Origin of the sequence: Aliiroseovarius sp. S1123 (assembly GCF_023015885.1) — a bacterium.
In the GTDB taxonomy this organism is placed as follows: domain Bacteria; phylum Pseudomonadota; class Alphaproteobacteria; order Rhodobacterales; family Rhodobacteraceae; genus Aliiroseovarius.
In genome coordinates this window covers 56,822-112,438 of the sequence record NZ_JALKBE010000009.1, presented here as the reverse complement: position 1 = coordinate 112,438, position 55,617 = coordinate 56,822, and the positions used below count along the sequence as shown (strand labels likewise).

Annotated in this window: 58 protein-coding genes and 1 riboswitch (2 of these 59 only partly in view); of the genes, 29 read left to right on the top strand and 29 right to left on the bottom strand. The window is 59.6% G+C overall.

Annotated features, from left to right (window positions below; all coding sequences use genetic code 11):
- The 10 genes from MWU53_RS14825 to fabA all read right to left on the bottom strand — a co-directional run.
- Positions 1–525 carry the 5' portion of a mandelate racemase/muconate lactonizing enzyme family protein gene (locus MWU53_RS14825; RefSeq protein ID WP_247094426.1) on the bottom strand. Its footprint begins 720 nt before the window's first position, so the window shows 525 of its 1,245 coding nt (coding positions 1–525); its start codon is at positions 523–525; its stop codon lies beyond the left edge, outside the window.
- 4 nt (positions 526–529) lie between these two features.
- Positions 530–1,621, bottom strand: a complete 1,092-nt coding sequence (locus tag MWU53_RS14820) for a zinc-binding dehydrogenase (protein WP_247094425.1) — start codon at positions 1,619–1,621, stop codon at positions 530–532.
- Positions 1,622–1,721: 100 nt separating this feature from the next.
- The gene (gene pcaD / locus MWU53_RS14815) at positions 1,722–2,519 is read right to left on the bottom strand and encodes a 3-oxoadipate enol-lactonase (protein WP_247094424.1); all 798 of its coding nucleotides are present in this window, start codon (positions 2,517–2,519) and stop codon (positions 1,722–1,724) included.
- On the bottom strand, positions 2,516–3,721 hold the full coding sequence (locus MWU53_RS14810) for an endonuclease/exonuclease/phosphatase family protein (RefSeq protein WP_247094423.1): 1,206 nt from the start codon (positions 3,719–3,721) through the stop codon (positions 2,516–2,518). The genes pcaD and MWU53_RS14810 overlap by 4 nt, the downstream gene beginning before the upstream one ends.
- Before the next feature lie 12 nt (positions 3,722–3,733).
- Positions 3,734–4,705, bottom strand: a complete 972-nt coding sequence (locus tag MWU53_RS14805; protein ID WP_247094422.1) for a threonine/serine dehydratase — start codon at positions 4,703–4,705, stop codon at positions 3,734–3,736.
- Positions 4,702–5,529 (bottom strand): alpha/beta hydrolase, encoded by an 828-nt coding sequence (locus MWU53_RS14800; protein ID WP_247094421.1) that lies wholly within the window; start codon positions 5,527–5,529, stop codon positions 4,702–4,704. The genes MWU53_RS14805 and MWU53_RS14800 overlap by 4 nt, the downstream gene beginning before the upstream one ends.
- Positions 5,530–5,712: 183 nt before the next feature.
- Positions 5,713–6,501 carry an enoyl-ACP reductase gene (locus tag MWU53_RS14795; RefSeq protein ID WP_247094420.1) on the bottom strand — a complete coding sequence of 263 codons (789 nt, stop codon included), beginning with the start codon at positions 6,499–6,501 and terminating at the stop codon, positions 5,713–5,715.
- Positions 6,502–6,510: 9 nt separating this feature from the next.
- Positions 6,511–7,740, bottom strand: coding sequence for a beta-ketoacyl-ACP synthase I (gene fabB, locus MWU53_RS14790; protein WP_247094419.1), 1,230 nt, complete (start codon positions 7,738–7,740; stop codon positions 6,511–6,513).
- 78 nt (positions 7,741–7,818) lie between these two features.
- Complete coding sequence (locus MWU53_RS14785; protein ID WP_247094418.1) at positions 7,819–8,322, bottom strand: thermonuclease family protein; 504 nt, start codon at positions 8,320–8,322, stop codon at positions 7,819–7,821.
- A gap of 182 nt (positions 8,323–8,504) precedes the next feature.
- Positions 8,505–9,014 (bottom strand): bifunctional 3-hydroxydecanoyl-ACP dehydratase/trans-2-decenoyl-ACP isomerase, encoded by a 510-nt coding sequence (gene fabA / locus MWU53_RS14780; RefSeq protein WP_133489293.1) that lies wholly within the window; start codon positions 9,012–9,014, stop codon positions 8,505–8,507.
- 186 nt (positions 9,015–9,200) lie between these two features.
- On the opposite strand from fabA, the gene irrA reads away from it, so the two are divergent.
- Positions 9,201–9,617 (top strand): iron response transcriptional regulator IrrA, encoded by a 417-nt coding sequence (gene irrA, locus MWU53_RS14775; RefSeq protein ID WP_247094417.1) that lies wholly within the window; start codon positions 9,201–9,203, stop codon positions 9,615–9,617.
- Between the two features lie 115 nt (positions 9,618–9,732).
- Here the strand turns inward: irrA and MWU53_RS14770 are convergent, their stop codons facing one another.
- Together MWU53_RS14770 and MWU53_RS14765 are read right to left on the bottom strand one after the other, a co-directional pair.
- A complete protein-coding gene (locus MWU53_RS14770) occupies positions 9,733–10,161 on the bottom strand; it encodes a peptidylprolyl isomerase (RefSeq protein ID WP_247094416.1) in 429 nt (142 codons plus the stop codon).
- A gap of 112 nt (positions 10,162–10,273) precedes the next feature.
- Positions 10,274–11,134: a hypothetical protein gene (locus tag MWU53_RS14765; protein ID WP_247094415.1), complete on the bottom strand. Its 861-nt coding sequence runs from the start codon at positions 11,132–11,134 to the stop codon at positions 10,274–10,276.
- A gap of 160 nt (positions 11,135–11,294) precedes the next feature.
- On the opposite strand from MWU53_RS14765, the gene miaB reads away from it, so the two are divergent.
- The 10 genes from miaB to MWU53_RS14715 all read left to right on the top strand — a co-directional run bounded on the left by miaB (position 11,295) and on the right by MWU53_RS14715 (position 21,506).
- Positions 11,295–12,620: a tRNA (N6-isopentenyl adenosine(37)-C2)-methylthiotransferase MiaB gene (miaB, locus tag MWU53_RS14760; RefSeq protein WP_247094414.1), complete on the top strand. Its 1,326-nt coding sequence runs from the start codon at positions 11,295–11,297 to the stop codon at positions 12,618–12,620.
- 118 nt (positions 12,621–12,738) lie between these two features.
- Positions 12,739–13,788 carry a PhoH family protein gene (locus tag MWU53_RS14755; protein WP_247094413.1) on the top strand — a complete coding sequence of 350 codons (1,050 nt, stop codon included), beginning with the start codon at positions 12,739–12,741 and terminating at the stop codon, positions 13,786–13,788.
- Positions 13,789–14,283, top strand: coding sequence for an rRNA maturation RNase YbeY (gene ybeY, locus MWU53_RS14750; RefSeq protein ID WP_247094412.1), 495 nt, complete (start codon positions 13,789–13,791; stop codon positions 14,281–14,283).
- Positions 14,284–14,315: 32 nt separating this feature from the next.
- Positions 14,316–15,272 carry a hemolysin family protein gene (locus tag MWU53_RS14745; RefSeq protein WP_247094411.1) on the top strand — a complete coding sequence of 319 codons (957 nt, stop codon included), beginning with the start codon at positions 14,316–14,318 and terminating at the stop codon, positions 15,270–15,272.
- Positions 15,265–16,782 carry an apolipoprotein N-acyltransferase gene (gene lnt / locus MWU53_RS14740; protein WP_247094410.1) on the top strand — a complete coding sequence of 506 codons (1,518 nt, stop codon included), beginning with the start codon at positions 15,265–15,267 and terminating at the stop codon, positions 16,780–16,782. The genes MWU53_RS14745 and lnt overlap by 8 nt, the downstream gene beginning before the upstream one ends.
- A 39-nt stretch (positions 16,783–16,821) precedes the next feature.
- A riboswitch (SAM-SAH riboswitch) is annotated at positions 16,822–16,870 on the top strand.
- Positions 16,871–16,876: 6 nt separating this feature from the next.
- Positions 16,877–18,043: a methionine adenosyltransferase gene (metK, locus tag MWU53_RS14735; RefSeq protein WP_247094409.1), complete on the top strand. Its 1,167-nt coding sequence runs from the start codon at positions 16,877–16,879 to the stop codon at positions 18,041–18,043.
- Between the two features lie 73 nt (positions 18,044–18,116).
- Positions 18,117–18,845 (top strand): tRNA (guanosine(46)-N7)-methyltransferase TrmB, encoded by a 729-nt coding sequence (gene trmB / locus MWU53_RS14730; protein ID WP_247094408.1) that lies wholly within the window; start codon positions 18,117–18,119, stop codon positions 18,843–18,845.
- Between the two features lie 182 nt (positions 18,846–19,027).
- Positions 19,028–20,380, top strand: a complete 1,353-nt coding sequence (gene aroA / locus MWU53_RS14725; RefSeq protein ID WP_247094407.1) for a 3-phosphoshikimate 1-carboxyvinyltransferase — start codon at positions 19,028–19,030, stop codon at positions 20,378–20,380.
- On the top strand, positions 20,377–20,898 hold the full coding sequence (locus tag MWU53_RS14720) for a hypothetical protein (RefSeq protein ID WP_247094406.1): 522 nt from the start codon (positions 20,377–20,379) through the stop codon (positions 20,896–20,898). The genes aroA and MWU53_RS14720 overlap by 4 nt, the downstream gene beginning before the upstream one ends.
- Positions 20,895–21,506, top strand: coding sequence for a d(CMP) kinase (locus MWU53_RS14715; RefSeq protein WP_247094405.1), 612 nt, complete (start codon positions 20,895–20,897; stop codon positions 21,504–21,506). Before MWU53_RS14720 ends, MWU53_RS14715 begins: the two co-directional genes overlap by 4 nt.
- Positions 21,507–21,534: 28 nt before the next feature.
- Here MWU53_RS14715 and MWU53_RS14710 read toward each other — a convergent pair whose 3' ends face one another.
- On the bottom strand, positions 21,535–22,008 hold the full coding sequence (locus MWU53_RS14710; RefSeq protein ID WP_247094404.1) for an isoprenylcysteine carboxylmethyltransferase family protein: 474 nt from the start codon (positions 22,006–22,008) through the stop codon (positions 21,535–21,537).
- 285 nt (positions 22,009–22,293) lie between these two features.
- On the opposite strand from MWU53_RS14710, the gene rpsA reads away from it, so the two are divergent.
- From rpsA to trpB, 5 genes are all read left to right on the top strand, one after another.
- Complete coding sequence (gene rpsA / locus MWU53_RS14705; protein ID WP_281501439.1) at positions 22,294–23,979, top strand: 30S ribosomal protein S1; 1,686 nt, start codon at positions 22,294–22,296, stop codon at positions 23,977–23,979.
- A gap of 276 nt (positions 23,980–24,255) precedes the next feature.
- The gene (gene ihfB / locus MWU53_RS14700) at positions 24,256–24,537 is read left to right on the top strand and encodes an integration host factor subunit beta (protein ID WP_142851987.1); all 282 of its coding nucleotides are present in this window, start codon (positions 24,256–24,258) and stop codon (positions 24,535–24,537) included.
- A gap of 9 nt (positions 24,538–24,546) precedes the next feature.
- Positions 24,547–24,897, top strand: a complete 351-nt coding sequence (locus MWU53_RS14695; protein WP_247094402.1) for a LapA family protein — start codon at positions 24,547–24,549, stop codon at positions 24,895–24,897.
- A gap of 5 nt (positions 24,898–24,902) precedes the next feature.
- Complete coding sequence (locus MWU53_RS14690; RefSeq protein WP_247094401.1) at positions 24,903–25,550, top strand: phosphoribosylanthranilate isomerase; 648 nt, start codon at positions 24,903–24,905, stop codon at positions 25,548–25,550.
- A 102-nt stretch (positions 25,551–25,652) separates the two neighbouring features.
- Positions 25,653–26,900 carry a tryptophan synthase subunit beta gene (gene trpB, locus MWU53_RS14685; RefSeq protein ID WP_247094400.1) on the top strand — a complete coding sequence of 416 codons (1,248 nt, stop codon included), beginning with the start codon at positions 25,653–25,655 and terminating at the stop codon, positions 26,898–26,900.
- 61 nt (positions 26,901–26,961) lie between these two features.
- Here trpB and MWU53_RS14680 read toward each other — a convergent pair whose 3' ends face one another.
- Genes MWU53_RS14680 through pth form a run of 3 tightly spaced genes read right to left on the bottom strand, consistent with a single transcriptional unit; the run spans position 26,962 to position 29,880 of the window.
- Positions 26,962–28,125, bottom strand: coding sequence for a serine hydrolase (locus MWU53_RS14680; protein ID WP_247094399.1), 1,164 nt, complete (start codon positions 28,123–28,125; stop codon positions 26,962–26,964).
- 22 nt (positions 28,126–28,147) lie between these two features.
- On the bottom strand, positions 28,148–29,170 hold the full coding sequence (locus tag MWU53_RS14675; RefSeq protein WP_247094398.1) for a DUF2332 domain-containing protein: 1,023 nt from the start codon (positions 29,168–29,170) through the stop codon (positions 28,148–28,150).
- Entirely contained in the window at positions 29,167–29,880 is a 714-nt protein-coding gene (gene pth, locus MWU53_RS14670; RefSeq protein WP_247094397.1) for an aminoacyl-tRNA hydrolase, read from the bottom strand. Before pth ends, MWU53_RS14675 begins: the two co-directional genes overlap by 4 nt.
- Positions 29,881–29,999: 119 nt before the next feature.
- On the opposite strand from pth, the gene MWU53_RS14665 reads away from it, so the two are divergent.
- The gene (locus MWU53_RS14665) at positions 30,000–30,695 is read left to right on the top strand and encodes an FkbM family methyltransferase (protein ID WP_247094396.1); all 696 of its coding nucleotides are present in this window, start codon (positions 30,000–30,002) and stop codon (positions 30,693–30,695) included.
- A 56-nt stretch (positions 30,696–30,751) separates the two neighbouring features.
- Here the strand turns inward: MWU53_RS14665 and MWU53_RS14660 are convergent, their stop codons facing one another.
- The 10 genes from MWU53_RS14660 to MWU53_RS14615 form a co-directional block, all read right to left on the bottom strand.
- Positions 30,752–31,387 carry a 50S ribosomal protein L25/general stress protein Ctc gene (locus tag MWU53_RS14660; RefSeq protein WP_247094395.1) on the bottom strand — a complete coding sequence of 212 codons (636 nt, stop codon included), beginning with the start codon at positions 31,385–31,387 and terminating at the stop codon, positions 30,752–30,754.
- A 121-nt stretch (positions 31,388–31,508) separates the two neighbouring features.
- Entirely contained in the window at positions 31,509–31,898 is a 390-nt protein-coding gene (locus tag MWU53_RS14655) for a hypothetical protein (protein ID WP_247094394.1), read from the bottom strand.
- 1 nt (position 31,899) lies between these two features.
- Positions 31,900–32,988 carry a flagellar type III secretion system protein FlhB gene (locus MWU53_RS14650; protein ID WP_247094393.1) on the bottom strand — a complete coding sequence of 363 codons (1,089 nt, stop codon included), beginning with the start codon at positions 32,986–32,988 and terminating at the stop codon, positions 31,900–31,902.
- Positions 32,988–33,761 (bottom strand): flagellar biosynthetic protein FliR, encoded by a 774-nt coding sequence (locus tag MWU53_RS14645; protein WP_247094392.1) that lies wholly within the window; start codon positions 33,759–33,761, stop codon positions 32,988–32,990. Before MWU53_RS14645 ends, MWU53_RS14650 begins: the two co-directional genes overlap by 1 nt.
- Positions 33,758–35,836 carry a flagellar biosynthesis protein FlhA gene (gene flhA, locus MWU53_RS14640; protein WP_247094391.1) on the bottom strand — a complete coding sequence of 693 codons (2,079 nt, stop codon included), beginning with the start codon at positions 35,834–35,836 and terminating at the stop codon, positions 33,758–33,760. The genes MWU53_RS14645 and flhA overlap by 4 nt, the downstream gene beginning before the upstream one ends.
- A 198-nt stretch (positions 35,837–36,034) precedes the next feature.
- On the bottom strand, positions 36,035–38,224 hold the full coding sequence (locus MWU53_RS14635; RefSeq protein ID WP_247094390.1) for a hypothetical protein: 2,190 nt from the start codon (positions 38,222–38,224) through the stop codon (positions 36,035–36,037).
- Entirely contained in the window at positions 38,221–39,090 is an 870-nt protein-coding gene (gene motA, locus MWU53_RS14630; protein WP_247094389.1) for a flagellar motor stator protein MotA, read from the bottom strand. Before motA ends, MWU53_RS14635 begins: the two co-directional genes overlap by 4 nt.
- Before the next feature lie 71 nt (positions 39,091–39,161).
- Positions 39,162–39,770 (bottom strand): hypothetical protein, encoded by a 609-nt coding sequence (locus MWU53_RS14625; RefSeq protein WP_247094388.1) that lies wholly within the window; start codon positions 39,768–39,770, stop codon positions 39,162–39,164.
- Complete coding sequence (locus tag MWU53_RS14620; RefSeq protein WP_247094387.1) at positions 39,767–40,192, bottom strand: hypothetical protein; 426 nt, start codon at positions 40,190–40,192, stop codon at positions 39,767–39,769. Before MWU53_RS14620 ends, MWU53_RS14625 begins: the two co-directional genes overlap by 4 nt.
- 11 nt (positions 40,193–40,203) lie before the next feature.
- Positions 40,204–40,704, bottom strand: a complete 501-nt coding sequence (locus MWU53_RS14615) for a flagellar basal body-associated FliL family protein (RefSeq protein WP_247094386.1) — start codon at positions 40,702–40,704, stop codon at positions 40,204–40,206.
- 127 nt (positions 40,705–40,831) lie between these two features.
- On the opposite strand from MWU53_RS14615, the gene fliF reads away from it, so the two are divergent.
- From fliF to fliP, 4 genes are read left to right on the top strand one after another with little or no spacing between them, the layout of a single operon-like run.
- A complete protein-coding gene (gene fliF / locus MWU53_RS14610) occupies positions 40,832–42,472 on the top strand; it encodes a flagellar basal-body MS-ring/collar protein FliF (protein ID WP_247094385.1) in 1,641 nt (546 codons plus the stop codon).
- Positions 42,469–43,095, top strand: a complete 627-nt coding sequence (locus tag MWU53_RS14605; protein ID WP_247094384.1) for a flagellar biosynthesis protein — start codon at positions 42,469–42,471, stop codon at positions 43,093–43,095. The genes fliF and MWU53_RS14605 overlap by 4 nt, the downstream gene beginning before the upstream one ends.
- Positions 43,088–43,378 (top strand): FliM/FliN family flagellar motor C-terminal domain-containing protein, encoded by a 291-nt coding sequence (locus tag MWU53_RS14600; RefSeq protein WP_247094383.1) that lies wholly within the window; start codon positions 43,088–43,090, stop codon positions 43,376–43,378. Before MWU53_RS14605 ends, MWU53_RS14600 begins: the two co-directional genes overlap by 8 nt.
- A 50-nt stretch (positions 43,379–43,428) precedes the next feature.
- Positions 43,429–44,127 (top strand): flagellar type III secretion system pore protein FliP, encoded by a 699-nt coding sequence (fliP, locus tag MWU53_RS14595; RefSeq protein ID WP_247094443.1) that lies wholly within the window; start codon positions 43,429–43,431, stop codon positions 44,125–44,127.
- Between the two features lie 43 nt (positions 44,128–44,170).
- On the opposite strand, the gene MWU53_RS14590 is transcribed toward fliP, so the two are convergent.
- The gene (locus MWU53_RS14590; RefSeq protein WP_247094382.1) at positions 44,171–45,337 is read right to left on the bottom strand and encodes an alpha-hydroxy acid oxidase; all 1,167 of its coding nucleotides are present in this window, start codon (positions 45,335–45,337) and stop codon (positions 44,171–44,173) included.
- A gap of 278 nt (positions 45,338–45,615) precedes the next feature.
- On the opposite strand from MWU53_RS14590, the gene MWU53_RS14585 reads away from it, so the two are divergent.
- From MWU53_RS14585 to MWU53_RS14565, 5 genes are all read left to right on the top strand, one after another.
- Positions 45,616–46,593, top strand: a complete 978-nt coding sequence (locus tag MWU53_RS14585; protein WP_247094381.1) for a Hint domain-containing protein — start codon at positions 45,616–45,618, stop codon at positions 46,591–46,593.
- 154 nt (positions 46,594–46,747) lie between these two features.
- Positions 46,748–47,368: a 30S ribosomal protein S4 gene (gene rpsD, locus MWU53_RS14580; RefSeq protein WP_163037730.1), complete on the top strand. Its 621-nt coding sequence runs from the start codon at positions 46,748–46,750 to the stop codon at positions 47,366–47,368.
- A gap of 181 nt (positions 47,369–47,549) precedes the next feature.
- A complete protein-coding gene (gene hisC, locus MWU53_RS14575) occupies positions 47,550–48,671 on the top strand; it encodes a histidinol-phosphate transaminase (RefSeq protein WP_247094380.1) in 1,122 nt (373 codons plus the stop codon).
- On the top strand, positions 48,665–49,585 hold the full coding sequence (locus tag MWU53_RS14570) for a prephenate/arogenate dehydrogenase family protein (protein ID WP_247094442.1): 921 nt from the start codon (positions 48,665–48,667) through the stop codon (positions 49,583–49,585). Before hisC ends, MWU53_RS14570 begins: the two co-directional genes overlap by 7 nt.
- Positions 49,586–49,589: 4 nt before the next feature.
- Positions 49,590–50,444: an extensin family protein gene (locus tag MWU53_RS14565; protein ID WP_247094379.1), complete on the top strand. Its 855-nt coding sequence runs from the start codon at positions 49,590–49,592 to the stop codon at positions 50,442–50,444.
- Between the two features lie 4 nt (positions 50,445–50,448).
- Here the strand turns inward: MWU53_RS14565 and MWU53_RS14560 are convergent, their stop codons facing one another.
- Positions 50,449–51,450 carry a DUF2125 domain-containing protein gene (locus MWU53_RS14560; RefSeq protein ID WP_247094378.1) on the bottom strand — a complete coding sequence of 334 codons (1,002 nt, stop codon included), beginning with the start codon at positions 51,448–51,450 and terminating at the stop codon, positions 50,449–50,451.
- A 72-nt stretch (positions 51,451–51,522) separates the two neighbouring features.
- Here MWU53_RS14560 and MWU53_RS14555 point away from each other — a divergent pair, with 72 nt between their 5' ends.
- The 3 genes from MWU53_RS14555 to MWU53_RS14545 all read left to right on the top strand — a co-directional run bounded on the left by MWU53_RS14555 (position 51,523) and on the right by MWU53_RS14545 (position 55,082).
- A complete protein-coding gene (locus MWU53_RS14555; protein ID WP_247094377.1) occupies positions 51,523–52,062 on the top strand; it encodes a gamma-glutamylcyclotransferase in 540 nt (179 codons plus the stop codon).
- Between the two features lie 83 nt (positions 52,063–52,145).
- Positions 52,146–53,342 (top strand): biopolymer transporter ExbB, encoded by a 1,197-nt coding sequence (locus MWU53_RS14550; protein ID WP_247094376.1) that lies wholly within the window; start codon positions 52,146–52,148, stop codon positions 53,340–53,342.
- A gap of 3 nt (positions 53,343–53,345) precedes the next feature.
- On the top strand, positions 53,346–55,082 hold the full coding sequence (locus MWU53_RS14545; RefSeq protein WP_247094375.1) for a peptidoglycan -binding protein: 1,737 nt from the start codon (positions 53,346–53,348) through the stop codon (positions 55,080–55,082).
- Here the strand turns inward: MWU53_RS14545 and MWU53_RS14540 are convergent.
- Positions 55,079–55,617, bottom strand: partial view of a M23 family metallopeptidase gene (locus MWU53_RS14540; RefSeq protein WP_247094374.1) — the 3' portion only. Its footprint extends 433 nt past the window's final position; 539 of the gene's 972 nt are visible here — the last part of the coding sequence; its start codon lies off the right edge, out of view — the gene reads right to left on this strand; the stop codon is at positions 55,079–55,081. The genes MWU53_RS14545 and MWU53_RS14540 overlap by 4 nt on opposite strands.

The following is a 55,617-nucleotide window of genomic DNA, read 5'->3' as shown; positions in this document are numbered from 1 at the left end:
CCGGATCGTATACGGCCCGGCGGGATCGAATTTCAGCGCGGTGAAGCCTTGTTCGACGCGGGTCGCTGCAGCCTCGGCGGCCATGTCGGGCGAAGTCCAGAAATCCGGCAGGGCGTGGTCGGGATTGGGGTAGAGATAGGTGTACGAGCGCAGCCGCTCGTTCATCTTGCCGCCAAGCAGCGCCCAAACAGGCCTGTTGCGCGCTTTGCCCAAGATGTCCCAGCACGCGATCTCAAGCCCCGAAAACGCGCCCATCACCGTTGGGTCGGGCCGCTGTGTGAAACCTGCGGAATAGGCGCGGCGGAACATCAGCTCGATGTTCTCGGGGTTTTCGCCCTGCATGTGGCGGGCGAACACATCCTCGATCACCGCACGCATGGCGTCGGGGCTGATGGCACTGGCATAGACCTCGCCCCAGCCGGTGATCCCGTCATCGGTCGTGACTTTCACGAAGATCCAATACCGCCCGCCCCAGCCCGGGGCCGGGGGGGCAGTTACGATGATGTCGAGGTCCTGAAGGCGCATCCGATCAGACCTTGTCGAACAGGATGACGTTGCGCCGCGCGGAACCGGTTTTGGTGTCGGCAATCGCCTCGTTGATCTGGTCGAAAGACCAGTGACCCGAGATCAGCTCGTCCAGTTTCAGCCGCCCCTGTTGATAGAGGTCGATCAGCCAGGGAATGTCGCGCTGAATGACCACGTCTCCCATTTTCGAACCAACCATGCCCTGCCCAAGGGCGGCCAGAACAACGGGTTCATAGCTGGACATGTCGCCGGAATGCGGCATCCCAACCATCACCACTTTGCCGCCGGGCGCCAGATAGCGCGGCGCAGTGTCATAGGCCGGGATCGCGCCAACGGTGACCAGAACGGCATCTGCCCCGCGTCCGGCGGCCTTGATTGCAGCCTTCCAAGGATTGTCCGAGGTTCCCAACACACCGTCGGTCGCCCCGAACTCCATCGCGACAGCCAGTTTTTCTTCGGACATATCCACCGCGATGATGCGTGAGGCACCCGCAATGCGCGCGCCTTGAATGGCGTTCAGGCCGACGCCGCCTGCGCCGATCACCACGACCACATCGCCTGCGCGGACGTTGCCAGCATTCACCGCAGCCCCGACCCCGGTGATCACACCGCAGGCCAGAAGCGAGGCGACGTCCATCGCCATATCCTCGGGCAGTTTCACCACTTGGCTTTGCTCGACCACGACCCGTTCGGCAAAGGCGCCGGTGGCCATGGCCTGATGCATCTTGCCGCCGTCGACGTCGGTGATCGGCCCGTGATCTCCGTCATAGGGGGTGGCGCAGGCGGTCGGCACGCCCGAGGCGCAGCTTGGGCAGGTCTGGCAGGCGCGGATCAGGGTTACGACGACTGGGTCGCCCACGGACAGGCCCTTCACGTGATTACCTACATTGGTGATCCGCCCGGCGGCCTCATGCCCATAGACGGCGGGCAGGGATCCACCCCACGCGCCATCGGCATAGGAAATGTCACTGTGGCAAATGGCGACGGCATCCAGCGTCACCTCGACTTCGCTGCCTTCTGGCGGGCGGATTGCGATCTCTTCAATGACCAGCGGTTTCCCGAATTCGTGGCAGACGGCGGCTTTGATCCGGTCCATGGCGGCTCCTGTTGGCATGTGTTTTCTGAAAGCTTGCGCGGAAAACACGGGCTTGCCAACAAGGTTGCGACAGGAAGGGCTGAAAACGACGCGGCGTTTGTTAGAAATGTCCGATGGAGCGCAGGAAGTCCGTCAGAAGTGCTGCGTATTCGGTGGGCTTCTCGACCGGAGACATGTGCCCGGTGCCGCGGATCAGCTCGAACCGTGATCCGGGGATTAGTGCGGCGGTCTCGCGCACCATGTCGGCGGGGGTTGAACCATCTTCGGTCCCGGCAATCGCCAGTGTCGGCAGACGCAGACGGGCGGTGCTTTCGTACAGGTCGGTGTCGGCGATGGCCTCCATGCAGCCCAGATAACCCTGAAGCGGCGTGGCGCGCATGCGGGCGCGGGCGTCGTCCAGAAGCTCCGGGTGATCGCGTTTGGTGGCGCGGGAAAACCAGCGGTCGATATTGGCATCCACCACGGCGTCGATGCCGCTTTTGCGCACCTTCTTGATCCGTGCCTCCCAGATCCACGGCGTGCCGATCTTCGCAGCGGTGTTCGAGATTACCAGCCCGCGCACCAGATCCAGCCGTTCCGCCGCCAGCCCCTGCGCGATGATGCCACCGATCGAGAGGCCGACGAAGACGCATTCTTTCACGCCCAGTTGGTCGAGTGCTCGTCCCGCGTCGGCAACAAGGTCCCCCATCGGATAGGGGCCGTCGGGGCAGGGGCTTTGACCGTGCCCGCGCATGTCCATACGGATCAGGCGCAGATGGTCGGGTAGGAGGTCCACCACCGCGTCCCACATGGTCAGGTCCGAGCCCAGCGCATGGGCGAACACCACGGCGGGTCCGTCCTTGGGACCGCTTTCAACCACATGAAGCGCCACGCCGGTGTCGTTGGGAATGACGATCATTCCTCGTCCCCCAGTAGCGTCAGATGCGCCATGATCTGTCCGTGATCCGAGGCAAGCTTGTTATACGGGGCCTCGGGGTGAGAGCCATCGGTAATGTGGTCATTCAGCACGCTGAAATAGGTCATGTCGGCGATCCGCTTTGGATTATCCGGGTGGAAATGGCGGCTGAGGAAGATCTGGTCGATGCTTTCAAACACGCCCCCAAAGGCCGAGGTATAGACCATGTCGCGCAGCGATTTGCGCACAAAGAGCTTCTCGGCAGAATGCAGGCGAAACGCCTCGACCGCTGCGGTGATCTGCTTGTTTTCCTCGCGGCTATAACGGTCGCGGTCGGTCTTGGCGTCGTGGCGCAGCATCCACGAATAGTTCTTGAACGGCACCTCGCCCGCGATGATTTCCGAGCTGACGGCGTGTTCGCCGTCGTTGAAATCCCCCATCACGACGACGGGGTGGCCTGCTTTGATCTCGGCGACCACCAGCTTGCGCAGCACCCATGCCTCGGCCATCCGGCGCATGGCGGAACGCGCAGCCCCAAGGGCGCGGCCGACCGGGTCGTAACGGGTCAGGTCAGCCTCGGGCGCGTAGGGGGCGCCCTTGGGCTGGATGAACTCGCCCAGTTTGGATTTTAGGTGGCAATTGAAGAGCGTGATGACCTGATCCCCGACGGGCACGCGGACCTTCAGGATCGGGCGCGACAGGCGGGTCAGGGTGTATGATCCCGCGTCGCCTTCGTCCCCGCGCAGGGCAGGGAAGGGAATGGTCACGGGATCGGGCAGGTCTTGAATGATCTCAGGCGCACCCACAAAGCCGAAGCGCGACAGGATAGCCACGCCCGGGCGACGCTCTCCAGGTCCGCCATCGGCCGAATTCGGGGCAAAGACCAGACCATCCTTGGACCACGGTGTCACTGCCAGTTTGCGAAAGATCGCCTTGCGATGATAGCGTTTGGTCTCATCCGGGATGGTCGCAGCGTTCAGATCATGGGCGCGGGTGTTCGCCTCGCCAATTACATCCAGCAGGGCGTCTTCCTCGAAAATCTCTTGAAAACCGATGATGTCAGCGTCCAGCGACATCATCTGATCGGCCATCCAATCGCGCTTCCATGCGTATTCTTCGGGTGTGTAGCTGAGGAACTTGTAAAACTCTTGATCCGCGCCAATCAGGTTTTTGACGTTGAACGAGGCAATCGTGAAATCAGTCATTTGGGTCTCCGGTCAGGCGAAGCGGTTTAGGGCGTCGGTGAAGACGGGTGCATCGACGTTACCGCCGGACACAACCACAATCACCGCGTCCCCCGTGATGTTCAGCGGTTGGAACAAGGCCGCAGCCAGCGCGACGGCGGCGCCGGGTTCGATCACCAGCTTCAGGCGGGTGAAAGCATGAGCCATCGCGCGCAGGCAATCCTCGTCCGAGACGGTCAGTCCGGCGCCGCACAGACGCTGCATGATGGGGAAGGTCAGTTCTCCCGGTGAGGGGGTGAGGATCGCGTCGCAGATGGATCCGGTCAACTGCGCGTTGCGCTGGATCGCGCCCGCTTCAAGGGACCGCGTGACATCGTCAAAACCCTTGGGTTCGACCGGGCGCACCTGCAGGTCAGGGGCGTCGTGGTCCAGCGCCAAGGCGATGCCGGCTGTCAGGCCCCCGCCGCCACAGGGCACAAGAACCTGCGCGTTGCGGATGCCTTCGTCGCGGGCTTGGTTGGCGATCTCAAGCCCGACGGTGCCCTGGCCAGCGATGACCGCTTCGTTGTCGAAGGGCTTGATCAGGGTCAGCTCGTTTTCTTCGGCCAGTCGTGCGCCGATTTCGTCCCGGTTTTCAGTCGCGCGGTCATACGAAACCACCTTCGCGCCCAACGCGCGGGTGTTGTAGATCTTTAGCTGCGGCGCGTCCGACGGCATCACGATTGTGGACGGCGTCTGGTTCTGGCGCGCCGCCAGCGCAATGCCCTGCGCGTGGTTGCCAGACGAAAAAGCGATCACGCCCATCTCGCGCTGATCCGCGGTCAGTTGGGAAATCGCGTTATGCGCCCCGCGATATTTGAAGCTGCCTGTGTGCTGCAGGCATTCGGGTTTCACATAGACCCGCCGCCCGGCGATCTCGTCCAGAAAGGGCGAGGTCAGAAGCGGCGTGCGCCGGACATGGCCCGCGTTGCGGCGGGCGGCATTGCGGATCTCGTTGATGTTCAACGCATTTTCTCCAGCCACTCGTTGATGGTGGCAAGGCTTTCGGGTTCGTCCAGAAACGGCACATGGCCGCGATCGGGGACTTTTGCATAGCCCATATCGGGGCGACGCTTTCGCATTTCGGCGACCGTCTCGGCGGACAGAAGGTCCGAGTTTTCGCCGTGGATCAGTGCCAGCGGCAGGCCCTCCATCGCGTCAAAGAACGGCCAGAGGTCGGGGGCAGGTTGCGCGCCCGCGTCTTGCACGGCGTCGCGCAGGGCGGGGTCGTAGCGGTTGGTTAGACCCTTGCTGTCCTGTTCAAACAGGTTGTGGCATTCCTCGATCCAGCGCTCCATCGGGACATTCTTGAAGCCGAAATCAGCCATAAGCTTCGCGCGTGCCTCGGCGGCCTCTTCGACGGTCTTGGCGGACGGCTTGCGGCCCAGATAGCCCATGATGTTCTCCAGCCCACCCGGCGCAAGCTCGGGGCCGATATCGTTCATGCAGACGCCCAGCAGTTTGTCCTTTACCGTGGCGGCAAGGCCCATCGCGATCAGCCCCCCGCGTGAGGTGCCAAGGATGGCGGCTTTCTCGATCCCCAGATGGTTCATCAGAAAGAGCGCGTCCAGCCCTTCCTGCGGCACCGTATAGGTCTTGTGATCCCCCCAATCTGACTGCCCCCGCCCGCGATAGTCCATGCGGATCAGGCGGACGCCCTTCAGGTGCGGCGCGACGAAGTTGAAATCGTCCGAGTTGCGCGTCAGCCCCGACAGGGCCAGAACAGGCAGTCCTTCGCCCTCGTCCCGATAGGCGATTTCCAACCCGTCATTGGCGGTAAATGTCTGCATGCTTGTCTTCCCTTGGCGATGTTGCGTGCAGTAAGCACCAGATCGTCACGAGGGTCCAGAGGGAGGGGCGCTGCCCCTCGCGGCGTTGCCGCTCACCCCGAGGTATTTTGGGCAAGAGGAAGTGGGGGCGCAGAAAAAAGGCCCCCAAGTCGGGAGCCTTTGAAGGGTCGTGTTTGAGCCGGATCAGAGGTTGTCAGGCTGCGGCATACCCAAAACATGGAAGCCGCTGTCGACTGTGATGATCTCGCCGGTGGTGCAGTTGCCATAGTCGGACGCCAGATAGACGGCGGTGCCACCCACGGCTTCCAGCGTGGCGTTCTGGCGAAGCGGTGCGTTCTGTTCCGTGTGGCGGAAGGTTTTGCGCGCGCCACCGATGGCAGCACCGGCCAGCGTTTTCATCGGGCCGGGCGAGATCGCGTTCACGCGGATGCCGTCCGGGCCAAGGTCGTTGGCCAGATAACGCACGGAAGATTCAAGCGCCGCTTTGGCCACGCCCATCACGTTATAGAACGGCGTCACGCGGTTCGAGCCGCCATAGGTCAGCGTCAGGATCGTACCGCCATTGGTCATTTTGGGGGCCACACGGCGTGCAACCTCGATCAGCGAGTAGCAGCTGATGTCCATCGAGTGTTTGAAGTTGGCACGTGATGTATCGACAAAGCGGCCGGTCAATTCGTTCTTGTCGGAATACGCAATCGCGTGGACCAGAAAGTCGATCGAATCCCATTTGGACCACAGATCATCGAAGCCTTTGTCCAGTGCGTCGTCGTCGGTGACGTCCATGTCGACCAGAATGTCCGAGCCCACCGATTCCGCCAGCGGAGCAACACGCCCACCGAAAGCCTCGCCCTGATAGGAAAACGCCAGTTCTGCACCCTCGTTGGCCATTGCTTGTGCGATGCCCCACGCGATGGACCGTTGGTTTGCGACCCCCATGATGAGGCCGCGTTTGCCTTGCATAAGACCTGCCATGTCAGTTCCTCACTCTTGGTATTTGCTCAGGATCATCGAGCCATTGGTGCCGCCAAAACCGAAGCTGTTGGTCATCACGCTATCGAGCCCTGCATTTTCCACCAGCGACGTCGCGATTTCGCCTTCGTTGATGGCGGGGTCCAGGTTTTCGACGTTGATTGACGGGGCGATGAAGTCGTTTTCCAGCATGAGCAGGCAATACACGGCCTCTTGCGCGCCAGTGGCGCCTTGGCTGTGGCCGGTCATGGATTTGGTCGAACTGATCGGAGGTGTCGAGCCTTCGCCAAAGACGCGGCGCACGGCTTCCACTTCGCCCACATCGCCAACGGGGGTCGAGGTGCCGTGGGCGTTGATGTACCCGACCTTCCGGCCTTCCGGCAGCATTTCGATGGCCAGACGCATGGCGCGTTCACCGCCCTCGCCGGACGGAGCCACCATGTCGTGACCGTCCGAGGTCGCGCCATAGCCTGTGACTTCGGCGTAGATCTTTGCGCCGCGCGCTTTGGCGTGTTCCAGATCTTCCAGTACCAGAATGGCGCCGCCGCCACCGATCACGAACCCGTCGCGGTCGGCATCAAAGGCGCGCGAGGCTTTCTCGGGCGTGTCATTGTATTTCGACGACATCGCGCCCATCGCGTCAAAGAGGCAGGACAGAGTCCAGTCCAGTTCTTCGCCACCGCCCGCGAACATCACGTCCTGCTTGCCCATCATGATCTGTTCGGCAGCGTTGCCGATGCAGTGCAGCGATGTCGAACAGGCCGAGGTGATCGAATAGTTGATGCCCTTGATCTTAAACGCCGTCGCAAGGTTGGCGGAAATCGTCGACCCCATGCATTTCGGAACCGCGAACGGCCCAATGCGCTTGGTCGCGCCGGATTTCAGCGCGGTCTGGTGGGCAGCAAACATCGCGCTGGTCGACGGGCCACCGGAACCAGCTACAAGACCTGTGCGCGGGTTCACCACGTCGTCTTCACCAAGGCCGGCATCTTCGATCGCCTGGCTCATCGCGATATGCGCGTAAGCCGCACCCGGCCCCATGAAACGCAGTGTGCGCTTGTCTACATGCTCGGTGATGTCAATATTCGGCATGCCAGCGATCTGGCTGCGGAAGCCATGCTCGACCATGTCGGCATTGGCGGTGATGCCGGACTTGCCAGCCTTGAGCGAGGCCAGAACCTCGTCCTTGTTGTTCCCGATGGCCGAGACAATGCCCAGACCGGTAACGACGACACGACGCATGCGTGGCCTCCCTTTAAAACGTTCATTTCTTAGTAGGGGATTGGTGGGGGTGGTGCAAGGCGGGGACGGAGGGTTCGGTTAGTTCAACGTTCCCGAGGTCTCTTCTTTCCGCACGTTCTTCCGCTCTTCGTATTGCTCCCACACATGTATGCGCCCCTTCTGTCGCGCATCAGCCAGCCACATTTTCTTGCGGGCGTTCTCGATTTCCAAGGGGCGATACTTCCCGCCAGAGAACTTTGGCCAGTCAATGGCCAGCCCAGCTTTGACCATTTCCGCAGACAGTTCACGGCCATCGGGCAAATAGCATCTGGCAACCGTACGCCCGTGGTCATCTTCGTCAGTGATGACTGCGCGGACGGTTTGCCCCTTGCACAGACCTACCAGCTCCCATTTGGCTTTTTTGCCATGTGGATGGTTTAGCTCCGGCGCGTCGATGCCAAAAAGCCTGATCTGCGTTTTCTTGATTTTGATAGTGTCGCCATCGACGACATAAGCGGGCCCACTAATTTCGGTGTGCGGCTTGGCGGGATGAGCTTTGTCTGCATTGAAGGTGGCGCTTGCGTCGGGCCTCTGCTGTCGCACCGTGGGCGCTGCCCTTCCGGGGGCGGGTTTCTTTTTGGGCGGAGCAAATGCACGCTTAACATTTCTTTCGAAACGTCGCGCTTTGCGATCAATTTTTTGGGCAATGAGGGCACCGCCCAAAACTATAAGTAGAACTGTCGTGAGGAATTCCGCCACCGTGCGCCTCTCGCCGTTGTTTAGGCTTAGCTCTCGCTCAGCGCGACCTTCATGTCTTTCACCTGATAGATCACTTCGCCGTCGGCCTCGACGATTCCATCGGCCACACCCATGGTCAGGCGGCGGGTTTGGATCGCTTTGGTGAAGTCGATCTTATAGGTCAGCATCTTGCGGTCCGGGCGGACCATGCCGGTCAGCTTCACTTCGCCCACGCCCAGCGCATAGCCGCGCCCCTGCCAGCCACGCCAGCCCAGGTTGAAGCCGGTCAGCTGCCACAGGCCGTCCAGGCCCAGACAGCCGGGCATGATCGGGTTGCCGGGGAAATGGCAGTCGAAGAACCACAGGTCGGGGGTGATGTCGAACTCGGCCAGAACGTGACCTTTTCCGTGTGCGCCACCATCGCCCGAGATCTCGGTGATCCGGTCCATCATCAGCATCGGCGGGGCCGGAAGCTGCGCGTTGCCGGGGCCAAACAGCTCGCCCGCTGCGCATTTCAAAAGGTCTTCCTTGCCAAAGCTTGTGGGATAGTCCGCCATTTTCGCCCCATATCTTGTGTGTTTTCAGTCCCTCCCCCTCTAGCACCCGCGCAAAGCCCGACGCAAGAGCGGGCGACGGCGCGCAAGGGCAATCTGAAGCGCAAAGACCAGTTTTTATTGGCGCTTGCCGCCCAGAGCCCTTATATTCCATTGAAACCATCTTAGGGATTCCAGAAGAACCGCTCCATGATGCAGGAAAATCGTCATATCGAAGCCGATTGGTTGTCCAGCGCTGGGCTGCGCCCGACGCGGCAGCGTCTGGCTTTGGCGCATCTCTTGATTGGGGATGGTCAACACCGCCACGTCACCGCCGAAAGCCTGTACGAGGCGACGCGCGATGGCGCGGACAAGGTGTCGCTTGCAACGGTCTATAATACGCTACGTGTGTTCTCGGATGCAGGTCTTCTGCGCGAGATCACCGTGAACGGCGCGCGCAGCTATTTCGACACGAACGTCTCTAACCACCCGCATTTCTTCTGGGAAGACACGGAAGAGCTGATGGATGCGCCGGACGAAGATCTGAAGATCGCGCAACTGCCGGAAGCGCCCGAAGGCGCCGAGATCGCCAAAGTCGACGTGGTGATCCGCCTGCGCCGCAGCTGATCCGTGGCTTCTCTTTTTCTTGTTACAAATATCCTAGGGTGAGCGCCTTTGGCGCGAGGGGCAACGCCCCTGAAGGCCGCGCGTTTGCGCGCGGCCTTGTTGTTTTTCGACAGCGTCAGCCGATGCCGACAACCTCGAAATCAAAGATCAGGGTCTTGCCAGCCAGCGCGTGGTTGGCGTCCAGCGTAACGGTGTCGTCGGTCAGGTTGGTGATGGTGACGGGCACAGGCTGACCCTGCGGACCGCTCATCTGCAGCTGAATACCAACTTCCAGCGGGATCTCGGCGGGGATGTCACCGCGCGGCACTTCCAGAACGGCTTCGTCATGACGCGGGCCATAGGCCTCTTCCGGCGCGATCGAGACCTTCTTCTTGTCGCCAACCTTCATGCCGGGCAGCGCCTTATCAAGGCCGGGGATGATCATGCCGGATCCGGCTTCGAATTCCAGCGGATCGCGACCTTCCGAGCTGTCAAAGACGCTGCCGTCTTCCAAAGTGCCAGTATAGTGAATGCGCACCTTGGCGCCTTGCGTGACTTCGGTCATGGAAACCTCGTGTGTTCTGGGAATGAATGGACGAGGCCGAAGCGATAACGCGGCGGGTGCTCGTTTGTGGGATATGTGTGTTTACCGAAAGTTGGGCGGGATGGAAACGCCACTAGAACCACTGGCCGGGTTCCATCAGCCCCAAATCCAAAAGCTGCTGCGAATTCCACTGGAATTTCGTGGTGTTGTGCCACTTGAAGCTGCGAACATCGTGTTTTGACCCGGCGTTCGTTTTCAGCGCCTTGGCGGTGCGGAAGCTGGCGATGGCGGCGGTGATGTTGTGGTGCCACGGGCAGGAATAGGTGTTGTATTCCTCGTCATTGAACGTGTGGTTTGGGCGCAGTTTCAGGCCGGGCTTTGCCTTGAACAGGGACACGCGATCGATCTTGTGGCCGTTTGCCGGAACGTGTTCCTCGAATCGCCAGCGCAGGCCGCCGAAGAAATCCAGTTGGCGGTCCAGCGGGTTTCCGTCCGAGCCTTTGCGGCCATGCGCGTAATAGCCGGACTTGTCCAAACAGGCGTGATCCAGCGACACCGCATTCGGGAACTGGTCCAGATCGTCGGCATACAGATCCACCACATAGCTTAACACCGCATCGCGGCGTTCCTCTGTTTGGAAGGCCAGAAGCTCGCCCACGGTGCGGGATTCGCAGAACGGGTGGAACAGGTACTCGGCGTTGAAACAGTAATACAGCCACGTGCCGGGGGCGGCCTCGATCACCTGATTGACGGTGTCCACGACCGCTGTGGCGGAGGTGTCAAACGTGATGCGGTGAATGGTGTTTTCCAGATCATCCGGCAGAACCACTTCGTCCGGCGCAAACACCAGAAGTGCCCGAAATCCGGCCTTCTGGTGGTGGCGGATGGTGCTTTCGACCTCGACCAGATCCTCGACGAAAATCATCGCGACGGGACCCTTGGCCAAGACCGACCCTGAGGACTGAAGGAACTGATGAAGATCGCTGTACCGCATGATGTGCCCCAGTATGTGTCCCGCTGGATTGCAGGTTCTTGCCGATTGCTGACAGAAATTTCATGAAATCAACCTGTTTTGCAAGCGTTGCGGGCCTCATCCCTTTGCTGTAGGAGGCTGTGACTTGACCTCGTGCTGCAAAAACCTTGGGAAACGCGCCATGTCCGACAAGAAAAAACTCTTCATCCGCACCTATGGTTGCCAGATGAATGTCTATGACAGTGAACGCATGGCCGAAGCGCTGGGCGCGGATGGTTACGAGCAGACAGATACGCCGGATGATGCGGACATGATCCTGCTGAACACCTGCCACATTCGCGAAAAGGCTGCCGAGAAGGTCTATTCGGAACTGGGCCGCTTCAAGGGACTGAAGGCTGAAAAGCCTGACCTGAAGATCGGCGTTGCGGGTTGTGTGGCGCAGGCTGAAGGTGAAGAAATCATGCGCCGTCAGCCGATGGTCGATCTGGTTGTCGGCCCGCAGACCTATCACCGCCTGCCGTCGATGATGGAGCAGGTCGCCAAGGGCGAAAAGGCGCTGGACACGGACTTCCCCGAGGAAGACAAATTCGAACACCTGCCCAAGCTGCGCGGCACCAAGGCCAAGCGCGCCCCGGCGGCCTTCCTGACGGTTCAGGAGGGTTGCGACAAATTCTGTGCGTTCTGCGTGGTGCCCTATACCCGTGGCGCCGAAGTCAGCCGCCCCGTCGAACGCATCCTGCGCGAAGCGCGCGAGCTGGTCGAACGTGGCGTGCGCGAGATCACGCTTTTGGGTCAGAACGTCAACGCCTATCACGGCGCTGGGCCGGATGGGGACTGGTCTCTGGCGAAACTGATCTGGGCGCTGGACGAAATTGACGGATTGGAGCGCATTCGCTTCACCACCTCGCACCCCAACGACATGAGCGACGACCTGATCGAGGCGCACGGCACCTGCAAAAAGCTGATGCCCTATCTGCACCTGCCGGTTCAGTCGGGCTCGGACAAGATCCTGAAGCGGATGAACCGCAGCCACACGGCCGAAAGCTATCTGCGTCTGATCGAACGGATTCGCGAGGCGCGCCCGGATATTCTGATTTCCGGTGACTTCATCGTGGGCTTCCCAGAAGAGGACGATCAGGATTTCGAAGACACGATGAGCCTGATCCGTGAAGTGAACTATGGTCAGGCCTTCAGCTTCAAATACTCGACCCGCCCCGGCACCCCGGCGGCTGAACGTGCGCTGGTGGATGACGCGGTCGCGACCGAGCGGCTTTATCGCCTGCAAGCGCTGATCACCGAACAGCAACGCGCCATTCAGAACAGCATGGTCGGCCAAGAGGTCGGCGTTCTGTTTGAAAAGAAAGGCCGTCTTGAAGGCCAGATGGTCGGCAAATCCGATCACCTGCACGCGGTCCATGTCCAGTGTGACGCGGCCGTAGGAGATCTGAAGCGCGTGCGGATCACCGACAGCGGCCCGAACTCGTTGGCAGGCGAGCTTGTCGAATAAGCAGATTGCTGCCCGCGCTGGCAACGACATGACAATCGCATGACATTTTGCGGATGGGGCTTGCTTGTCTCGTCCGCTCTTGGCACGATCAGGGCATATACCTGACAGGAGACCCCATTTGGGAATAGCAGACCTGACCACAGCACCCGAGGCCCACGTGACTCCCGAAGTGCTGCTGGAATTTCCAGACAACCGCCTTCTTATTGATCTGTGCGGCGAGTTTGATCGCAACCTGACCCACATCGAAAGCCATCTGGGCGTGCAAATCATCCGGCGCGGCAATCAGCTTGTCGTTATGGGCGAGATGGACGCACGCGAAAAGGCAGGCGAGGTGCTGAGTGCGCTGTATACGCGGTTAGAAAGCGGCAAGGCGGTCGAACCCGGTGACATCGACGCGGAAATCCGCATGGGCGGAACGCAGGACGGTACGGGCACGCGCGACGGCGACCAGATGGAGATGTTCAAAGGCAGCGCGGTCGAGATCAAGACCCGCAAGAAGACCATTGAACCCCGCACCGAAGCCCAAAAGGCCTATGTCCAAAGCCTGTTCAACAACGAATTGGCCTTCGGGATCGGCCCGGCAGGTACGGGTAAGACCTATTTGGCGGTGGCTGTGGGTGTGAACATGTTCCTTGGCGGGCATGTGGATCGCATGATCCTGTCGCGTCCTGCCGTCGAAGCGGGTGAAAAACTGGGCTATCTTCCCGGTGACATGAAGGACAAGGTCGATCCGTATATGCAGCCGCTTTATGACGCGCTGAACGACTTTCTGCCCTCGAAGCAGGTCACCAAGCTGATCGAAGAAAAAAAGATCGAGATCGCGCCGCTTGCTTTCATGCGTGGCCGCACCTTAGCGAATGCGTTTGTCGTGCTGGACGAAGCGCAGAACGCCACGACCATGCAGATGAAGATGTTCCTGACCCGTCTGGGCGAAGGCTCGCGTATGGTGATCACCGGTGACCGGTCTCAGGTCGACCTGCCGCGCGGCGTGGACAGTGGTTTGCGCGATGCCGAGGGGCTGTTGAAAGGCATCGACCAGATCAGCTTCAACTATTTCACCTCGAAAGACGTGGTGCGCCACCCGCTGGTGGCCAAGATCATCGAAGCCTATGACGAGGCCTCGCAAAGGGCCATGGCACGCGCGGTTAAACAGGCGCGCGACAAATAAATGCTAGTTGATGTTGTTTTCGAAGATTCCCGCTGGGAGGCCGCGGGCCTGTCAGGGCTGGCAGAGGCCGCAGCGCAGGCTGTGATCGCCCATCTTCAGCTGGTACCCCCGTTCGGCGACGGGTTCGAAATCAGCCTTCTGGCCTGTGACGACGCCCGCATTGCCGATCTGAACCGCGACTTCCGCGACAAGCCCACACCGACCAACGTGCTGTCATGGCCGTCCGAGGAACGCGCAGCCGATGAGGCTGGCGAAGCCCCCTTCCCGCCAGAAGACCCTGAACTGGGCGATATTGCCATTGCCTATGACACCTGCGCCCGCGAGGCGGATGAGCAGGGTAAGGAATTCTCTACTCATGTAAGCCATCTTTTGGTGCATGGGGTGCTGCATCTGTTGGGTTATGATCACATAGACGACAAAGATGCGGCACTTATGGAGGGTTTGGAGGTTGAAATCCTTGGCAAGATGAACATTTCCAACCCATATGAAGGATAAGGCGCATTTCGCGCGATACTGGAAAAGGACTAATGGGCGACACCGCAGACGGATCTTCTAAGGCAGCGCAGAGCGCGCTGCAGGATGAAACAACACATCACAGGCCGGGATTCTTCAGCCGCATCTTCGGCGCGCGCAGTCCCCGCAAGCAGGATCATGTCGCGCCCACTGACGCCGCGCCCGCTGGAAATGGCGGGCTTCCCAGTGAAGCCCCGGGCATGGTTAACCTTCGACGCATGCGCGTCGAGGACGTGATGATCCCGAAATCCGAGATCGTATCGGCCCCCGTCGATATCCTGGAGGACGAGCTGGTCGACGTGTTCCGCGAAAGCGGCTTGTCGCGTCTTCCGGTGTTTGACGGGACGTTGGACAGCCCGATTGGGATGGTCCACCTGAAAGACCTTGCTCTGAACCACGGATTTAACGGTAACCCCAGCAAGCAGTCGGTCCGCTTTGTCTTGCGCAAGCTAATCCGCCCGCTTCTGTTCGTTCCGCCATCGATGCCCATCGGGGTGCTCTTGCAGAAAATGCAGACCGAACGCATTCATATGGCGCTGGTCATTGATGAATATGGCGGCGTGGACGGCCTTGTGACCATCGAAGACCTGATCGAACAGGTCATCGGCGAGATCGAGGACGAACACGATCTTGAAGAAGGCAAGCTGTGGATCGAAGAAAAGCCCGGCTGCTATCTGGTCGAAGCCAAGACGCCTTTGGATGAGTTCGAGGCAGAAACCGGCGTGCGTCTTCAGCACGAAGAAGCCGATGATGACGAAATCGAAACACTGGGCGGACTGGTATTCGTTCTGTGCGGGCAGGTGCCTGCACGTGGTGAAGTGATCGCCCATCCCGGCGGGGCCGAGATCGAGGTCGTCGACGCAGACCCTCGCCGTATCAAGCGTTTGCGCCTGCGCGTGCCGGGCCCGATGCCCGCGCCGCATCAAGTGGCTGAGACCAGCGCGGATGACGCGTCAGCAACGAATGCCTGACATTGACGCCCATGTGGCGCGACTGGCCGCGCGCCCTCGGGTGCGGGTCATTGTGTTGCTTGCGGCGGGTGCCATTGCCGCGCTGGGGCAGGCGCCGTTTATAATCTGGGCGGCGACGCTGGCAGGGCTGCTGGCCGCGTTCCTGTTCTGGCGACACAGCCCGTCGCCGCGCGCGGCTGCGCTGCAGGGCTGGCTGTTCGGTCTTGGCTATTTCACCGTCACGATGAGCTGGCTGGTCAATCCGTTCTTCGTCGAACCCGAGCGTCACGGCTGGATGGCCCCCTTCGCGCTTCTGGGCATGGCAGGAGGGCTGGCGTTGCTCTGGGCGCTGGGCTGGGGCGTGGCGCGCTGGCTCGCGGGGGATGGCCGCTTCGGGTGGCTGTTCTGGCCTGCCGGACTGGCCGCAGCCGAGCTGTTGCGCGGTTCTCTGTTCACCGGCTTTCCGTGGGGCGGGCCGGGGCTGGTCTGGATCGACACGCCTCTGGCACAGATCGCAAATCTGGTGGGCGTGTCAGGGCTGAGCTTTCTGACCGCGCTGTGGGTGGCGCTGTTGGCGGTGGCCTTGGTCGGTCGAGGTCGTAGAGACGCAGCGGGGGCGATCGCCTTGTCTTTGGCATTGGGCCTGGGCTCAGTCTTGGCGCCAACGCCTCTGCCGGAAGATACCCCCCACACGCTCCGCTTGATCCAACCCAACGCGCCCCAGCACCAGAAATGGGATCCCGACTTTGCCGAAAGCTTTGTCCACCGCCAGTTGGAGCTGACCGCCACCCCGCCCGAGGGCGCGCGCCCGAATCTGATCATCTGGCCCGAAACCTCGGTGCCGTATCTGATGCGCCACGCGACCCGCCTGTTCCCTCTGGTGGCCGAGGCTGCCGACGGCCCGCCCGTCTTGATGGGCATTCAGCGGGCCGAGGAGCTGCGCTATTTCAACAGCCTTGTGCAGGTCAATACGGACGGCATCGCGCGACCGGTCTATGACAAACATCACCTTGTGCCGTTTGGCGAATATGTCCCGCTTGGCGACGCGATGGCCCGCATCGGCATCCGCGCTTTCGCGGCGCAATACGGGCAGGGCTATTCAGCGGGGCCGGGGCCCGTCGTGCTGGATATGGGTGCCTTGGGCAAGGTACTGCCCCTGATCTGCTACGAGGCTGTTTTCCCCCGCGATATCCGCAATGCGCCCGAACGCCCCGACTGGATTTTGCAAGCAACGAATGATGCCTGGTTCGGGGATTTCTCGGGGCCGCAGCAGCACCTGATCCAAGCCCGCTTTCGCGCAATCGAGTTCGGCCTGCCGGTGATCCGCGTGGCCAATACTGGGATCAGCGCGGCGATTGACGTGCGCGGTCAGGTGCGCGCGTCGCTGGCGTTGGGGCAGGCAGGCTATCTGGATGTGATCCAACCTGGTGCCGCCGCCGTAACCCTTTATGCGCGCGCGGGCGATTGGCCGCTTTTCTTGTTGCTGATCGGCGTCGCAGGCTGGGGCGCATGGACGCGCCGTCGCTTTTAACATTGACCTTTGCAGATAAAGGCCAGATACCAATCCGGACCACCGTCACAACGGCTTCCTGGCGTGGCGGGTTGAGCTAAATGGAGCATGTTTCATGTCACGACAGAACTATACATTCACTTCGGAGAGTGTGTCCGAAGGGCATCCCGACAAGGTGTGTGATCGTATTTCCGATGCGGTACTTGATGCCTTTCTGACCGAAGAACCGAACGCGCGCGTGGCATGCGAGACCTTCGCCACCAGCGGCATGGTCGTCATCGGCGGCGAGGTCGGATTGTCCGACGAAGAACGACTGAAGTTCATGATGGGCTCGATCGATCAGATCGCCCGCGATTGCATCAAAGATATCGGCTACGAGCAAGAGCAGTTCCATTGGAACACTTGCCGGGTGATGAACTTCTTACACGATCAGTCGGGTAACATCGCCCAAGGCGTGGACCGCGATGGCGCAGGCGACCAAGGGATCATGTTCGGCTATGCCGTCAATGAAACACCCGAACTGATGCCCGCCCCGATCCAATATTCGCACGCCATTCTGAAGCGTCTGGCCGAGGTGCGCAAAAACGGAACCGAGCCGACGCTTGGCCCGGATGCAAAGTCTCAGCTTTCGCTGCGCTATGAGGATGGCAAACCGGTCGAGGTCACCTCGATCGTGCTGTCCACCCAGCACCTTGACGAAACCATGACCAGCGACGACGTGCGCGCCGTGGTCGAGCCCTACATTCGCGAGGTCGTACCCACTGAATGGATCAACGGCGGCACCGAATGGCACGTGAACCCGACTGGCAAGTTCGTGATCGGCGGACCAGATGGTGACGCGGGCCTGACTGGGCGCAAGATCATCGTGGACACCTATGGCGGCGCAGCTCCGCATGGCGGCGGCGCATTCTCGGGCAAAGATCCGACGAAAGTGGACCGCTCGGCCGCCTATGCCGCACGCTATCTGGCGAAGAACATTGTGGCAGCCGGTATGGCTGAACGCTGCACCCTGCAGCTATCCTATGCCATTGGCGTGGCCAAACCGCTGTCGATCTATGTCGACACCCATGGCACTGGCGAAGTGGACGAAGCAGGTATCGAACGCGCCGTGGCACAGGTCATGGATCTGACCCCGCGCGGCATTCGCGAGCATCTGGGCCTGAACAAACCAATCTTCGAACGCACCGCAGCCTACGGCCATTTTGGTCGCGCCCCCGAAGCCGATGGCGGATTCAGCTGGGAAAAAGTCGATCTGGTCGAGGCGTTGAAGAAAGCCGTCTGATCTGCGACCTAATACACCGAAAGGGCGGGCCGTCACTTGACGCGCCCGCCCTTTGCGTTGCATAGGCGCGGCCATGACCCAAGATGATGCATCGCAAAACAAACACCGCTCGGGCGCGCCATGGCGCAATTTCTATGGCCGTCTGAAAGGCAAAGGGCTGCGCGACAGCCAGCAGACCTATCTGGACGAGGATCTGGCAGCCCTCAGCCCCGGCGCCGTCGGCTGGGAAGAAAATCCCGACCGCACACCGCTTGATCTGAAGACGCTGTTCGGTGACAAACCCGTCTGGCTGGAAACCGGCTTCGGCGGCGGGGAGCATATGGTCCATCAGGCCGCGACCTATCCCGAGATCGGCATCATCGGCTGCGAGCCCTATATCAACGGCGTCGCCATGCTTCTGGGCAAAATCCGCGATGCGGGTTGTGAGAACGTCGCTGTGCATCCGGGCGACGTGCGCGACCTGTTTGACGTGCTGCTGCCCGAAAGCATCGACAAAGCCTTCCTGCTTTACCCTGACCCGTGGCCCAAGAAACGCCACCACCGCCGCCGCTTTGTGACGCCTGAATATTTGGAGCCTTTCCACAAGGTCCTGAAACCCGGCGCCGAATTCCGCGTGGCCACCGACATCCCCGACTATGTCCGCCAAACGCTGGAAGAAGTGCCGCGCGCGGGCTTTGAGTGGCTGGGTGAATGCGCCGACGATTGGCGTACCCCATGGAGCGACTGGATTTCGACCCGCTACGAACAGAAAGCGCTGCGCGAAGGCCGCACGCCGCACTATCTGACCTTCCGCCGGATCTGATCACGCTCATTTTCTTGCCACAAATATCCTGGGGTTCGAAGGCTTCCCGGAAACTGTCCGGGGGACAGTTTCGCCTGAGAACGGGCGGAGCCCCGGGGATATGCCGAGGGGCAAAGCCCCTTTCCACTGGCCTCGCCAAAATGTCTGCGCTATCAGGGCTGCAAGACTAAAGGAGAACGCCCATGTCCGGACACGGCCCCGCCATCCCCATGACCGCCCGCAAATCCGGCCCGCTAAAGGGCACGGCTAATGTACCAGGGGACAAATCGATCAGCCACCGCTCGCTGATCCTGGGTGCCATGGCCGTGGGCGAAACCCACATCACCGGCCTTCTGGAAGGCGAAGACGTGCTGGGAACGGCGGACGCGATGCGGGCCTTTGGTGCGGATGTGGAGCGTCTGGGCGATGGCGAATGGCGCGTGAACGGCGTTGGCGTCGGCGGTTTTGCCGAACCCGAGGATGTGATCGACTGCGGCAATGCGGGCACCGGTGTGCGTCTGATCATGGGGGCGATGGCGACCTCTCCGATCACCGCGACCTTTACCGGCGACGCTTCGCTGCGTTCGCGCCCAATGGGCCGCGTGACCGATCCGATCGCACTGTTCGGTGCGCAAAGCTATGGCCGTGACGGTGGGCGCATCCCGATGACCATCGTTGGTGCACGTGAGCCTGTCGCAGTGACCTACACCACGCCAATGGCCTCGGCGCAGGTGAAATCGGCTGTGCTGCTTGCTGGCCTGAACGTGCCGGGCAAAACCGTGGTGATCGAGAAAGAAGCCACCCGCGACCACACCGAGCGGATGCTGGCGGGCTTTGGGGCCGAGATCACGGTCGAGGACACCGACGAGGGCCACAAGATCACCCTGACTGGCCAGCCTGAACTGCAACCGCAAACCATCGTTGTCCCGCGCGACCCCAGCTCGGCCGCCTTCCCGGTATGCGCCGCACTAATTGTGCCCGGCTCGGACGTGCTGGTGCCGAATATCGGTCTGAACCCCACCCGCGCGGGGCTGTTCTATACGCTGCAGGACATGGGCGCGGACCTGACTTTTGAAAACGAGCGCCTTGAGGGCGGTGAACCCGTTGCTGACCTGCGCGCGAAATACTCGCCCAACATGAAGGGCATCGTGGTGCCGCCCGAGCGTGCCGCCAGCATGATCGACGAATACCCGATCCTGTCCGTCGTGGCGTCCTTCGCCACCGGCAAGACCGATATGCCCGGCGTGCACGAGCTGCGCGTGAAGGAAAGCGACCGGATCGACGCCATGGCCAAGGGCCTGCGCACGGCGGGTGTGACCGTGGATGAAGGCGAGGATTGGTGGAGCGTCGAGGGTCTTGGCCCGGATGGCGTCCCGGGCGGCTGCACCGTTGCCACCGTTCTGGACCACCGCATCGCGATGAGCTTTGCGTGCCTGGGCTTCGCATCGCAAAAGCCGATCAATCTGGACGATGGCGGCCCCATCGCCACCAGCTTCCCGGTGTTCGAGCCGCTGATGGCAGAGCTGGGCGCTCAGATTGTTCGCAGCAACGCATGAGCCTGACGCGCGCATTCTGGGTGGTGTTTGCCGCGATGGTGCTTGTGTATTGCGCCATGGTGCTTTGGTCTTTGCCGATCATCATGAGTGACGCGAACGGCTTGATGCCGTTTGATTTGCGACCGAGCGGATATACCACCGAAGAGGCACGTGCTTTTCTGTCTGCCCTCAGCGAAAGTGGTCGGGCCCATTATTTGGGCGTCCAACATAAGTTGGATACGCTTTATCCCGGTTTGATGGCCCTCTCTTTGATCTTGGCCTATCTTTTGCTGTTTCCAACGAAGTGGGCAGCGGGGTTTTCGGTGCTTGCGGGTCTGGCCGCTGTGTTTGACTGGAGCGAAAACAGCGCGGTTGCGGATCTTTTGCGACTGGGTGCTGAAGGCATTGATGAAGAAGTCGTCTCGGCCGCGGCGCAGTTCACCATGTTGAAATCGGGTTTTGTGGCCGTCGCGTTGACCATACTACTGGTCGGAGTTGCTGGCATGATGTGGCGTCGTTGGAAAGGACAAGCGGTATGACATTCATCGTAGCAATTGACGGTCCTGCCGCTGCGGGCAAGGGAACAATTTCCAAAGCGGTCGCGGCGCATTTCGGATTTGCGCATCTGGATACCGGGCTGCTTTATCGTGCCGTGGGGGCGAAGACCCTGACGGGTGCTGATCCGATTGAAGCCGCCAAGACGCTAACCCCGGCAGATATGCAAGGCGATCTGCGCACGCCCGAAGTGGCGCAGGCGGCCTCGAAAGTCGCCGTGATTGCCGAGGTGCGCGCCGCGCTTGTTGATTTCCAGCGTAACTTCGCCGCCCATGGTAGCGGCGCAGTGCTGGACGGGCGCGATATTGGTACGGTGATTTGCCCGGATGCTGACGTGAAACTGTGCGTCACCGCCAGCGCCGAAGTGCGGGCCGAACGCCGTTTCTTGGAGCTTTCCGCCAAAGACCACGATGTCACCCGCGAACAAGTGCTGGCAGACGTGATCGCACGTGACAAACGTGACAGTGAACGGGAAGAGGCGCCGTTGAAGCCCGCCGAGGATGCGGTGATCATCGACACGTCAGACCTGTCGATCGCGGATGCGGTAGCGCAGGCCGTCAGCGCAATTCGCCAAGTGTTCGGAGTAACCTGATCCGACACCGTTATCGTGGATTAATCAATCAGAGCCATCGGCGCGTGTTCCGAGTGTATTCCTCGTACTCATGGCCAAAACGCTGGCGTAGATAGCGCTCTTCAGGCCGTATCATCCAGACCTCAAGCACGATCATGCAGACTATGGCAATCGCTAAGAACCACAGGCTGTTCACAGCAAGTCCCAACCCAACTGCGATTGAGATCGCACCAAGGTAGTTGGGGTTGCGTGAATATTTGAACGGCCCATCCGTGACAAGGCACGTGGTCGGGGTGCCGGGCAGAGAGGGTTGCTCATACTTGTCCAGTGTGACTTTCGACGCGGAAATTAGACGAAATCCGGCAACCACAAGTGCGATACCGAAAGGGAGTAGAACCCAAAATGGCAGGCCCGGAATAGTTGAGGGCGCAAGGAGCTCGATTAGTATCGCGATCGCAAGCGCTGGGAACATCACTACATCACTGATCTTCCACGCCTGTCTGTGAGCAACGGGTTCTGTCATCCGGCATCCTCTCTTCGTCATGGGATATGTGGCGATCTGGTGCCGGATTTCAACTCGTGCTAGCTATGATGCCTGCCGCCAACAAAAGGCAGCCGCCCCTTGATTTACAGGCAGAATCCCCGTAAATCCCGCCCTGTCGACAAGGTGTAATTGCCGCGACACAGGGAAAAACGAGCAGGGTCGGAGCACCGGCCCTCTTTGTTTTGCGTCTAACCTGTTGACCAAATTGGGAAATCCAAGACCGGCGGAGACAACCGCTCGGCCCGTGAAAATGACTGTAAAGGAATGAAACGCCAAATGGCTAACGCAACCATGGAGGAATTCGAAGCCCTCCTTAACGAAAGCTTCGAAATGGACACCCCGGACGAGGGTTCGGTTGTCAAAGGTAAAGTCATCGCTATTGAAGCTGGCCAAGCCATCATCGACGTAGGCTATAAAATGGAAGGCCGCGTTGATCTGAAAGAATTCGCAAACCCGGGTGAAGCCCCTGAAATCGCCGTTGGCGACGAAGTGGAAGTCTTCCTGCGCGCGGCTGAAAACGCCCGCGGCGAAGCCGTCATCTCGCGCGAGATGGCCCGCCGTGAAGAAGCATGGGACCGCCTGGAAAAAGCATACGCAGACGATGCACGCGTCGAAGGCGCGATCTTCGGTCGCGTCAAAGGCGGCTTCACCGTCGATCTGGGCGGCGCTGTTGCGTTCCTGCCCGGCTCGCAGGTTGACGTGCGCCCCGTACGTGACGCTGGCCCGCTGATGGGTCTGAAGCAGCCCTTCCAGATCCTGAAAATGGACCGTCGTCGTGGCAACATCGTTGTGTCGCGTCGCGCTATCTTGGAAGAATCGCGTGCCGAACAGCGTGCCGAAGTCATCGGCAACCTGTCGGAAGGCCAAGCAGTTGACGGCGTCGTCAAGAACATCACCGAATACGGTGCGTTCGTTGATCTGGGCGGTGTTGACGGCCTGCTGCACGTCACCGACATGGCATGGCGCCGTGTGAACCACCCGTCCGAGATCCTGACGATCGGCGAAACCATCAAGGTTCAGGTCATCAAGATCAACAAAGAAACCCACCGCATCAGCCTGGGCATGAAGCAGCTGCAAGACGATCCGTGGGATCTGGTTGCTGCCAAGTACCCGCTGGAATCGGTGCACACTGGCCGCGTGACCAACATCACCGACTACGGTGCATTCGTCGAGCTGGAGCCCGGTGTCGAAGGTCTGGTACACGTTTCGGAAATGTCGTGGACCAAGAAGAACGTACACCCCGGCAAGATCGTTTCGACCTCGCAAGAAGTCGAAGTCATGGTTCTGGAAATCGACGGCGCCAAGCGTCGCGTATCGCTGGGCCTGAAGCAGACCATGCGCAACCCGTGGGAAGTGTTTGCAGAAACGCACCCCGAGGGCACTGAGGTCGAAGGCGAAGTCAAGAACATCACCGAATTCGGTCTGTTCATTGGTCTCGACGGCGAAATCGACGGCATGGTTCACCTGTCGGACATCTCGTGGGACCAGCGTGGCGAAGAAGCCATTCAGGACTTCAAGAAGGGCGACATCGTCAAAGCCGTTGTTTCGGAAGTTGACACCGACAAAGAGCGTATCTCGCTGTCGATCAAAGCTCTGGACGGCGACCCCTTCGCAGAAGCCGTTGGTGGCGTGAAGCGTGGCTCGATCATCACTGTTGAAGTGACTGCAATCGAAGATGGCGGTATCGAAGTCGAGTATGAAGGCATGAAGTCCTTCATCCGTCGTTCGGACCTGTCGCGTGACCGTTCTGAACAGCGCCCCGAGCGCTTCCAGGTTGGTGACAAGCTGGACGTTCGCGTGACCAACGTCGACTCGAAATCGCGTCGTCTGGGTCTGTCGATCAAAGCTCGCGAGATCGCAGAAGAGAAAGAAGCCGTAGAACAGTATGGTTCGTCGGATTCGGGTGCATCGCTGGGTGATATCCTGGGCGCCGCTCTGAAGCAGGACTAAGTCCTCGCATCATAAATTCTGGAACGGCCCTGCGCGATGCGTGGGGCCGTTCTGTTTTCAGGCAAGGCGAATCACGTCGATCATCGGCGGACGTTTCCAAGGCGGAAACGATGTGCATTTGCAGCATCGGTTTTTTCGCGCCGAAAACGGCTGAAATCCGTTTAATTTCCCCCAAGTTCTAACCTAAGACTTGTATGCACGGCGCGGGTTTGGTCCTATACTTCGACAGAATAAGGATGCAAAATCCATTAGATAGGCCAATTTGGGGGGACCAGAATGATCCGGTCTGAACTGATCCAGAAGATCGCGGATGAAAACCCGCACCTCTATCAGCGTGACGTTGAGCGCATTGTGAACACCATATTCGAAGAGATCATTGAGGCCATGGCCCGTGGCGATCGGGTCGAACTGCGCGGCTTTGGCGCATTTTCGGTGAAGAAAAGAGATGCTCGTATCGGACGTAATCCGCGCACCGGCGAATCTGTCGAAGTCGAAGAAAAGCACGTTCCGTTTTTCAAGACCGGCAAGCTGTTGCGGGATCGACTGAACGGCAAATAAGAGGTCCAAATGCGGTACATCCGTTACGCCTTTCTGGCGGCACTTGGTGTTGTGTTGATCACGGTGGCGCTGGCCAATCGCGGCAGCGTGACATTGAACATCCTACCCGGCGAGCTGTCGGGTTTTCTGGGGTGGAGCTGGTCCATCTCACTTCCGCTTTTCGTGATTATCTTCGGCAGCGTCGTGGCGGGTATCCTGATCGGCTTCGTTTGGGAATGGCTGCGCGAACACAAACTGCGCGCGGAAGGCGCTCGTCACCGTCGTGAACGCGACCAGCTGGCGCGCGAGGTGAAGACCCTGCGCGAACCCAAGGCCCGCACCGGCGACGATGTGCTGGCATTGCTGGACAAGACCAGCTGAACAAGATGAGCATTTCAGTAAAGATCTGCGGGCTGAAAGACCCCGAACAGCTTGCGGCTGCGGTTGACGCAGGCGCGCGCTATATCGGGTTCAACTTTTTCCCCAAAAGCCCGCGCTCGGTCACGGTCGAACAGGCCGCCGCGCTGATGCTGGACGTTCCCATGGGCGTGGCCAAGGTCGCGCTGGTCGTGAACATGGACGATGCCGGGATCGAAGAAATCGTGAACGGAACGACCACCGACATGATCCAGCTACACGGCTCGGAAAGCCCAGAGCGCGTGGCCGATGTCAAGGCACGCTTTGGCCTGCCGGTGATCAAGGCCATCGGCATTGCCGGGCCAGACGATGTTGTGCAGATCGAGCAGTATGCCGGGGTTGCGGATCAGCTGTTGATCGACGCCAAGGCCCCCAAGGGTGCAGATCTGCCGGGAGGCAACGGCATCGCCTTCGACTGGCGTCTGGTGCAGCGCAAATACTGGCCGTGCCCGTGGATGCTGGCCGGTGGCTTGACCGCTGACAACGTGGCCGAGGCGATCCGCCTGACAGGTGCCAAGCAGGTTGATGTGTCCTCGGGCGTGGAAAGCGCGCCGGGCGTGAAAGACCCCGCTTTGATGCGCGCCTTCGTGTCCAATGCACTGGCCACCAAGGTCTAGTCCTGCGCGCGACGTAAAGGACGTGTGTAGGGTCTAAAAACCGCTGGAAAACCACGCCCCCCCCATCTATGCAGGTGTGAAATGCGCAGAGCGGGGGGCACCATGGCCAACGATCTTTTTAACAGCTTCATGAACGGTCCTGATGAAAAGGGCCGGTTTGGCGACTTTGGCGGACGTTTCGTGTCCGAGACACTGATGCCGCTCATCCTCGACCTTGAGGCCGAGTACGAGAAGGCCAAGACCGACGACAGTTTCTGGGCCGAGATGAACGATCTGTGGACCCACTATGTCGGCCGTCCCAGCCCGCTTTACTTCGCCGAAGGTCTGACCGAGCATCTGGGCGGCGCCAAGGTCTATATGAAGCGTGACGAGCTGAACCACACCGGCGCGCACAAGATCAACAACGTGCTGGGTCAGATCCTGCTGGCCCGCCGCATGGGCAAGACCCGGATCATCGCGGAAACCGGCGCCGGTCAGCACGGCGTGGCCACCGCAACCGTCTGCGCCAAGTTCGGTCTGAAATGCATCGTCTATATGGGCGCCCATGACGTACAGCGTCAGGCCCCGAACGTGTTCCGTATGCGTTTGCTGGGCGCCGAGGTGATTGCGGTTGAAAGCGGTCGCGGCACGTTGAAAGACGCAATGAACGACGCGCTGCGTGACTGGGTGACGAACGTGGCCGACACGTTCTATTGCATCGGCACGGCGGCTGGTCCGCACCCCTATCCGGCAATGGTCCGTGACTTCCAGTCGATCATCGGCAAGGAAGCGAAAGAGCAGATGATGAAGGCCGAGGGCCGTCTGCCTGACACGATCATTGCGGCCATTGGCGGCGGTTCAAACGCCATCGGCTTGTTCTATCCGTTCCTTGACGATGACAGCGTGAACATCATCGGCGTCGAAGCCGGCGGCAAGGGCGTGAACGAGAAGATGGAGCACTGTGCGTCCTTGACCGGCGGACGTCCCGGCGTACTGCACGGCAACCGGACCTTCCTGCTGCAAGACGATGACGGGCAGATCCTCGACGGCTACTCGATCTCGGCCGGTCTGGACTATCCGGGCATCGGGCCGGAACACAGCTGGCTGCACGAGATTGGCCGCGCGGAATACGTAGCGATCACCGACAAGGAAGCGCTGGACGCGTTCCAGCTGTGCTGCTCGACCGAGGGCATTATCCCCGCGCTGGAACCCTGCCACGCGCTGGCGCATGTGACGAAGATCGCACCGAAGCTGCCCAAGGATCACATCATCTGCATGAACATGTGTGGACGTGGCGACAAGGACATCTTCACCGTCGCCAAGTATCTGGGCTTTGATATGTCAGATACAGAAGGCCGCGACGTGGATTGATCCGCGACCTTCCCAAACGAATACCGGGCCGTCCTGATAGGGCGGCCCGTTTCCGTTTGGCCTAAAGGCTTGCCGCAATGCGCCGGAACATGTCGATGTTCGTTGCGTTGACGCCTTCGCCCCGAAACCCGCGATCCGCGCTGTTCAGCGCAATCACCACGCCGCGCGCCTTGTCGATATAGATGTACTGGCCATAGATGCCGCGTGCGTAGTACTCGCCTTCGGTCGCGTCCGGGGCCATCCACCACTGATAGCCGTATTGCTCTTTGCCGGGGGTAGTCGGGGCCGAGGGCCGGGTTGACGCCGCAATCCAGTCTGCAGGCACGATCTGCTGACCGTTCCACATGCCGTCCTTCCGGAACATCTCGCCAAAGCGGGCATAGTCACGGGTGGTCAGGTTCAGCCCGCCCAGCACGAAGGCCACGCCATAGCCGTCGGTCAGGTAATAGGGGTCTGCCTCAAGCCCCATCAGGGCGATGACGTGTTCCTGAAGCAGGTCGGGAATGCTGCGCCCGGTGGCACCACGCACGATCATGCCAATCACATGCGTGTCGATCGAGACATATTGCCAAGTCTCACCCGCAGGCGCGAAGCTATCCTCAAGTCCCGCTGCAAACTGATCCATCGACCGTCCCAGCGCCAGCACACGGCCCATGCGGTTGATGTCCGAATTGAAGTCTAAATAGTCCTCGTCAAACACCACGCCCGAGGCCATGTTCAGCACGTTGCGAATGCTCGCCCCATCATAGGCGCTGCCTTTCAGCTCGGGCGCATATTGCACCACCGGATCGTCCAAGGATGCGATGGCGCCTTGTTCCAGCACGATTCCCACCAGCGCCGAAAGATAGCTTTTCGCCATCGACCAACTGATCCGACGATCTTGTGGCCCGGTGCCAAGGTAGTAACTTTCATGGCGCAGCTGCCCGTCCTTCAGCGCCACCATCCCAGTGACCGCGCGATCCTTGATCCATGTGTTCACCGCCGCATCCGGCGCCCAGCTTTTCCCAGTCGGCAGCGGGGTCACCGGCCCATCCCCGCGCGACATGCCGCGCGTCAGAAAGGCGCTGTCCATGTTGGAAAAGTTGCCCACGATCTTCTCTTCCGAGAACAGAGAGTTCACGGCCAGAAGTCGCGTGATTTGCTCGCGTTTCCAAAACCCTACGAGGACCAGAAGCACGATCAGGACAAGGACGGCGCGGGTAAGGAATTTTAGGACGGTACGCATGGGATCTCCGAATATTTGAAGATCAAGGTGCCGACCAATCCACCCAGCGTCCATGAAAATCTACACGACCAAGCGTCAACTTCCGCCCCTCGGGCCAAAGGGTCAGTGTGATGGCCGCGCCTTCACCTTGGCGGTCATCGGCCTCCATCGACAGGTGCGCGATGGGCCCGCGCTGTGCGGCGGCTTCGATGGCCGCCAAGCAGCGGTTTTGGGTCTCGGCCGGGAAGTACTGCCACGCGATAGTATGATAGATCAGGGTCAGATGCTCCGGTGCGACGTTTTCTAGCTGCGCCTCCAGCCATGCGGCGGCGTCGCCCTGATCCACTGTCGCAGCAAAGATCGAGGCCGCAGCCCGGCTGCGCTCTAGCCGCTCGGGCTGGTCGGCCCACAGATAGGATGACATACGCAGCAGGTCGCCCGGGTCCGTGATGTCCATCGGCATCAGATCGACCCCGCGCCGGAATTGCACTTGGGGCAGGGTGCTCGAGGGCATGTCACCGCGCCACTCGGGCGTCAGAAGAACCGGTGCGTCTTCTGGACCCAGCCGAGTTTCGTCCACCTGAAGCGCAAACTGATCCCACATCAGGTTCAAACCCGCGCTCGCCCCTAGTTCCAAAACCTGCATCGGCAGTTTGTACTGGTCGGCCAGCCAATGCCCGGCGGCTACCATCACCGCAGCGCGGCGCACCTCGTTGGTTTGGGGGGGCAGATCGAGCCAGCGGTCCAGTGTGTCCGCGTGTTCCGTGATCGCGACCTGAAGGGCCTTGGTGATCTGGTCATCGCTTGGGGTGGAGTTTGGCGGATAAATGGCCACCAGCGCGGGGCAGTCTCCGGTCAGAACCAGCGCATGCAGCCCCGCCAGAAAGCGCAGGGGCAGGGACTGGCCGAACGCGCCGACATTTCCCTCCCACGCGAACATGCGATCAGTCAGGGGCGTGCCCGGTTGCAGCGACGCGCCCGCGATGCGTAACACGCGCGCTGTGAACGGGCTGTCCAGTCGCGCGTTGTTGTCTGCCTGTACCTCGAATGCTTCGCGCAGGGTCATGAGAACTTGTCCATCAGCTTCTGCAGCGGGCTGCGTGCGTCGTCCGTATTGGCTTCTGGTGTGGGTTTTGGCCGGGGCTGTGGTGGCTCTTTCTTCTTGGACTTGGCAGCGGTGTCTGGCGCGGATCCGCCCGAGGACCGGGGCGGATTCACACGCCGCCCAATCGCGTTCATGAATTTACCATTGTCGCCTGCCGCCAGATCTGCTGCCCCGTCCGCACAGCCGCGCAACACATCGTCCAGCCACTCCTGATCCGCTTTTGCAAAATCCCGCAGCACAAAGCCCGCCACTGCTGCTTTGTTGCCGGGATGGCCGATGCCCATGCGGACCCTGTGATAATCCGCCCCGATATGCGCGTGGATCGAGCGCAGCCCATTGTGGCCCGCGTGACCGCCGCCGGTTTTGACACGGCACTTTCCGGGGGCCAGATCCAGCTCATCATGGAACACGATTACGTCGTCTGGTGTCAGCTTGTAGAACCGCATCGCCTCGCCCACGGATTGGCCGGACAGGTTCATGAAGGTCTCGGGGCGCAGCAGGATGACCTTCTCGGATCCCAGTTTGCCTTCGCTGACGCTGCCCTGAAACTTGCCGCGCCACGGAGCAAAGCGGTGATCCTCGGCAATGCGTTCAACCGCCATGAAGCCGATATTGTGCCGGTTGCCCGCGTATTTTGCTCCCGGATTACCCAGCCCGACAAACAATTTCATGTGCCATCATTCCTTCTGGACATCGGGACCTGAACCCGAAATTATCATTTTTGGTAATCTACTTGGCCTGAACTTGCGTGGCAAACACCAACACATCCCGGCCATCCAAGGAGAGCAGCATGCCGCAATTCAAACTGGATGGTTTGGTTCTGAAGATCCCGCGCAAATGCATGAACGATAATATCGAGAACGCGATCGTCAACGGCCGGTACGAAGGAAATGAAACCACGGCGACCAAGCACCATGTGACAGACACGGATCGAGTTTTGGATCTTGGGGGTGGGGCAGGCTATGTAGCGCTTCAGGCCGCCCGACTTGCCGGGGCCGAGAACGTCACGACGGTCGAGGCCAGCCCGGCGATGCTAAAGGCGATCGGCGACAACGCCAAGAAGAATGGGTTTGATGCATTGCGGATCATCCATGGCGCGGTTGTATCTGGCGCGCACGCAGACGACACGATTAGCTTCGAAGTGCTGCCTGGGTTCTGGGCCTCGTCTATCTTGGAGGACGAAGGCGAAAAGAGAAAAGCCTCGAAACTGATAACCGTTCCGGCGCTGAAGTTCTCAGACCTTCAAGAGCGCGTGAAGCCCACCGTCATTTCGATGGATATCGAGGGGGCCGAGCTTGATTTGGCGCGCGAAGCCTGGCGGCCGGAAGTGCGCATCGTGATCATGGAGGTCCATCCCAATCGGTATGGGATGCGTGGCCTGCGCCAGCTGATCAGCGACATGTTCGCCAACGGGTTTGGGTTGATGCCGTGGGGGACACGCGGCAGTGTCATGGTATTCAAGCGGCTGGATCCTCCACCCAGCTGACACAAAAAAACGGGACCCCGAAGGATCCCGTTTCGCAATACCTTTTCAGGCGATGCTTATTCTTCTGCAGCGGCTTCTTCACCAGCTTCTTCACCAGCTTCTTCGCTATCCGACGAACGCAGCGAGCTGGGTGCCGAGATGTTGGCGATGACGAAGTCACGCTCAACGGTGGGCTTGGCGCCCGACGGCAGGGTCACATCCGAGATGTGGATGACGTCGCCGACGTCTTTGCCAGCCAGATCAACAACGATCTGCTCGGGGATTTCGCCAGCCAGAACGTTCAGTTCGACTTCCGGACGTACGATGGTCAGAACGCCACCGCGCTTCAGGCCGGGGGCTTCTTCTTCGTTCACGAACTCAACGTGAATGAACAGGCTGATCCGGCTGGTGCGGCGCAGGCGCATCAGGTCCAGGTGGGTCGGCAGATCTTTTACAACGTCACGCTGTACGTTGCGGCAGATCACGCGGACATCTTCCTGACCGTCGATCTTCAGGTTCCACAGGGTCGACAAGAAACGACCGGCCTTCAGCTTTTTGAACAGCTCGTTGAAGGGGATGTTGATGGCCAGCGGGTCAGCGCCACCACCATATACGATACCCGGTACCTGGCCTTCGCGGCGAGCTTGACGAGCGGCCCCCTTGCCTGTCCCCGTACGTACCGTGGCTTCAAGATTCGGAATCTCACGTGCCATTGGTTTTCTCCATATCAAATAGGTGCGGGAATCCTCCAAGGGTGTAAGCCCCGCAGTGAAGCCGTGCCTATAGACCGGATCGGGTCAGTTGAAAAGGGAATTATGCGGTTTTGGCGTGGTTTTATTGGTGTTCCACGCGCCTGCGCTGCATGTCGCGTACATCCGCTGTCCTTTTTGCGCGAATGGCATTTAAGGCGGCGTTTCGCCCAAAGGCAAGCTGAGTGTCCACCATCCGCTCTTCATGTTCGGCACGGGCTTGTGCCAGCAGAGTATTTAGCTGCCCTAGTCGGGTCCGCGCCTGCTTTTGCCATTGGTCGAAATGCCCGCTGGACAGGGCGGGATTCTGGCCCGTCTCGGCGTCAAGTCCGGGCAGCTGATTCAGGCGTGTTCTCAGCTCCGCGATCTGACGTTTGAGCGTCGCGATCTTTGCGGCTGTATCCGAAAGCTCTGACATGGCGCGGTCCAGTTGCAGGGCTGTCACGTCGGCAAGTTGAGAAAGCGGGTCTGCCATATCAGCGCCTCAGCGAATTCTTGGCGCGCTGGCGCATGTTTTCAGCAAACCGGATCGCGGCGGCGACCGCTTGATACTGATCCGGCGGCACTTCGCTGCCGATTTCGACCGTGGCGTGCAGGGCGCGCGCGGTGGGGGGATCGCGATGTATCGGGATGCCGTTCTCTGATGCAACCTCGCGGATGCGGGCGGCGATTTCGTCAACACCCTTGGCGACACAGATCGGGGCTTCGCCGGGAAGGCGCGACCATTTCAAGGCCACCGCATAGTGGGTCGGGTTCACGACGATCACATCGGCATCCGGTACATCTTGCAGCATCTGGTTCGTCGCAATGTCATAGGCTTTCTGGCGCCGCTGGCCTTTCATATGCGGGTCGCCTTCGTTTTGCTTGATCTCGTCCATCAGCTCTTTGTGAGACATGCGATTTTTGCGCAGATGTTCTTGCTTTTGCCACATGAAATCGATCCCGCCGATGACCAGCGCCACCAGTAGGACGATGGCAAAGAACTCGATCGAGAGCTCCAGCAACAGCACCGTCACCATGCCGGGATTCAGGGCAAGAGCCGCCAGCATCTCGGGCAGGTTGATCCAGATGAAAATACCCAGAATGATGCTGTATATCGACAGTTTCACAAAGCTTTTGAAGAACTCAAACAGCCCTGATCGGCCGAACTTGTTTTTGGCGTTGGACAGCGGAGAAATCCGGTTCAGCTTGGGTATCAGCTTTTCGGGTGAGACCACGAAACTGCGCGTCACCACCGTCAAAGCCAGCACGGCCACCATCGGCATCAGCAACCACGGGGTTAGGTGCCATACAATCGACGTGACGGCGTGCGCTAGAACAGGCCCCCCGCTGCCTTGAAACGCGTTTTGCGCAAGCTGGTCCGAGCGTTCCAGCATCGCTGCAAACACGCCCCCCAGCCCGGTCATCGTGGACGCCCCGACCGCAGACGCCAAGAGCAACAGGACCAGATAGGACATTGCGGTGTTCAGATCCGAGGACCTTGCAACCTCGCCACGTTTTCGGGCGTCATCCAGTTTCTTTTGGGTTGGTTCGTGTTGCTTGCTGTCGTCGTCTTCGCCGGCCATCACCAGCCTCCGAATGGGTTCAGCAACAACGCCTCAAATGCGCGCTGCCTGATGGGCAGCAGTACGGGTGTTGTCAGGGCTAGAAGGATCAGGCCGCCCGCCGTAATGGCGGGGGCACCGACAAAGGCGACCATCAATTGCGGCATCGCGCGGTTGATGACGCCGAGGGCGACATTATAGAGCAGCGAGACGATGACGAAGGGTGCTGCCAGCGCAAACGCGAAGCCGAAGCTGCGAGCGACATGCGTGATGCCCCAGTCTGAAAAACCCAGAGGATCGGGCAGAGCCCCAACAGGAAAAACCTGATAAGACAGGATAAACCCCTCAACGATCCGCACGTGCAGTCCCAACATGGCCGCCAATGCCAGACCCGAGATCGTCAGGACATGCCCGATGGCAGGTTGCGGATCCGAGTTGTTGCCGCCCATCAATTGCGCAAGCGACGTTGATTGCGCTGCGATGCTGCCCGTAATTTGCAATGTCATGATTGCCAGGCGCAGGATGATCCCGAACCCAAGACCGACAATCGGTTCGCTCATTAAGTAGATCGGCGAACCAAGCTGCTCGACCGAGGGGGTGACGGTGTTTGCCACGGCGGGCGTGACGATCACGGTAAAGGCAAACCCCAGAAACAGACGCACCCGCACGGGTACCATAGTTTCGCCAAATGCAGGCAACAATGCCATCGCAGCGCCCACGCGTAAAAACACGACAAAGCCCAGAATGAAGAACGCCTGAGACTGGGCCATGATCTGGGCGAGTTGATCGTTCATGCGGGCACCAACCCGACCAGCGACGGGCGGGCCTCGGTCCCGATTTCTTCGAACGACAAGACGGGATTTGCGATCCCCTTGGCGGACAGGACCGTGCGCAAGAACCGACGACGGCGGGACGAGGTGACGACGGCGGGATAGATCCCGGTTTCACCCGCCCGTGCGATCTTGTCGGCGACTGCGTTGGCCAAGCGATTGAATTCTTCCGGGGGCAGGGCGACTTCGCCCCTGTCCGGGTCAAGTTGATGGGACTGAAAGCAGGCCTCCCATTCTGGGGCAAGCTGCACCAGCGGGATGGTGCCATCTTCGCGCTTCAGCTCGGCCAGAAGCTGGAAATTCAGCCGCTGGCGTACGTGATCGCAGATGGCCTCGGGTGTGCCGAAAACCGGGCGCGCTTCGGCCACGCTTTCCAAGATGACCGGAAGATTGCGGATGGACACCCGCTCTTCCAGCAAGAGGCGCAAAACCGAATGAAGCAGATCAAGGGGGACTTTGTCCGGCACCAGTTCATCCAGCAGGCGGCGATTGGCTTCAGCCCGTGCGGGATCCGTGAGGTTCACGAACTCGTCCAGCAACCGGCGCAGCGCCTTTAGACCAAGCAGGCGTGGGAAGTTCTGCTTCATCACTTCCAGAAGGTGGGTGGCCAAAACTTCGGTGGGCGAGACCACGGCACACCCGGCCAGCGCGGCCTGCTCTTGATCGCCATCGGCAATCCAGCGCGCGGGTGCTTGGTAGACGGGTTCCAACACATCTTCGCCTTCGGGCAAGAGGGTGTCATCGCCGCTGAGGATGATCAGCGCCTTGTCAGGGATCAGGCGATTGCGTGCTTGTTCAACCCCCTGAATTTTTATCGTGTAGGTTCCCACGGGAAGCGACCCGTTGTCGGTCAGTCGGATTTCGGGCAGAATCAGTCCAAACGCGCTGGCCGTGTGGTTGCGTATGCTGGAAATTCGGGCGTCCAGGCCCGTGGCGGGATCCAGAACCATTGCGACAAGATCCGGCGCGAACTCCACATGAATGTCGTCCAGATCAAGGATGTCGCCAATGCTTTCCTCAGGCAGGTCCGGGGTGTTTTCTTGCAGCTTCTGAGCTTCTGTATTGTTCGCCGCTTCTTGTTGTTTCGCGTCCCACCAAGATGCGGTTCCTAAGGTGATCGCGCCTAAGATGAACGGCACAAACGGTAAGCCGGGAACCAGTCCAAAGAGGCCCATCAGGAAAGCTACTGTTGCAAGGGCCGAAGGGTGCTTTCCGAATTGCGAGAACAAGGCCAGATCGGTCGACCCCGAGGTTCCACCTCGCGCCAGCAACAATGCCGATGCGATCGAGATGATTACGGCCGGGATTTGTGTGACCAGCCCGTCTCCGACGGTCAGGATGGCGTAGGTCTGGAATGCGGAAGACAGGTCCATCCCGTGGATCACAACGCCAATGATCAATCCCATGACCAAGTTCAGGAAAGTGATCAACAGCCCCGCGACGGCATCTCCTTTTACGAACTTTGAGGCACCATCAAGGGATCCGAAGAATGTTGTTTCTGCCTGCTCCCGCTCGCGCCGTGCTTTTGCTTCGGCGTGGTCGATCGCACCTGCAGACATGTCGCTGTCGATGGCAAGCTGTTTGCCGGGCATGCCGTCCAACGCAAAGCGGGCGCCGACTTCGGCCATGCGAGTGGCGCCTTTGGTTATGACGACAAAATTGACGATCAAAAGCACGCAGAAGACAACCAATCCCAGCAGGATACTGCCCCCCATAACAAAGCTGGCAAATCCTTCGATGACGCTCCCCGCTGCCGAGGTGCCCGTGTGCCCATTTCCAATGATGAGTTTGGTAGAGGAGACGTTCAGTGACAGTCTGAGCATCAAGGATGCAAGAAGCACAGTCGGAAAGGCCGAGAAATCCAATGGTCGCTCGATGAACAGCGTGACCGTGAACATCAGAATTGCCAGAGCGAATGAAGCTGCAAGACCCAGATCCAGTACCCATGCAGGCATGGGCAGGATCATCATCACGATAATGGCCATCAAGGCCAGGGCCAGCAAAATGGTCGGACGAAAGACGCCTTGAACGCTTTTCATCGTCGTCAACAGCAAAAGTTGACAGACTGCGCTGGGCCGGAAAACGCGCGTTTTAACGAACGAGATTGCCGCTTCATTAATGCTTGAACGGACGGAGCCAGATCGCGTCTGTATTGAGAGGTGCCAAGTATGTTCATTGTTGCGCAATTCTTGCTGCTGATTTCCGGATCAGCTTAGAAGGCTACGCTTAACGATCAGTTACCTGCTGTCATCGATGGCTGGAATAATATCCAGAAGTTCGTTCAACGCGGCACGCGTTTTGGTGCTGCTGTCCAGGATCCCCTGATAGGTATTCAAGTCGGTTTCGATGTTGACGGCTGATACAGATGGTTCTGACGCGAGAACCGCCTGAACAGGTTCAGGGATTGGATGCTCTGCTGTGTGCAGGCCGCTCAAGATATCCAATGAGTTGCTTGTGGCCTGCTTGTGGCTCGTATCGGCGACCGGGGTTGTGCTCAGAGCATTGGCTTTTTCACGCAAGAGATTGGCATTGCTACTGCTAAGACCTGCAAGATATCCGAGTGCGACCTTTGGTTTGCTCTGCAGAAGAGCCAGTTCTGCGAGAAATTCGCGCTCGGGTCTGCTGGGTGTCTCATCACCAGACAAGACATGCTTTCGCGCCTGTTCGTGAAACCCCAAAGCGCTCTGGCGCTCTGCCATTTGGAGTCTAACGGCAGATGAAACACGCCCCCAGTCGCTTCGTGTCAAACTGTAGGTCAAGAATTCCGGGTCTGAGCCAAGCGTCACCAGATATCGGCCAGCATCCTCTAGAAGGCTGTCTTGGTTGGTCATTCCGTCGATCATCTCGAATGCTGACGCGAAACGGCCCATGTGCAACAGCGCACGTATCTGAAGCCGCTGCAACGCGTCGCCTTCCTCGCTTCCCTTGTGTTCGAATGCAACGGTCGCAAGCAAAGACAATTCGTTGTCCGAGATGCCAGTGTCATTGTGCAGCTTGCTTTCGATGAGCGCAGAGATCGTAGGCCTAGTTTGCGTGAGCGCAGTTTGGATTGTGTCGGTAAGCTCTTGCTCGGCCTCGTCTGTTTGGCCATTCGCAAGGTTGATTTTGATATCCAAGATCGCCTCTTCGCCCGTCGGCGGGCGACCAGATCGCGCGGCGATGTTACGGATCTCAATCGCGACTTCGACACGCGCGGAGTTCAGAAACTTCCTGGCAAGAGCGGGTCCGAGATGTGTGCGCAGATGTGGTGGGAGCTCGGAGAAACTTCGAAGAACAGCATTTGTGTCAACGCGCCCTTTCAAAGTTGGTTGCGCCAGTGTTGCCCACAAGGCGCCGCGCGTATTGCAGGTCAATTGTGACGCCCAGTCCGCATGAGACTTGGCCTCTCCGTACTCTACAACTTCAGCCATCATATGAAGGACGGTGCCGTCGCCAAGATTGGCGCCGTAATTGTCTAGTAACTGCAACGCCTCGAGCCCAAATGTCATATAGATATTCTGTCGTATATGCGCCACAAGACGGTCTTTGTCCGGGCGATCAAACTCGCCCAGATAGCTGGACGTTTCAAATACCGGTGCATCATTTTCCGGCGCGTAAGTCCCCCAGCGCGCGATATCGAATTGTTCGTCTGGAAGGCAGGCATGGCTTGTACCAGTATGGCTGTCTGAGCGTGAACCATCTGTGCGCGCTTGCTCGACAGCGGCTTGCATCCGGACATGTTGTTCTGGCGCGCGGGTAATCGGTGGCGGTACCTGTGACGTTTCTTCCGCTTCCTTTGGTGCCACGATCGGCGAGATGTCCGGTGGCGATATGTTCGCATCAATTAGTCCTTGAGACGCTGCGCGCGAAAGTTGCGTAAGAAGCGCCTGTCTGTCCACTTTTGGCGTTTCGTCGGCCAAGTCAGATATTTCAACGGTCGACTTATCCACGCCTTCTTCTTTCATGTCGGCCAACACGCTTTGTTCGACCATCGGGGTGAAAAGAGGAAGGCTCGCCCGACGTTGTTCAATACTGATGACTAGCGGCAGGGAGGTCGGTCCAGGTGATGCGTCACGCAAACCAGTTGGGCCGGGGCCATCGGCGATATCGATCACCAGTTCACCGGACGGCAATCGAATTTCTTTTAGATGGCAGTCGCATGCCTGCTTGATGGTGAGCTTGCCGTTGCCGGCAGAAACAAGATCGCCTACCCGGGAGCGATCTATCAGATCAAATGCACGCGATATGTCAAACCCAGTGACGCCGGATGACAGGGTCAGCAGATACCCTTCATGTGAGTTGGTGATTTCGACCGTGTCACTGGGCTGTGTATAGAACACCAGACGCGTGAACCCGTCATGTTCTCCGGAGCGGACGGTGATGTCTCGAGCCTGCGCTGGCAAAGCCATCAAGCAGATGGATGCCACATATGAGCCCCAAATCTTCACGCCGCTGCTTTCTTGATCTCTTTCAAGGCTTCTTCAAGATCGGTGAAGCTAGGGCGGTGTGTTCCAGGTGTATTCTGGCGCCCGACTTCAATGCAGATATTGACCGAATGGTTGTATAGATTGGCGACCAGAACTTCGCGAATAAGCTGATAAAAGTGCGCTTCTTCCTCGGTCACCGATTTTACCTTGGCCGAGAAGGGCCCGACAAGCCCATAGGCCAGAAATACCCCCAGGAACGTTCCGACCAGCGCGCCACCGATCATCTTTCCCAGAATTTCAGGCGGTTGGTCGATGGAGCCCATGGTTTTAATCACGCCCAGAACCGCGGCCACAATGCCAAGCGCGGGTAGGCCGTCGGCCATGGATTGTAGGGCATGGCTGGAATGCAGGGCGTGGTGCAGATTGGCCTCCATCCGCTTTTCCAAGACCTCTTCCACCTGATGGGGGTCGTCATAGTTCATGGAGGCAGATCGCAATGTGTCGCAGATCAGTTCGATCGCTTCCCGATCGGCAAGAATATTGGGATAGCGTTGGAAGATCGGGCTGTCTTCTGGGGCTTCGATATGTTCTTCAAGCGCGACGGCATTCTGGCGCGCCTGACGGATCAGCTCGAACAGTAGACACAGCAGGTCACGGTAATCTTCGGGCTTCCATTTCGGCCCCTTGAACACCTTCTTTACATCTTTGATCGTGTGTTTGATGGACGCCATGTCGTTCGAGATCACAAACGCGCCCGCAGCCGCGCCGCCGATCATGGTAAATTCGAACGGAAGTGATTTCAGGATGATCCCCATCTTGCCACCTGCGGCAAGGTAACCGCCGAAAACCATGACGAAAATCAGCGCAATACCAACGAAACCAATCATGACACACCTTTGCTAGTTCAAGCCTGGACACCCCTGTCATCGCACGGGCGGGTTAATTTCTGATTATTGGCTTACCGTGTTGGGGCCGCGGCATTTCGCCCGGCCAACACAACGCTTATGGCGTACGAAATCTGAGGATCCAGACCGGCCATAATTTGCGCGGCGTTCGCTGGTTTCATTTGGGCGATGAAGCCTGCGGCAAACTCGGGGTCCATTGCTTCGAACAGTGGGATCGCCTGCTTAGGCTTCATGTTCTCATACAGTGTCGTCAAGTGCGACAGGTCATCGGCGGCAGCCGTTTTGGCGATTGCCATGGTCGCAGCAAGCGTTTCTTCGGCCTTGGTCAATTCCTGCAACTTCGTGCTTACCCGATCCTCAGCAAGGCTGAGCGCCTCAAGCCGTTGGGCGAGCTTGTGCTCACGCTCGTCAAGAACGGCCTCGCGCTCCTGCAGCGTGGCGAGCACAATCGCGACATCCTGGGGCTTCGGAACGGGCATGCCACCGTCTTTTTCTGCTGACGTGCCAGACAGCAGGTCGGACAAGTCCTCGGCGAAGGCCGCTGTCGCCGGGGCCAGTCGCAAGATGCCAGACGTCGCCAGGGCAGCGGCAAACAGCAGGAGGATCCCACGTGTGCGAAAACGCCCGCGTGGTTTGGTGTTCTTGGTGGGTGACGTGCTCATTCCGCGGCCTCCATAAAGCCATGGCGCAAGAAGACTGGAATGTCTGGATTATGTCCCGGATCCGTGGGTCGTGCCGACGAAAAACCAGCTTCCCGCTGCGTATCGGAACGAGGGGCGGCAGGCTGTTGAGCGGCTGGATCGGGCAAGTCATGCAGGCTGGCCATCATCAGCTCCAATTTGCGGGCCGAGGCCTCGGCCCGTTCGGTCAAATCCGTCAGAACGGCCGCGCTTTGACCTGCTGCCAACTGCGCGTGATCAAGCGTTTTTGTCATGTCATCGACCTGTGCGCTCAGCACGGCCACAGCCCCGCCCATACCATCCCGAAGGTTATTGAAACGCTTCAGGCGGCGCGACAAAATCAGGCAATAAATAGCGGCCCCGAAAGCCCCAAGCCCAAGAATGATGTCTGCAATCCAGTCCATGCTCTTGCTCCCTAATTTAGTATGAATTCGAGGATCAGAAGGTTGCGCACACGCCCTTCACCGGTGACCAATTGGATCCGGCGCAGCATTTGGGCGCGCAACTTCACCAGTGAATGCGGGTCTTCCAACATGGCCGTATCCACCGCGCGCAAGTAGGCATTCAACACATCGACCACGCGGGGTTTGAGCTTGATTACGTCCTCTTCATAGGCCGGCTCGACCTCAAGCGACGCGCGGAAGCGCAGATGGCGATTGCGTGCATTCGTTCCAAGAGAAATCACAAGCGGGTCCAGCTCAACAAAGCTGACGGCAGGCAGTTCCTGCACGTCTGCAACGTGTTCTTCTTCTGCCTCTGGTGAGGATTTCCCGCCGATCAAACCAGCATAGGTCGCATAGAAGCCGCCGCCGCCCAGCATAAGCGCGCCCACCAACCCGATGACCAACCCCTTCTTGGATTTCTTGGCCGGAGCCTCTTCTTCCACACCTTCGGCGGTGATGTCGGCGTTTGACATGTGATCCTCGAATCCAATTTCACTACGGCGATTTAAACCGAGGGGCACTAACCAATTATTAAGGCCGATCAGGGAAAACGGATTGACATGACGGGGGTAGAAGCCCGCTCGGATAAGGAGTTACGTCTTGCAGCAGTTGATCTTGGTTTGGGGGGCGATGGACCTAAGGAAAAGGGCTATTGTGATCGCCGCGACCTTGGCCATGTTTTTAGCGATTATCGGCCTATCCCGTATGGCGACGCGCACGCAGTTGACCCTGCTTTACGCGGGGCTGGAAAGCGGCGCTGCGGGCGAGATCGTGCAGGCCCTTGAAGGGCGCAATGTCGCCTATGAAATCCGCGGCGATTCGATCTTCGTGGACGCGGCACATCGTGATGCACTGCGAATGACCTTGGCCAGCGAAGGGCTGCCGGCGAACTCGGGCAAAGGGTATGAACTGCTGGATGGGCTCAGCGGTTTTGGCACCACGTCGCAGATGTTTGATGCCGCCTATTGGCGTGCGAAGGAAGGCGAACTGGCGCGCACGATCGTTGCCAGCCCGATGGTGCGCAACGCACGCGTTCATATTGCAAACACCTCGTCACGACAGTTTCGTCAGCGCACCGAGCCCACGGCATCCGTAACACTGACAACAGCCAGCGGGACACTGCCCACACAACAAATCAAGGCGTTCAAGTTTTTAGTGGCCTCGGCAGTGCCGGGCCTATCACCTGAAAGCGTATCGGTGATCGACAGCCGCGCCGGGCTGATGGGGGGGCAGGATCCTGCGAGTGGCGGAACGGCTGCTGCGCTCGATCAGGCGGAGCGTTTGAAACAGAATGTCGAGCGTCTGCTGGAGGCTCGCGTCGGGTTCGGCAATGCGGTGGTTGAGCTGAACTTGGAAACAGCGACCGAACAAGAGCAAATTCGCGAGCGCAGATTCGACCCCGAAGGTCGGGTTGCCGTGTCGACGGACACCACGGAAAGCTCGAATGCGGCCAATGACAGCGAGGCCGGTGGGGTCAGTGTTGCGTCAAACTTGCCTGATGGCGATGGCGCCAGTGGTGGTGGGGCGTCGTCCTCGAACACATCGGAAACCCGCGAGCTTGTGAATTACGAAGTGTCCGAGACAACGCGTGAGATCCTGAAAGCCCCGGGGGCGGTGAAACGCCTGACGGTTGCGGTTCTGGTTGATGGGATTCGCACAACTGCCGAGGATGGGACGGTCGAATGGGCGCCGCGCCCTGAGGAAGAACTGCAAAGCTTGCGCGAACTGGTGGCCGGAGCGATCGGATATAACGAGGCGCGCGGGGATGTCATTACGCTGAAAACTATGGAGTTTGAGCCCGTTCCCGCCGTGGGAAGCGATCCCGGATCGGGCCTGTTCAACACTGCAAGCATTGACGTCATGTCGGTGATCAAACTTGCAATTCTTGCGATCGTTACCCTTGGCCTCGGTCTGTTTGTTCTGCGCCCCATGCTAAGTGCTCAGGCCCAACTGCCCGCAGTGGCACCTGCTGGTAATCTGCCGTCGTTGGGGGCACCAGATGGCGGTCTTGCGCTGACCGATAATGCAGGCAGCGTCGCGGATGCCGCAACCGCACAGACCTTGCCGCCAGCGCTGGTGACAGACAGCGCGCCGCAGAACGGACTGCCTGTTATTGCCGCTGGTGGCGATCCGGATATCGACCCCGTCCAGCGCTTGCGCAATCTCATCTCCGAACGTCAGGAGGAAACCGTCGAGATCCTGCGCGGATGGATGGAAGAAGATGAAGAGGTGACCGGATGAGCATGCGATATGCGTTGGAAGACTTCGGGGACATATTGAATGCACCCGGTCATGCAGATGCCAGTGCGCAAATCACCCTGACACGCGCGGATTTCGAGATTCAGCTCGAGGCACGCAGGCTTCAAGGGTACGAGACCGGATACAAGTCCGGATGGGATGACGCGACGAAGTCCATGACTGAAGAAAACGCGCGCCTTCAATCCGAATTTGCCCGCAATCTCGAGGATCTGGGCTTCACCTATCAGGAAGCGCGTAGCCACGTTCTGTCCACGCTCGAGCCGCTCTTGACCCAGATGCTTGAAGCGGTACTTCCGAACGCGCTCAACGACGCTCTCGGTCCAATCGTGGCCGAGGCGATGATGCCCTTGGCCGCCGAAATGGCCGACACGCCGATTGATGTGCTGGTGTCGCCAGGAAGCCGCCCGACGCTCGAGGCGTTTCTGAAGGAGGCGGGCGCGGTTCCTTTCAAGATAGTCGAGAAAGATACGCTGCCGGATGGGCAGAACTATCTGCGCTCTGGCGAAAGCGAATGCAGCGTGGATCTGTCCGGCGTCGTGGCGCGCATCTCGGATGCAGTTGGCGCGCTCTATCATGTGAACGAGAAGGCATTTGATCATGGCTGACCCCACCCCCAAACCCGAACATGAAACCGAAGCAAGCCCCTTTGCGCGCGTCCCGATCGAGGTCACGATCTCGGTCGGCGTGGCGCGCCCCACGGTGAAAGAGCTGTTGAGCCTGAAGCAGGACGATGTGCTGGCGCTGGACAAGCGCATCGAGGATCCGGTGGATCTTTACGTGGGCGACCGGCTAATCGCGCAGGGCGAACTGCAAGAGGTCGAAGGCGATCCCAACGGACAGATTGCTGTGCGTTTGACCAAGCTCGTTGATCTGAAGACGGGGCTGTAACGCCAATGCGTGTGTGGATGTCAGGGCTGTGCTGGCTGCTGGCCGGGGTGATGTGGATCGCGTCCGGGGATGCGGGACTGGCGCAGGATATCTCGATCTCGCTGGGCGACGACGGATCACTGGCCACGCGCACGATCCAGATTTTCGTCCTGGTCACATTGCTCAGCATCGTGCCGGGGCTGGCGATCATGGTGACCTGTTTTCCGTTCCTTGTGACGGTGCTGTCGATCCTCAGACAAGCCATCGGGTTGCAGCAATCACCCCCAAATATGCTGATTATCAGCCTGGCGCTGTTTTTGACCTATTTCATCATGGAGCCCGTGTTCATGGAGGCGTGGGTCAAGGGCGCGCAACCCTTTTCCGAAGGGCGGATGGAGCTTGAACCTGCCTTTACCGCCGCGATCGAGCCCTTCCGCATTTTCATGGCCAACCGCATTGATCCCGACACTTTCACCCATCTGGCAACCTTGCGTGAAGAGACCGCGAATGTGGATTTGACGGGCACGTCGCCCCTATCGCTGCTGGTGCCGTCTTTCCTGTTGTCCGAGGTCGAACGCGCCTTTCAGATCGGCTTTCTGGTCTTTCTGCCGTTCCTGATCATCGACCTTGTGGTCGCGGCCATTCTGATGTCGATGGGGATGATGATGGTGCCGCCCGCCATTGTGTCACTGCCCTTCAAGCTGGCCTTCTTCGTGGTGGCAGATGGGTGGACGCTGATATCCGGGGCATTGGTGCGTAGTTATTTCTAGGCTGGCCACAGAGCAGCCAGCCCAAAGTCATAAGACGGGTGGATCAGTCTTCCCAGTCGCCCGAGAAGCCTTTGGGAATGCGCAGGATGTTCCGGTCAACCTTGGTGATGTCCGTATGGCCGCAGAAGGCCATCGAAATATCCATTTCCTTGTGCAGCACCTCGAGCGCGCGGGTCACGCCTTCTTGGCCCATGGCACCCAGGCCATAGGTGAAGGCCCGACCGATATAGGTGCCCTTGGCGCCCATCGCGATGGCTTTCAACACGTCCTGACCCGAGCGGATCCCACTGTCCAGATGCACTTCGACCTTGTCACCCACGGCGTCCAGAATGGCAGGCAGCGCGCGGATCGAGCTGAGCGCGCCGTCCAACTGGCGACCGCCGTGGTTCGACACGATGATGGCATCCGCCCCGGCATTCACAGCGGCGATGGCGTCTTCCGGCTCCATGATGCCTTTCACGATCATCGGTCCGTCCCACATCTTCTTGAACTGTTTGATGCGGTCCCAGTCCAGTGACGGGTCAAAGGCCTGTGCAGTCCAGGTGTGAAGCGACGACGGGTCCTCGACCCCTTCCGCATGCCCAACGATGTTGCCAAAGAAACGGCGTTTGGTGCCGAGCATCCCCAGCCCCCATTGCACCTTGGTCATCATGTCAGCCACCGATTTCACCGTCAGCTTGGGTGGAGCCGACAGCCCGTTCTTCAAATCCTTGTGGCGCTGCCCCAGTACCTGCAGATCGACCGTCACCACGATGGCCGGGCAGTTGGCGGCGCGCGCACGGTCGAACAGGCGGCGCATGAAATCATCGTCTTTCAGCGTATAGACCTGAAACCAGAAGGGCGCGTTGGTGTTCTCGGCCACATCCTCGATCGAGCAGATCGACATTGTGGACAGGGTGAACGGCACGCCGAAATCCTCGGCCGCCTTGGCGGCCTTGATCTCGCCATCGGCGCATTGCATGCCGGTCAGCCCGACAGGCGCCAGCGCCACAGGCATAAACACATCCTGACCCAGCATCGTTGTGCGGGTCGAGCGATTGTCCATATCCACCGCGACGCGCTGGCGGAAATAGATCTTGTCGAAATCCGAGGTGTTTTCGCGGAAGGTTTGTTCAGACCAACTGCCACTTTCGGCATAGTCATAGAACATTTTTGGGACGCGACGCTTATAGATGCGGCGCAGATCTTCGATTTCGGTGATGACGGGCATTGTGTGCTCCTGAAGGCGGTAAAAAATTGTTACCAATCAGGGCTATGTGGCGCAAGGGGGCGTTTGTGGCGCTACTTCGGGCCAGTAGTGGGCGGATTTGTCACTCTCCTGCGACAGCCTGCGCGGTCGATTGACAAAAGACTTATCAGGATGATTCGCCCGTGATATCCTTGCAGAAAACAAATATAATGGCAGGTATAACCATGAATACGGGCTACGAAGGCACTTTCGTAATTTCATGGGCGCAGACGAAGGTCAATTTGACCGAGAATGCCCCTATGGCAATGTTAACCGCAGGATCAGACTGGGAATGGAGCGGTGAGGCCGTGCGCCTTGACCGCACACGAGAGCTGGCGCTTTTGCAAAACGTCGGGGATCAGATCGACAAACGGCGCCGAGCGGCCATTTTCGCACATCAGCTTGTTGGGGCGGCAACCGTCGGTGCCGTCGGCCTTGAAATGCTGGCCGAGGATGATCCTAGGCTGAACGTTGGGTTTGAGCTTACCGATGGCTATGACAGCTACCGCGTGTCGCTGGTGGTCTCGCCAAACGGCGGCACCCCGCTGTTGGTCTTTGCTGGTTCCATGCCGCGCCCCGAAACGACGCTGCGGGTGGTGCGCGCCAATCTGGTTGCAACGCAAGATGATCTGCTGACCGAGCAGCCGTCTGGTGTTGCCATCCTTTCACAAGGTACGCGCGTGCGTACGCCCTCGGGTGAATGCGCGGTTGAAGAGCTGCGCGAGGGCAGCGTGGTTCTGACGCGCGAACACGGTGGTCAGCCTGTTCTTTGGGTTGGACAGCGCCATATCTCGGAGGCGCGCATGATGGTCGAGCCCGAGCTTAAGCCGGTCCGCCTGCGGGCAGGTGCAATCCGACCGGGCCAACCGGACGCTGACCTTCTGGTGTCACCGCATCAGCAGATTCTTGTCTCGGGCATGCGTGCAAAGCAGCTGCTTGGGCAGGAAGAGGTATTTGCCAGCGCATCTGACCTGGTCGATGGGCAGCTGATTTCGTCTGACCGAAATGCGCCCGAGATCACATTCTATCAAGTGCTTCTTGGTCGGCACGAGGTGGTCTGGGCCAACGGTGTTCCAGTTGAAAGCTTGCACCCCGCATTTGCAGATCTGAATACAACCAAGGCCGAGCATCGCGCGCGTCTGAAAAGCCTGTTCCCACAGCTTGATGAGATGGTTGATCATGCGACACCGCCGGCGCACGTGATCCACGAGGATTCAGTAGAATTTGGGGTGGCCTAGTCATTGACTCTGCCGCCTATGGCGCTATAAGCCCCAAATCCGGTCCCGCGAGGGGCCGGTTTTCATTGGTGTTGGTGGCCCCCGCAAGGGGATCCCTGTCAGGCGCAAGCCAGAGGACAACGCCCTTCGATAACTTAAAGAAGGAGATCAGCAGATGACCAAAAGAACTGCTGCCAAGTACAAAATTGACCGCCGTATGGGTGAAAACATCTGGGGACGCCCGAAGTCGCCGGTAAACCGTCGTGAATACGGCCCCGGCCAGCACGGCCAGCGCCGCAAGGGCAAAATGTCGGACTTCGGTCTGCAGCTGCGCGCCAAGCAGAAGCTGAAAGGCTACTACGGCGACCTGACCGAGAAACAGTTCCGTCGCATCTACGGCGAAGCCGAGCGTGTTAAAGGCGATACCGGTGAAAACCTGATCGGTCTGCTGGAGCGCCGCCTGGACGCTGTTGTGTACCGCGCCAAGTTCGTACCGACCGTTTTCGCTGCACGCCAGTTCGTGAACCACGGCCACGTAACTGTGAACGGCAAGAAGGTAAACATTCCTTCGTACCGCGTTAAAGAAGGCGACGTCATCGAAGTACGTGACAAGTCCAAGCAGATGGCTCTGGTTCTGGAAGCTGTTGGTCTGGCTGAACGTGATGTTCCCGACTACCTGGAAGCTGACCATTCGAAAATGACCGCCACCTTCACCCGCACCCCCGGCCTGTCGGACGTGCCGTATCCAGTGGTGATGGAACCGAACCTCGTGGTCGAATTCTACGCGAAGAACTAATCTTCGCCGCACCAGAAGAATTCAAAAGGGCCGCGCCAGTCGCGGCCCTTTTTTATTGCGCTTGCGGTCGCAACATGCGGCCAAATTGCCATCCTATTTGAAAAATACGACCCGCCCCAAACATCGCTGGTCTTGAATTTGGACTAAGTCTAAAACCCGCGTACGAAGGAAAGGCCAAGTCATGACGAAACCTGTGCCCCAGCCGGGGATCATGCAGATCAAGCCCTATGTCGGCGGTGCCTCGGGCATCGACGGGATGTCGAATGTGATCAAGCTCAGCTCGAACGAAAACCCGTTCGGCCCAAGCCCGCTTGCTGTTGATGCGTTCCAGAAAGCAGGTCATGCGCTGCACCGCTACCCGAACACCGACCATGCCAGCCTGCGGGCGGCGATTGGCAAACTGCATGGGCTGGACCCGGAGCGGATCATCTGCGGTGTCGGCTCGGACGAGGTGATTACCTTTCTGTGTCAATGCTATAGCGGCCCCGAGACCGAGGTGATCTATACCGAGCACGGGTTCTCGATGTACAAGATCTCGGCCCTTGCGGCGGGTGCGACGCCGGTCATGGTGCCGGAACGCGAGCGGATGGTCGACGTGGACGAGATCCTGAAGGCGGTGACGCCGAAAACCTCGCTGGTGTTCGTGACTAATCCGGGCAACCCGACGGGTACGATGGTCAGCCGAGCTGATCTGTCACGTCTGGCGCGCGAACTGCCGGATGACGTGCTGATGGTCATCGATGGGGCGTATGCCGAGTATGTCGACGGGTTTGACGGCGGTGCCTCGCTGGTCGAAAAGTTCCCGAATGTGGTCATGACGCGGACGTTCTCGAAAATGTACGGGCTTGGTGGGCTGCGTATCGGGTGGGGCTATGCCTCGGCCGAGGTGATCGGGGTACTGAACCGCGTGCGCGGACCGTTCAACCTGTCGATGCCGCAGCTTGATGCTGCCGAAGCTGCGCTTGGTGATCACGAACACGTCGCACGCTGCCTGCGCGAAAACACCCGCCTGCGCGCATGGCTGGCCGAGGCGCTGGCCGAGTTGGGCGTGCCGTCTGATACCTCTTGCGCCAACTTCATCCTTGCGCGCTTTGCCGATGCGAACGAGGCGAATGCCTGTGACGACTTCCTGCAAAGCGAAGGCATTATCGTGCGTCGCGTCGCAGGCTATGGCCTGCCCAACTGCTTGCGCATCACCATCGGAGACGAGGCATCCTGCCGCCGTGTCGCGCATATGGTCGGGCGGTTCAAAGGTGTCGTACCTGCGTCGGACGACAGCAAGTCCGAGGGGAAAAAATCATGAGCGTGGTTTACCAACGTGTGGCCCTGATCGGCCTTGGCCTGATCGCGTCGTCGATGGCACATGCGATGCGGCGCAGCGGATTGGCCGGTGAAATCGTCGGCACCGCCCGTTCTGCCGAAACGCGCGACATCGCGCGCGAAGTCGGATTTTGTGACCGCGTCGTAGACACTGCTGCCGAAGCGGCCGAAGGCGCGGACCTTGTGGTTTTGGCTGTTCCGGTTGGCGCGATGGGTCCCGTGGCGAAAGAGATTGGACCCATTCTGAAAGCTGGCGCGACAGTCACAGATGTGGGATCGGTCAAGGGCGCTGTGATCGAGGCTGTGTCACCACATCTGCCTGAAAACGTCCATTTCATTCCTGGTCACCCGCTTGCCGGGACCGAACATAGCGGCCCGCGGTCTGGCTTTGCCGAGCTTTACGACAACCGCTGGTGCATCCTTGTGCCGAATGGCGCGGATGAGGCTGCGACCCAGCGCCTGCGCGACCTCTGGGAAGGTATGGGCGCAAATGTCGACACGATGGATGCCGATCACCACGATCTGGTTCTGGCCGTCACCAGCCACGCACCGCACCTGATCGCTTACACGATGGTCGGCGTGGCCGATGACCTTGGCCGCGTGACCGATACCGAGGTGATCAACTACTCGGCGGCGGGTTTCCGCGACTTTACGCGTATTGCGGCCTCTGATCCGACCATGTGGCGTGACGTGTTTTTGTCCAACAAAGATGCGACCTTAGAGATCCTTGGCCGCTTCACGGAAGAGCTGTTTGCCCTGCAACGCGCGATCCGGACCGGCGATGGGGACCACCTGTTTGACTATTTCACTCGCACCCGTGCGATCCGTCGTGGCATTATCGAAGCCGGACAGGATACGGACGCACCAGATTTCGGACGTTCGGTCAAACACGAGTAGGTTGGTGAACGACGGCATGGCGAAGTGTTCCATTCGCGGCAGGGTGATTTGGCAGGCCGGAGCGCTTGCCCTTGCAGCGTGTGTCGGTGTTGGAACTGCACAGGCCGAGGTGCATCGCCCCAAACCGCGACCGGTTGTGACTGAGCTTCCTCTGTTGTCGACGTCAATTCGCCCGATGGCCCGTCCGGTCGAAACGCCTGTTGTGTTTGTACCGGTGCAGCCAGCCGCGCCGACAAAGCTTGCTGTGGTCACGTCGTTGCGCCCCATCAGCCGCCCAAAGGGCTTTGTGCGTAGGATCGCATCCTCGACGCCCACGCCGGCAAGCGCGGGCCGTCGCGGTCGGATTTGTGGCGTGAACGAGATCAAGGGGCAGACGATTTCGGCCATTCCCGGCAAGATCAACGGCTGCGGGATCTCATCCCCCGTGCGTGTGACCGAGGTATCGGGCGTGAAGCTCAGCCAAGCAGCGGTTATGGATTGCACCACGGCGAAAGCCTTGAATAACTGGGTGCGCAACGGGGTGTACCCGGCTGTTGGGCGTTTGGGTGGCGGTCCGTCGTCTCTGCGTGTCGTCGCGCATTACGCCTGCCGTACCCGCAACAGCCAACGCGGTGCGAAGATCAGTGAACACGGCAAGGGCCGCGCGGTGGACATCGCTGGGATCCGCTTGAAGAATGGGACCGAGCTGTCGGTGTTGCGCGGCTGGCGTGACCCTGCGCAGAGCAAGGTTTTGAAAAAGATGCACAAGGCGGCCTGCGGTCCGTTCGGGACCGTGCTTGGCCCCAATGCGGACAAGTATCATCAGGACCATTTCCATTTTGATACCGCCCGCTATCGCAGCGGTGCCTATTGTCGCTAAGCCTTTAACGGATCCTGATGATCGGGGCTGCGCCGATGGGGATGGGGCCAAGGAAGACCGCTCCTCCGGACAGGCGCAGGGTCACGTCTAAGGTTTCCGAGTTTCCTGACAGACCTGCCACGAACTGAAGCGCGCCGGTGACGGTGCTGACCAGCTCGGGTGCGAGGACGCCCGAGGCTTCGGCGATCTCGACCATCTTGCGCCAGTTCTTGGCCTTGATGGCGACCTCTCCGGTGGGAATGCCGCGTGCATCGACGTCTACCGTACCAACGGCTTTCAGTCCCAACTCACCCCATTTGGCGTCCAGATCGCTGATCGCGATCCGGGTGATTTGCGGGCGGGCGGTTTCAACGGCATGCCGATCCCACGGCCCGGTGAAATCGACGCTGGCTTTCAGCAAGGCGCGTTCGAATACGGAAGGCAGAAGTTCACCATTCCCAAATCCCTGAACGAAGGACGAGGCAGGCAGCAGACCGGTTGCTTCGAAATGAATGTCGTGCCGATTGGGCGCGACCGAGGATTTGCGCGTGGCGATCTGCCCGGCCTCAAGCCCGGCGGTCCAGCCCGCGTTGGATTGCATGGTCAGGTTCTCGATCACGATCGAGCTGCGGTCCAGCGGAAGGTCGGGGCTGGGATCGAAAACCAGCGATCCTTTGAAACTGTCGGCCTGAAAGGTGATGTTCTGCAGGGGCGAGGATACGACCTGCTGCCCCGGCCACACCGCGATCACGTGATTGGGCTGATAGGAAAGAGCGAGGATCTGAAATTCCTCCGCACGCCATGCCAGTCCAGTGTCAGGATCAGCCAGTTCAAGCCCGGTGAAGATCGTGTCGAACCGATTGGGAAATCCACGGGTCGAGACATCCTGCGCTTGCGATACCCAGCCCTCGGCCCGACGGTCATCGATCCAAGTGTTGAATGCGCTTTCAACGCCCTTCGCGCCGATGAACCAATACCCGGACCAAAGCCCCGCCAGAACCACTGCAATCACAACCAGCTTACGCATCTTCAATTCCCTTTTTGCACGATACATGCTTATAGGCGTGTGTACTGCGCGAAGGACGGAAGGGCGAGTGAAATGAGCAACGGCGATTTGTGGGTATTTGGCTATGGGTCACTGATGTGGAACCCCGGCTTTGACCATGACGAAGCGCTGGTCGCCACGCTGCCGGATTATCACCGCAGTTTCTGCATGCGATCAATCCATCATCGCGGGACCGAAGACCATCCGGGGCTGGTACTGGCGCTGGACGAGCTGGCTGGCGCACATTGTCAGGGGCTGGCATTCCGTGCCCGTCCCGGCACATATGACCAGACTATGGCTGACCTGCGCGAACGCGAGCTTGTATCCTCGGCCTATTTGGAAAAACGGCTGATGATCGACCTGCGCGATGGCCGCCGGGTCGAGGCCGTGACCTATGTCATCGACCCCGATCACGTGCAGTACTGCCAGATTAATCTGGACGAGCAGGCCCAAATCATCTCGACCGCGGTTGGGGGCAGGGGACCAAATACCGAATACCTTTACAACACCGCCAGCCACCTGACCGAGCTGGGCATCGAGGACGAAGATCTGTCGTGGTTGTCGCGTCAGGTTCGCGCGTTGACAGGCGGTTGAATTCTGCGGACAGAAAGCTTGGCAGGGAATGAAAACCTGCCTATCCTGACGCCAATAATAATGGCGACAAGGACTTACCCCGCATGGATCACCCGGATCGCGGGACGCTGACTGCGCCCAGAAGAAAAGGCATCGAGCCGTCTTTCACTCAACCCGTGCGTCAGATCTTTCTGATGCTGGTGGCCTTGGGCCTTGTCGGCTTCGGCACCTTCGTGGCGTTGCCGCATGTTTTGCCCGTGTTCATGGCGAACCTGTATTTGAACGGGTTCATTCTGTTTGTCTTTGTCATTGGTCTGCTGGCCTGTTTCTGGCAGGTCTGGCAGGTCTTTGCTTCGGTCAGCTGGATCGAAGGCTTTGTCCAACAGCGCGAGGCGCACGATCCTGACAGCGCCCCGCGTTTGCTGGCATCGCTTGCTGCCCTGATGCGCTCGAACCGGGGGACGCAGTTGCAGATCGGGGCCTCGTCCTCGCGTTCGATCCTGGACAGTATCGCCACCCGGATCGACGAAGCGCGCGACATCACGCGCTATATCGTCAACCTTCTGATTTTCCTTGGCCTTCTGGGCACGTTCTTTGGTCTTGCGACGACTGTTCCGGCGGTGGTCGAAACCATCCGCTCGCTTGCGCCGGGGGAAGGCGAAGGCGGGGTCGAGGTGTTCAACCGCCTGATGACCGGGCTGGAAGAGCAACTGGGCGGCATGGGCACGGCGTTCTCGTCCTCGCTTCTGGGGCTTGCCGGGTCGCTGGTTGTTGGATTGATGGAGCTGTTCGCAGGCCACGGCCAGAACAGGTTCTATCGCGAGCTTGAAGAATGGCTGTCGACCATTACCAAGCTCAGCTATGCGTCGGGCGACGGTGAAGATGCATCCGAGGCAGGGGCCTATCTGGGCATTCTGGCCGAGCAAATCGAAACCATGCAGACAATGTTTGTCCAAACGGACGCGCAACGCGCGATGATGGATGAAAGGCTGCGCGCCTTGGCAACCAATGTCGAGGCTTTAACCAACCAGCTTGCGCAGGATGATGGGCAGACACAGGCGTTGATGCAGATTGCCGAAAGCCAAGATGCCGTGCGCCAGATCCTCGAGGCCAATTCCGCGACCGAGGAAGAGCCAGTCGATGCAGAAAGCCGCATGCGTCTGCGCTCGATCGACGTGCAGATGTTGCGCATCTTGGAAGAAATGCAGGCTGGTCGGCAGGAAAGCCTGGCCGACTTGCGCGGTGACCTTGCAACGCTGACCCATGTGATCCGCGTCGCCTCGGGTCAGGAGCAAGGTTAAGCCATGGCGCTTACCCGCCGATCCACCCAACGCATGAGCGGGTCCATCTGGCCCGGCTTTGTGGACGCAATGACCGCGCTTTTACTGGTCTTAATGTTCGTCCTGACGATCTTCATGATCGTACAATTCATCCTGCGCGAGACGATCTCGGGGCAGGCGAACGAACTTGACGAATTGTCGGCGCAGGTGTCCGAACTGGCCGATGCGCTGGGGCTGGAACGCAACCGAACCGAGACCCTTCAGGGCGAGATCGGTACGCTGAACGCAACGCTGACCGAAGCCCGCTCGATCTCGGATGCGCAGGCCGCGATGATTGCCCAGCTGACGACGCAGACCGAAAGCCAAGCTGCCGAATTGGCCGCTCGGGCAGCGAAGATCACCAGTTTCGAGGCGCAGGTGGCGACGCTTTTATCCGAACGGGATCGCGCCTTGGCAGAAGGAGAGGCGCTGACTGCGACCGTTGAAGAGCTTGAAAGCGCACGTACCCAACTGCTGAGCGAACAAGAGGCGTTGCAATTGGCTTTGGCCAAAGCACGCGACGAGGTTGATGCCGGTGCCGAAGCGGCCCGTCTTGCTGCGGCCAAACGCGAGGCGTTGGAGGCTTTGGTAGCTGATCTGGAAGTGAAGGTGACCGAGGGCCAGACGGCGCTGGACGAGGAAGAGGCCGGACGTTTGGCAGAAGCCGCAGCCGCCGAAGCCTTGCGCGAACGGTTGCAGAACGCAGATACCGAACTGACCGCAATGACCTTGGCGCTTGAAGAAGAACGCAAGCGGGCCGAGGAAACGCTGACCCTTCTGGCCGCAGCCAAAGCGGCAGGTGTGGATCTGGATAAGCGCTTGGCGACGGCTTTGCTTCAGCTTGAGGAACAGGCTGCTGCCGGTACGGATTCGGCTGAGCTGCGTGATCGGCTTGAGGCGGAGTTGGCGGCGCGTCTGAATGCCGAACGGGCTGCAACTGAGACGCTCACCCAATCCGAGGAACGTGCGCGCTTGCTGGCGGCCGCCAATCTGGCGCTGGCCGAGGAAGAAGCTGAAAGCGCAGAAAGCCAACGCAAGATCGCGCTGTTGAATGAACAGGTCGCCGCGCTGCGAACGCAGTTGGGGGGCTTGCAGGCAATTTTAGATGCGGGATCGGCCCGCGATCAGGCCGCGCAGGTGCAGATCCAGAAACTTGGCTCCGAACTGAACGCCGCCCTTGCCCGCGTTGCCTCCGAGGAGCGCCGCCGTGCCGAGCTGGAAGAGGCCGAACGCAAACGCCTGGAAGCCGAAGCCAAAGAGCTGTCCGCCTACCGATCTGAATTTTTTGGCAAATTACGTCAGGTTCTGGGGAACCGCGAGGGTGTGCAGATTGTGGGCGACCGGTTCGTATTTTCGTCCGAGGTGCTGTTCGAAAGTGCCCGCGCCGAGCTTCAGCCAGAAGGGCGCGCCCAAGTCGGGCGTGTGGCTGCGCTGTTGGCTGACGTTGCAGGCGAAATCCCTGACGAAGTGGATTGGGTGATCCGCGTCGATGGGCACACAGATAATGTGCCACTTTCCGGACGCGGGGCGTATCGTAATAACTGGGAGCTGAGCCAGGCGCGCGCCCTGTCGGTGGTCGAATACATGATCGACGCGCTGGGCTTCCCGCCCGACCGTTTGGCCGCGACGGGCTTTGGCGAATACCGCCCGGTCAATCCTGCGGACACGCCTGAAGCCCGCGCCGAAAACCGCCGGATCGAGTTGAAGCTGACCGAACGCTAAGGCGTGGTCAGCGTCGTGGTGGTCGCGATGCGGTCGATCTCAACCCCGCCACGCAACAGCGTGGCCGTGCCGTGATATGTACCGGGAAGGGTGTTTTCCGCATGCAACCGACGTCCGGCTGCGCGCATCGTGCGGGCCTGCGTCGTCTCCAACACCTCTTCGTGTTCGATGAAAACGCCGTTGGGTCCATGGATGATTAGCTGCATCTCGTCCCCAGCCAGCGCCCCGAAAATCTGCGCCCAGAACACGAATGCACCGCTGGTGCTGTCAATCGAAGCATGGGCTGCCTTGCCCCACTTCACGGTATCAAAGTCAGGAATTCGGTCGCTGAACCCCGCATTCACGAACCCGCTGGCGCGGTACAGGATCTCGTCTGCCCACAGGGATGTCGCGTCGGTGTCACCACAATAGGTCAGGGGATCGGCGTTGAACGGATCCACGACCTGCTCGTCTTTGCGCAGCGTTAAATGAAGATGCGGAAACTCAGTCCGGCCTGACATGCCGATCTGACCCAGGGGGGTCTGCAGACCGACGC

What these genes read in the sequence shown, in the direction of transcription:
- MWU53_RS14820 (WP_247094425.1), bottom strand. Translation starts at nt 1,621, where the DNA reads ATGGACCGGATCAAAGCCGCCGTCTGCCACGAATTCGGGAAACCGCTG.
- pcaD (WP_247094424.1), bottom strand. Translation starts at nt 2,519, where the DNA reads ATGATCGTCATTCCCAACGACACCGGCGTGGCGCTTCATGTGGTTGAA.
- MWU53_RS14810 (WP_247094423.1), bottom strand. Translation starts at nt 3,721, where the DNA reads ATGACTGATTTCACGATTGCCTCGTTCAACGTCAAAAACCTGATTGGC.
- MWU53_RS14800 (WP_247094421.1), bottom strand. Translation starts at nt 5,529, where the DNA reads ATGCAGACATTTACCGCCAATGACGGGTTGGAAATCGCCTATCGGGAC.
- MWU53_RS14795 (WP_247094420.1), bottom strand. Translation starts at nt 6,501, where the DNA reads ATGGCAGGTCTTATGCAAGGCAAACGCGGCCTCATCATGGGGGTCGCA.
- fabB (WP_247094419.1), bottom strand. Translation starts at nt 7,740, where the DNA reads ATGCGTCGTGTCGTCGTTACCGGTCTGGGCATTGTCTCGGCCATCGGG.
- fabA (WP_133489293.1), bottom strand. Translation starts at nt 9,014, where the DNA reads ATGGCGGACTATCCCACAAGCTTTGGCAAGGAAGACCTTTTGAAATGC.
- irrA (WP_247094417.1), top strand. Translation starts at nt 9,201, where the DNA reads ATGATGCAGGAAAATCGTCATATCGAAGCCGATTGGTTGTCCAGCGCT.
- MWU53_RS14770 (WP_247094416.1), bottom strand. Translation starts at nt 10,161, where the DNA reads ATGACCGAAGTCACGCAAGGCGCCAAGGTGCGCATTCACTATACTGGC.
- MWU53_RS14765 (WP_247094415.1), bottom strand. Translation starts at nt 11,134, where the DNA reads ATGCGGTACAGCGATCTTCATCAGTTCCTTCAGTCCTCAGGGTCGGTC.
- miaB (WP_247094414.1), top strand. Translation starts at nt 11,295, where the DNA reads ATGTCCGACAAGAAAAAACTCTTCATCCGCACCTATGGTTGCCAGATG.
- ybeY (WP_247094412.1), top strand. Translation starts at nt 13,789, where the DNA reads ATGCTAGTTGATGTTGTTTTCGAAGATTCCCGCTGGGAGGCCGCGGGC.
- MWU53_RS14745 (WP_247094411.1), top strand. Translation starts at nt 14,316, where the DNA reads ATGGGCGACACCGCAGACGGATCTTCTAAGGCAGCGCAGAGCGCGCTG.
- lnt (WP_247094410.1), top strand. Translation starts at nt 15,265, where the DNA reads ATGCCTGACATTGACGCCCATGTGGCGCGACTGGCCGCGCGCCCTCGG.
- metK (WP_247094409.1), top strand. Translation starts at nt 16,877, where the DNA reads ATGTCACGACAGAACTATACATTCACTTCGGAGAGTGTGTCCGAAGGG.
- trmB (WP_247094408.1), top strand. Translation starts at nt 18,117, where the DNA reads ATGACCCAAGATGATGCATCGCAAAACAAACACCGCTCGGGCGCGCCA.
- aroA (WP_247094407.1), top strand. Translation starts at nt 19,028, where the DNA reads ATGTCCGGACACGGCCCCGCCATCCCCATGACCGCCCGCAAATCCGGC.
- MWU53_RS14720 (WP_247094406.1), top strand. Translation starts at nt 20,377, where the DNA reads ATGAGCCTGACGCGCGCATTCTGGGTGGTGTTTGCCGCGATGGTGCTT.
- MWU53_RS14715 (WP_247094405.1), top strand. Translation starts at nt 20,895, where the DNA reads ATGACATTCATCGTAGCAATTGACGGTCCTGCCGCTGCGGGCAAGGGA.
- MWU53_RS14710 (WP_247094404.1), bottom strand. Translation starts at nt 22,008, where the DNA reads ATGACAGAACCCGTTGCTCACAGACAGGCGTGGAAGATCAGTGATGTA.
- rpsA (WP_281501439.1), top strand. Translation starts at nt 22,294, where the DNA reads ATGAAACGCCAAATGGCTAACGCAACCATGGAGGAATTCGAAGCCCTC.
- ihfB (WP_142851987.1), top strand. Translation starts at nt 24,256, where the DNA reads ATGATCCGGTCTGAACTGATCCAGAAGATCGCGGATGAAAACCCGCAC.
- MWU53_RS14695 (WP_247094402.1), top strand. Translation starts at nt 24,547, where the DNA reads ATGCGGTACATCCGTTACGCCTTTCTGGCGGCACTTGGTGTTGTGTTG.
- MWU53_RS14690 (WP_247094401.1), top strand. Translation starts at nt 24,903, where the DNA reads ATGAGCATTTCAGTAAAGATCTGCGGGCTGAAAGACCCCGAACAGCTT.
- trpB (WP_247094400.1), top strand. Translation starts at nt 25,653, where the DNA reads ATGGCCAACGATCTTTTTAACAGCTTCATGAACGGTCCTGATGAAAAG.
- MWU53_RS14680 (WP_247094399.1), bottom strand. Translation starts at nt 28,125, where the DNA reads ATGCGTACCGTCCTAAAATTCCTTACCCGCGCCGTCCTTGTCCTGATC.
- MWU53_RS14675 (WP_247094398.1), bottom strand. Translation starts at nt 29,170, where the DNA reads ATGACCCTGCGCGAAGCATTCGAGGTACAGGCAGACAACAACGCGCGA.
- pth (WP_247094397.1), bottom strand. Translation starts at nt 29,880, where the DNA reads ATGAAATTGTTTGTCGGGCTGGGTAATCCGGGAGCAAAATACGCGGGC.
- MWU53_RS14665 (WP_247094396.1), top strand. Translation starts at nt 30,000, where the DNA reads ATGCCGCAATTCAAACTGGATGGTTTGGTTCTGAAGATCCCGCGCAAA.
- MWU53_RS14660 (WP_247094395.1), bottom strand. Translation starts at nt 31,387, where the DNA reads ATGGCACGTGAGATTCCGAATCTTGAAGCCACGGTACGTACGGGGACA.
- MWU53_RS14655 (WP_247094394.1), bottom strand. Translation starts at nt 31,898, where the DNA reads ATGGCAGACCCGCTTTCTCAACTTGCCGACGTGACAGCCCTGCAACTG.
- MWU53_RS14650 (WP_247094393.1), bottom strand. Translation starts at nt 32,988, where the DNA reads ATGGCCGGCGAAGACGACGACAGCAAGCAACACGAACCAACCCAAAAG.
- MWU53_RS14645 (WP_247094392.1), bottom strand. Translation starts at nt 33,761, where the DNA reads ATGAACGATCAACTCGCCCAGATCATGGCCCAGTCTCAGGCGTTCTTC.
- flhA (WP_247094391.1), bottom strand. Translation starts at nt 35,836, where the DNA reads ATGAAAAGCGTTCAAGGCGTCTTTCGTCCGACCATTTTGCTGGCCCTG.
- motA (WP_247094389.1), bottom strand. Translation starts at nt 39,090, where the DNA reads ATGATTGGTTTCGTTGGTATTGCGCTGATTTTCGTCATGGTTTTCGGC.
- MWU53_RS14625 (WP_247094388.1), bottom strand. Translation starts at nt 39,770, where the DNA reads ATGAGCACGTCACCCACCAAGAACACCAAACCACGCGGGCGTTTTCGC.
- MWU53_RS14620 (WP_247094387.1), bottom strand. Translation starts at nt 40,192, where the DNA reads ATGGACTGGATTGCAGACATCATTCTTGGGCTTGGGGCTTTCGGGGCC.
- MWU53_RS14615 (WP_247094386.1), bottom strand. Translation starts at nt 40,704, where the DNA reads ATGTCAAACGCCGACATCACCGCCGAAGGTGTGGAAGAAGAGGCTCCG.
- MWU53_RS14605 (WP_247094384.1), top strand. Translation starts at nt 42,469, where the DNA reads ATGAGCATGCGATATGCGTTGGAAGACTTCGGGGACATATTGAATGCA.
- MWU53_RS14600 (WP_247094383.1), top strand. Translation starts at nt 43,088, where the DNA reads ATGGCTGACCCCACCCCCAAACCCGAACATGAAACCGAAGCAAGCCCC.
- fliP (WP_247094443.1), top strand. Translation starts at nt 43,429, where the DNA reads ATGTGGATCGCGTCCGGGGATGCGGGACTGGCGCAGGATATCTCGATC.
- MWU53_RS14590 (WP_247094382.1), bottom strand. Translation starts at nt 45,337, where the DNA reads ATGCCCGTCATCACCGAAATCGAAGATCTGCGCCGCATCTATAAGCGT.
- MWU53_RS14585 (WP_247094381.1), top strand. Translation starts at nt 45,616, where the DNA reads ATGGCAATGTTAACCGCAGGATCAGACTGGGAATGGAGCGGTGAGGCC.
- rpsD (WP_163037730.1), top strand. Translation starts at nt 46,748, where the DNA reads ATGACCAAAAGAACTGCTGCCAAGTACAAAATTGACCGCCGTATGGGT.
- hisC (WP_247094380.1), top strand. Translation starts at nt 47,550, where the DNA reads ATGACGAAACCTGTGCCCCAGCCGGGGATCATGCAGATCAAGCCCTAT.
- MWU53_RS14560 (WP_247094378.1), bottom strand. Translation starts at nt 51,450, where the DNA reads ATGCGTAAGCTGGTTGTGATTGCAGTGGTTCTGGCGGGGCTTTGGTCC.
- MWU53_RS14555 (WP_247094377.1), top strand. Translation starts at nt 51,523, where the DNA reads ATGAGCAACGGCGATTTGTGGGTATTTGGCTATGGGTCACTGATGTGG.
- MWU53_RS14550 (WP_247094376.1), top strand. Translation starts at nt 52,146, where the DNA reads ATGGATCACCCGGATCGCGGGACGCTGACTGCGCCCAGAAGAAAAGGC.
- MWU53_RS14545 (WP_247094375.1), top strand. Translation starts at nt 53,346, where the DNA reads ATGGCGCTTACCCGCCGATCCACCCAACGCATGAGCGGGTCCATCTGG.